Origin of the sequence: Streptomyces sp. A1277 (assembly GCF_004795015.1) — a bacterium.
Lineage (GTDB): Bacteria > Actinomycetota > Actinomycetes > Streptomycetales > Streptomycetaceae > Streptomyces.
The window spans coordinates 57,672-112,943 of record NZ_SSBI01000014.1; the positions used below are offsets into that span (position 1 = coordinate 57,672).

Annotated in this window: 57 protein-coding genes, 2 pseudogenes and 1 riboswitch (2 of these 60 running past the window's edge); of the genes and pseudogenes, 34 read left to right on the forward strand and 25 right to left on the reverse strand. The window is 71.2% G+C overall.

Annotated elements, in window-relative coordinates:
• The 6 genes from E6R18_RS12015 to E6R18_RS12040 form a co-directional block, all read right to left on the reverse strand.
• A protein-coding gene (locus tag E6R18_RS12015) for a CBS domain-containing protein (RefSeq protein ID WP_136316874.1) crosses the window boundary here: on the reverse strand, positions 1-297 show its 5' portion. 105 nt of this gene lie to the left of the window's left edge; the window shows 297 of its 402 coding nt (coding positions 1-297); it begins with the start codon at positions 295-297; its stop codon lies beyond the left edge, outside the window.
• A gap of 186 nt (positions 298-483) precedes the next feature.
• Complete coding sequence (gene hisN / locus E6R18_RS12020; RefSeq protein WP_136316875.1) at positions 484-1,284, reverse strand: histidinol-phosphatase; 801 nt, start codon at positions 1,282-1,284, stop codon at positions 484-486.
• A 54-nt stretch (positions 1,285-1,338) separates the two neighbouring features.
• On the reverse strand, positions 1,339-1,662 hold the full coding sequence (locus E6R18_RS12025; RefSeq protein WP_136316876.1) for a multidrug efflux SMR transporter: 324 nt from the start codon (positions 1,660-1,662) through the stop codon (positions 1,339-1,341).
• A 180-nt stretch (positions 1,663-1,842) separates the two neighbouring features.
• A complete protein-coding gene (gene rsgA, locus E6R18_RS12030) occupies positions 1,843-2,859 on the reverse strand; it encodes a ribosome small subunit-dependent GTPase A (RefSeq protein WP_136316877.1) in 1,017 nt (338 codons plus the stop codon).
• Between the two features lie 3 nt (positions 2,860-2,862).
• On the reverse strand, positions 2,863-4,212 hold the full coding sequence (gene aroA / locus E6R18_RS12035) for a 3-phosphoshikimate 1-carboxyvinyltransferase (RefSeq protein ID WP_136316878.1): 1,350 nt from the start codon (positions 4,210-4,212) through the stop codon (positions 2,863-2,865).
• 37 nt (positions 4,213-4,249) lie between these two features.
• Positions 4,250-4,963 carry a M50 family metallopeptidase gene (locus E6R18_RS12040; protein WP_136316879.1) on the reverse strand — a complete coding sequence of 238 codons (714 nt, stop codon included), beginning with the start codon at positions 4,961-4,963 and terminating at the stop codon, positions 4,250-4,252.
• Between the two features lie 65 nt (positions 4,964-5,028).
• Here E6R18_RS12040 and E6R18_RS12045 point away from each other — a divergent pair, with 65 nt between their 5' ends.
• The 9 genes from E6R18_RS12045 to E6R18_RS12085 all read left to right on the forward strand — a co-directional run bounded on the left by E6R18_RS12045 (position 5,029) and on the right by E6R18_RS12085 (position 13,303).
• Positions 5,029-5,844: an SOS response-associated peptidase gene (locus tag E6R18_RS12045; protein WP_136316880.1), complete on the forward strand. Its 816-nt coding sequence runs from the start codon at positions 5,029-5,031 to the stop codon at positions 5,842-5,844.
• A gap of 48 nt (positions 5,845-5,892) precedes the next feature.
• Positions 5,893-6,543: an alpha/beta family hydrolase gene (locus tag E6R18_RS12050; protein WP_136316881.1), complete on the forward strand. Its 651-nt coding sequence runs from the start codon at positions 5,893-5,895 to the stop codon at positions 6,541-6,543.
• A gap of 284 nt (positions 6,544-6,827) precedes the next feature.
• Positions 6,828-7,484: a sigma-70 family RNA polymerase sigma factor gene (locus tag E6R18_RS12055; RefSeq protein ID WP_018105559.1), complete on the forward strand. Its 657-nt coding sequence runs from the start codon at positions 6,828-6,830 to the stop codon at positions 7,482-7,484.
• Positions 7,481-7,801, forward strand: a complete 321-nt coding sequence (gene rsrA, locus E6R18_RS12060; RefSeq protein ID WP_136316883.1) for a mycothiol system anti-sigma-R factor — start codon at positions 7,481-7,483, stop codon at positions 7,799-7,801. Before E6R18_RS12055 ends, rsrA begins: the two co-directional genes overlap by 4 nt.
• A 110-nt stretch (positions 7,802-7,911) precedes the next feature.
• Complete coding sequence (locus E6R18_RS12065; protein ID WP_136316884.1) at positions 7,912-9,300, forward strand: HD-GYP domain-containing protein; 1,389 nt, start codon at positions 7,912-7,914, stop codon at positions 9,298-9,300.
• Positions 9,297-10,580, forward strand: a complete 1,284-nt coding sequence (locus tag E6R18_RS12070; protein ID WP_136316885.1) for an HD domain-containing protein — start codon at positions 9,297-9,299, stop codon at positions 10,578-10,580. Before E6R18_RS12065 ends, E6R18_RS12070 begins: the two co-directional genes overlap by 4 nt.
• Before the next feature lie 91 nt (positions 10,581-10,671).
• Complete coding sequence (locus E6R18_RS12075) at positions 10,672-11,664, forward strand: hypothetical protein (RefSeq protein ID WP_018549909.1); 993 nt, start codon at positions 10,672-10,674, stop codon at positions 11,662-11,664.
• A gap of 104 nt (positions 11,665-11,768) precedes the next feature.
• Positions 11,769-12,407 (forward strand): peptide deformylase, encoded by a 639-nt coding sequence (def, locus tag E6R18_RS12080; protein ID WP_136316886.1) that lies wholly within the window; start codon positions 11,769-11,771, stop codon positions 12,405-12,407.
• Positions 12,408-12,571: 164 nt separating this feature from the next.
• Positions 12,572-13,303 (forward strand): D-Ala-D-Ala carboxypeptidase family metallohydrolase, encoded by a 732-nt coding sequence (locus E6R18_RS12085; protein ID WP_136316887.1) that lies wholly within the window; start codon positions 12,572-12,574, stop codon positions 13,301-13,303.
• A 50-nt stretch (positions 13,304-13,353) separates the two neighbouring features.
• On the opposite strand, the gene E6R18_RS12090 is transcribed toward E6R18_RS12085, so the two are convergent.
• A complete protein-coding gene (locus E6R18_RS12090) occupies positions 13,354-14,328 on the reverse strand; it encodes a helix-turn-helix domain-containing protein (RefSeq protein ID WP_136316888.1) in 975 nt (324 codons plus the stop codon).
• An 81-nt stretch (positions 14,329-14,409) separates the two neighbouring features.
• Between E6R18_RS12090 and E6R18_RS12095 the strand changes: the two genes are divergently transcribed.
• Entirely contained in the window at positions 14,410-14,622 is a 213-nt protein-coding gene (locus tag E6R18_RS12095) for a hypothetical protein (RefSeq protein WP_136316889.1), read from the forward strand.
• 12 nt (positions 14,623-14,634) lie between these two features.
• Here the strand turns inward: E6R18_RS12095 and E6R18_RS12100 are convergent, their stop codons facing one another.
• From E6R18_RS12100 to E6R18_RS12120, 5 genes are all read right to left on the reverse strand, one after another.
• Positions 14,635-15,651, reverse strand: a complete 1,017-nt coding sequence (locus E6R18_RS12100; RefSeq protein WP_206308266.1) for a ribonucleotide-diphosphate reductase subunit beta — start codon at positions 15,649-15,651, stop codon at positions 14,635-14,637.
• On the reverse strand, positions 15,651-18,047 hold the full coding sequence (locus E6R18_RS12105) for a ribonucleoside-diphosphate reductase subunit alpha (RefSeq protein ID WP_136316891.1): 2,397 nt from the start codon (positions 18,045-18,047) through the stop codon (positions 15,651-15,653). Before E6R18_RS12105 ends, E6R18_RS12100 begins: the two co-directional genes overlap by 1 nt.
• 140 nt (positions 18,048-18,187) lie before the next feature.
• A riboswitch (cobalamin riboswitch) is annotated at positions 18,188-18,319 on the reverse strand.
• Between the two features lie 58 nt (positions 18,320-18,377).
• Positions 18,378-20,006 carry a sodium:solute symporter family protein gene (locus E6R18_RS12110; RefSeq protein WP_136316892.1) on the reverse strand — a complete coding sequence of 543 codons (1,629 nt, stop codon included), beginning with the start codon at positions 20,004-20,006 and terminating at the stop codon, positions 18,378-18,380.
• Positions 20,003-20,257 (reverse strand): DUF3311 domain-containing protein, encoded by a 255-nt coding sequence (locus tag E6R18_RS12115; protein ID WP_136316893.1) that lies wholly within the window; start codon positions 20,255-20,257, stop codon positions 20,003-20,005. Before E6R18_RS12115 ends, E6R18_RS12110 begins: the two co-directional genes overlap by 4 nt.
• A gap of 239 nt (positions 20,258-20,496) precedes the next feature.
• Entirely contained in the window at positions 20,497-21,267 is a 771-nt protein-coding gene (locus E6R18_RS12120; RefSeq protein WP_136316942.1) for a GntR family transcriptional regulator, read from the reverse strand.
• 282 nt (positions 21,268-21,549) lie between these two features.
• Here E6R18_RS12120 and E6R18_RS12125 point away from each other — a divergent pair, with 282 nt between their 5' ends.
• The 4 genes from E6R18_RS12125 (at position 21,550) to E6R18_RS12140 (ending at position 26,380) form a co-directional block, all read left to right on the forward strand.
• The gene (locus E6R18_RS12125) at positions 21,550-22,851 is read left to right on the forward strand and encodes a sugar ABC transporter substrate-binding protein (protein WP_136316894.1); all 1,302 of its coding nucleotides are present in this window, start codon (positions 21,550-21,552) and stop codon (positions 22,849-22,851) included.
• Between the two features lie 110 nt (positions 22,852-22,961).
• Complete coding sequence (locus tag E6R18_RS12130; RefSeq protein WP_136316895.1) at positions 22,962-23,975, forward strand: sugar ABC transporter permease; 1,014 nt, start codon at positions 22,962-22,964, stop codon at positions 23,973-23,975.
• Positions 23,972-24,835, forward strand: coding sequence for a carbohydrate ABC transporter permease (locus E6R18_RS12135; protein WP_136316896.1), 864 nt, complete (start codon positions 23,972-23,974; stop codon positions 24,833-24,835). The genes E6R18_RS12130 and E6R18_RS12135 overlap by 4 nt, the downstream gene beginning before the upstream one ends.
• Positions 24,836-24,844: 9 nt before the next feature.
• Entirely contained in the window at positions 24,845-26,380 is a 1,536-nt protein-coding gene (locus E6R18_RS12140; RefSeq protein ID WP_136316897.1) for a glycoside hydrolase family 3 protein, read from the forward strand.
• A gap of 116 nt (positions 26,381-26,496) precedes the next feature.
• Here the strand turns inward: E6R18_RS12140 and nagB are convergent, their stop codons facing one another.
• The gene (gene nagB, locus E6R18_RS12145) at positions 26,497-27,282 is read right to left on the reverse strand and encodes a glucosamine-6-phosphate deaminase (RefSeq protein WP_136316898.1); all 786 of its coding nucleotides are present in this window, start codon (positions 27,280-27,282) and stop codon (positions 26,497-26,499) included.
• 220 nt (positions 27,283-27,502) lie between these two features.
• On the opposite strand from nagB, the gene E6R18_RS12150 reads away from it, so the two are divergent.
• Entirely contained in the window at positions 27,503-28,576 is a 1,074-nt protein-coding gene (locus E6R18_RS12150; protein WP_136316899.1) for an SIS domain-containing protein, read from the forward strand.
• 372 nt (positions 28,577-28,948) lie between these two features.
• On the forward strand, positions 28,949-30,415 hold the full coding sequence (locus tag E6R18_RS12155) for a PAS domain-containing sensor histidine kinase (RefSeq protein WP_136316943.1): 1,467 nt from the start codon (positions 28,949-28,951) through the stop codon (positions 30,413-30,415).
• Between the two features lie 162 nt (positions 30,416-30,577).
• On the opposite strand, the gene E6R18_RS12160 is transcribed toward E6R18_RS12155, so the two are convergent.
• The gene (locus E6R18_RS12160; RefSeq protein WP_003953983.1) at positions 30,578-30,835 is read right to left on the reverse strand and encodes a WhiB family transcriptional regulator; all 258 of its coding nucleotides are present in this window, start codon (positions 30,833-30,835) and stop codon (positions 30,578-30,580) included.
• A 319-nt stretch (positions 30,836-31,154) separates the two neighbouring features.
• The gene (locus tag E6R18_RS12165; RefSeq protein WP_136316900.1) at positions 31,155-32,123 is read right to left on the reverse strand and encodes a diacylglycerol kinase family protein; all 969 of its coding nucleotides are present in this window, start codon (positions 32,121-32,123) and stop codon (positions 31,155-31,157) included.
• A 234-nt stretch (positions 32,124-32,357) separates the two neighbouring features.
• On the opposite strand from E6R18_RS12165, the gene E6R18_RS12170 reads away from it, so the two are divergent.
• The gene (locus E6R18_RS12170) at positions 32,358-32,750 is read left to right on the forward strand and encodes a hypothetical protein (RefSeq protein ID WP_136316944.1); all 393 of its coding nucleotides are present in this window, start codon (positions 32,358-32,360) and stop codon (positions 32,748-32,750) included.
• 58 nt (positions 32,751-32,808) lie between these two features.
• Here E6R18_RS12170 and E6R18_RS12175 read toward each other — a convergent pair whose 3' ends face one another.
• The 3 genes from E6R18_RS12175 to E6R18_RS12185 all read right to left on the reverse strand — a co-directional run bounded on the left by E6R18_RS12175 (position 32,809) and on the right by E6R18_RS12185 (position 34,691).
• The gene (locus E6R18_RS12175; protein WP_136316945.1) at positions 32,809-33,762 is read right to left on the reverse strand and encodes an RNA polymerase sigma factor SigF; all 954 of its coding nucleotides are present in this window, start codon (positions 33,760-33,762) and stop codon (positions 32,809-32,811) included.
• 23 nt (positions 33,763-33,785) lie between these two features.
• The gene (locus E6R18_RS12180) at positions 33,786-34,199 is read right to left on the reverse strand and encodes an anti-sigma regulatory factor (protein ID WP_018105584.1); all 414 of its coding nucleotides are present in this window, start codon (positions 34,197-34,199) and stop codon (positions 33,786-33,788) included.
• 231 nt (positions 34,200-34,430) lie between these two features.
• The gene (locus E6R18_RS12185; RefSeq protein WP_136316901.1) at positions 34,431-34,691 is read right to left on the reverse strand and encodes a UBP-type zinc finger domain-containing protein; all 261 of its coding nucleotides are present in this window, start codon (positions 34,689-34,691) and stop codon (positions 34,431-34,433) included.
• Between the two features lie 35 nt (positions 34,692-34,726).
• Between E6R18_RS12185 and E6R18_RS12190 the strand changes: the two genes are divergently transcribed.
• On the forward strand, positions 34,727-36,328 hold the full coding sequence (locus E6R18_RS12190) for a Na+/H+ antiporter (RefSeq protein ID WP_136316902.1): 1,602 nt from the start codon (positions 34,727-34,729) through the stop codon (positions 36,326-36,328).
• Here the strand turns inward: E6R18_RS12190 and E6R18_RS12195 are convergent.
• From E6R18_RS12195 to E6R18_RS12210, 4 genes are all read right to left on the reverse strand, one after another.
• A complete protein-coding gene (locus E6R18_RS12195; protein ID WP_136316903.1) occupies positions 36,304-37,254 on the reverse strand; it encodes a pyridoxal-phosphate dependent enzyme in 951 nt (316 codons plus the stop codon). The two genes, E6R18_RS12190 and E6R18_RS12195, sit on opposite strands and share 25 nt — an antisense overlap.
• 53 nt (positions 37,255-37,307) lie before the next feature.
• Positions 37,308-37,901 carry an N-acetylmuramoyl-L-alanine amidase gene (locus E6R18_RS12200; RefSeq protein WP_136316904.1) on the reverse strand — a complete coding sequence of 198 codons (594 nt, stop codon included), beginning with the start codon at positions 37,899-37,901 and terminating at the stop codon, positions 37,308-37,310.
• A 149-nt stretch (positions 37,902-38,050) separates the two neighbouring features.
• Positions 38,051-39,244 carry a globin domain-containing protein gene (locus E6R18_RS12205; RefSeq protein ID WP_136316905.1) on the reverse strand — a complete coding sequence of 398 codons (1,194 nt, stop codon included), beginning with the start codon at positions 39,242-39,244 and terminating at the stop codon, positions 38,051-38,053.
• A gap of 91 nt (positions 39,245-39,335) precedes the next feature.
• Positions 39,336-39,812, reverse strand: a complete 477-nt coding sequence (locus tag E6R18_RS12210) for an Rrf2 family transcriptional regulator (protein WP_136316906.1) — start codon at positions 39,810-39,812, stop codon at positions 39,336-39,338.
• A gap of 180 nt (positions 39,813-39,992) precedes the next feature.
• Here E6R18_RS12210 and E6R18_RS12215 point away from each other — a divergent pair, with 180 nt between their 5' ends.
• From E6R18_RS12215 to E6R18_RS12235, 5 genes are all read left to right on the forward strand, one after another.
• Positions 39,993-41,399: a family 2B encapsulin nanocompartment shell protein gene (locus tag E6R18_RS12215; protein WP_136316907.1), complete on the forward strand. Its 1,407-nt coding sequence runs from the start codon at positions 39,993-39,995 to the stop codon at positions 41,397-41,399.
• A gap of 135 nt (positions 41,400-41,534) precedes the next feature.
• Positions 41,535-42,578, forward strand: coding sequence for a family 2 encapsulin nanocompartment cargo protein polyprenyl transferase (locus E6R18_RS12220; protein ID WP_136316908.1), 1,044 nt, complete (start codon positions 41,535-41,537; stop codon positions 42,576-42,578).
• A gap of 95 nt (positions 42,579-42,673) precedes the next feature.
• Positions 42,674-43,354 carry a DUF6304 family protein gene (locus tag E6R18_RS12225; protein ID WP_136316909.1) on the forward strand — a complete coding sequence of 227 codons (681 nt, stop codon included), beginning with the start codon at positions 42,674-42,676 and terminating at the stop codon, positions 43,352-43,354.
• A gap of 88 nt (positions 43,355-43,442) precedes the next feature.
• Positions 43,443-44,426, forward strand: coding sequence for a DUF1648 domain-containing protein (locus tag E6R18_RS12230; RefSeq protein ID WP_136316910.1), 984 nt, complete (start codon positions 43,443-43,445; stop codon positions 44,424-44,426).
• A gap of 2 nt (positions 44,427-44,428) precedes the next feature.
• A complete protein-coding gene (locus E6R18_RS12235; protein ID WP_136316911.1) occupies positions 44,429-44,788 on the forward strand; it encodes a GntR family transcriptional regulator in 360 nt (119 codons plus the stop codon).
• Between the two features lie 72 nt (positions 44,789-44,860).
• Here the strand turns inward: E6R18_RS12235 and snpA are convergent, their stop codons facing one another.
• Positions 44,861-45,520, reverse strand: a complete 660-nt coding sequence (gene snpA, locus E6R18_RS12240) for a snapalysin (RefSeq protein ID WP_240799703.1) — start codon at positions 45,518-45,520, stop codon at positions 44,861-44,863.
• Positions 45,521-45,777: 257 nt separating this feature from the next.
• Between snpA and E6R18_RS12245 the strand changes: the two genes are divergently transcribed.
• The 10 genes and pseudogenes from E6R18_RS12245 to E6R18_RS34820 all read left to right on the forward strand — a co-directional run.
• On the forward strand, positions 45,778-46,821 hold the full coding sequence (locus tag E6R18_RS12245) for a LysR family transcriptional regulator (protein WP_240799704.1): 1,044 nt from the start codon (positions 45,778-45,780) through the stop codon (positions 46,819-46,821).
• A gap of 8 nt (positions 46,822-46,829) precedes the next feature.
• Positions 46,830-47,831 (forward strand): NAD-dependent epimerase/dehydratase family protein, encoded by a 1,002-nt coding sequence (locus E6R18_RS12250; RefSeq protein ID WP_136316948.1) that lies wholly within the window; start codon positions 46,830-46,832, stop codon positions 47,829-47,831.
• Between the two features lie 73 nt (positions 47,832-47,904).
• Positions 47,905-48,258: a DUF952 domain-containing protein gene (locus E6R18_RS12255; protein WP_136316912.1), complete on the forward strand. Its 354-nt coding sequence runs from the start codon at positions 47,905-47,907 to the stop codon at positions 48,256-48,258.
• A complete protein-coding gene (locus E6R18_RS12260) occupies positions 48,255-49,190 on the forward strand; it encodes an SDR family oxidoreductase (protein WP_136316913.1) in 936 nt (311 codons plus the stop codon). The genes E6R18_RS12255 and E6R18_RS12260 overlap by 4 nt, the downstream gene beginning before the upstream one ends.
• A 5-nt stretch (positions 49,191-49,195) precedes the next feature.
• Positions 49,196-49,820 (forward strand): annotated as a pseudogene (locus tag E6R18_RS12265) (amino acid transporter).
• A gap of 807 nt (positions 49,821-50,627) precedes the next feature.
• Positions 50,628-50,915, forward strand: a complete 288-nt coding sequence (locus tag E6R18_RS12270; protein ID WP_136316914.1) for a hypothetical protein — start codon at positions 50,628-50,630, stop codon at positions 50,913-50,915.
• 108 nt (positions 50,916-51,023) lie between these two features.
• Positions 51,024-51,782: an ATP-binding cassette domain-containing protein gene (locus tag E6R18_RS12275; RefSeq protein WP_136316915.1), complete on the forward strand. Its 759-nt coding sequence runs from the start codon at positions 51,024-51,026 to the stop codon at positions 51,780-51,782.
• Between the two features lie 53 nt (positions 51,783-51,835).
• Positions 51,836-53,122 (forward strand): hypothetical protein, encoded by a 1,287-nt coding sequence (locus E6R18_RS12280; RefSeq protein WP_136316916.1) that lies wholly within the window; start codon positions 51,836-51,838, stop codon positions 53,120-53,122.
• Positions 53,123-53,160: 38 nt separating this feature from the next.
• Entirely contained in the window at positions 53,161-53,706 is a 546-nt protein-coding gene (locus E6R18_RS12285) for a hypothetical protein (RefSeq protein ID WP_136316917.1), read from the forward strand.
• Positions 53,707-53,774: 68 nt separating this feature from the next.
• Positions 53,775-53,975 (forward strand): annotated as a pseudogene (locus E6R18_RS34820) (aminoglycoside phosphotransferase family protein); the annotation flags it as partial.
• Positions 53,976-54,111: 136 nt separating this feature from the next.
• Here the strand turns inward: E6R18_RS34820 and sodN are convergent.
• Positions 54,112-54,507, reverse strand: a complete 396-nt coding sequence (sodN, locus tag E6R18_RS12295) for a superoxide dismutase, Ni (RefSeq protein ID WP_136203216.1) — start codon at positions 54,505-54,507, stop codon at positions 54,112-54,114.
• Between the two features lie 181 nt (positions 54,508-54,688).
• On the opposite strand from sodN, the gene sodX reads away from it, so the two are divergent.
• Positions 54,689-55,147, forward strand: coding sequence for a nickel-type superoxide dismutase maturation protease (gene sodX, locus E6R18_RS12300; RefSeq protein WP_136316918.1), 459 nt, complete (start codon positions 54,689-54,691; stop codon positions 55,145-55,147).
• Here sodX and E6R18_RS12305 read toward each other — a convergent pair.
• Positions 55,051-55,272: the 3' portion of a CGNR zinc finger domain-containing protein gene (locus tag E6R18_RS12305; protein ID WP_136316919.1), read on the reverse strand. The gene runs 408 nt beyond the window's last position; 222 of the gene's 630 nt are visible here — the last part of the coding sequence; its start codon lies off the right edge, out of view; it ends in the stop codon at positions 55,051-55,053. The genes sodX and E6R18_RS12305 overlap by 97 nt on opposite strands.

Sequence of the window (55,272 nt, forward strand, 5' to 3'; positions counted from 1 at the left end):
ATGGCGGAAGCCGCCGTGGGTCATGGCCGCCGCGGCCTCTTCGAGGGTCCAGGCGGGGGCCGCGAAGACCACGTCGGTGGTGGTGTGCGCGGAGGCGGTCTCGGTGTCGGGGTCCTGGCCCGAGCCGACCGCGTTGAGGATGTCGCGCTCGGTGAGGATGCCGAGTCCGCTGGTATCGGGGTCGTGGACGACGGCCGCACCGATCCGGCGGGCCGACATCAGCCGGGCGGCCTGGCGCAGCGTATGGGCCGGGCCGATGGTCAGGACCACCGTGCTCATGGCGTCACGGACGAGCATGAAGAGAGCCACCTCCTCGGTGAAGCGACCGCGTGAGTCGATTCACAAGTTCACAAGTGGGGGAGCTCTCAGAGTCGCACCGATGGGAGAGGTCAACAAGGGGGAGCGAAGATCACCGGAGGGGCGTGCAGGGGTGCGGCACGCCCCTCCGGGGCCGCATGAGCTGCCCGGCGAGCGGGAGCGCGGTCAGTAGCGCTGGTTCAGATAACCCAGCAGCTCGTGGTGGAGTGCGCCGTTCGACGCGGCGGCGTTCCCGCCGCCCGGCCCGCTGACACCGTCCAGACTGGTGAAACTGCCCCCCGCCTCCTGGACGATGATCGCGTTCGCCGCCATGTCCCACAGCGAGAGCTCCGGCTCCGCGCAGATGTCCACGGACCCCTCGGCGACCATCATGTACGGCCAGAAGTCCCCATAGCCGCGAGTGCGCCAGCAGGCCCGGGTCAGGTCCATGAACCCGTCGAGCCGGCCCAGCTCCTCCCAGCCGGTCAGCGAGGAGTACGCGAACGAGGCGTCCGCGATCCGCTCCACCTTCGACACGTGCAGCCGGGTCGCGGAGGTCAGGCTGCGGCCGGTGTACGCCCCCGCGCCCTTCGCCGCCCACCAGCGCCGGTTCAGCGCCGGCGCCGACACCACCCCGACCACCGGCTGGAACCCCTCCTCAACGGCCTCCATCAGCGAGATCAGCGTCGCCCAGACGGGCACGCCCCGCACGTAGTTCTTGGTGCCGTCGATCGGGTCGACCACCCAGCGCCGCGGCCCCGTGCCCTCGATCCCGTACTCCTCGCCCAGGATCGCGTCGCGCGGGCGGGCCCGGTGCAGATGCCCCCGGATCAGCTCCTCGGCGGCCTTGTCGGCCTCGCTCACCGGCGTCATGTCCGGCTTGGTCTCGACCTTGAGGTCCAGAGCCTTGAACCGGTCCATGGTCACCGCGTCGGCGGCGTCCGCCAGGACATGGGCGAGGCGCAGATCATCGTGGTAATCGGACATGCCGTCACAGTATCGACCCGCCGGTGACCCGGGCCACAGGGGCCCGGAGCGCGGTCAGTGGGCGGAGCCGGAGAGCTGGAGCCCGATCACGCCGAGGATCACCAGCGAGATCGACACCAGCTTGAGCACGGAGACCACGTCATTGAGGAAGATCATGCCGTAGATCGCCGTGCCCGCCGCTCCGATGCCGGTCCACACCGCGTACGCGGGCCCGACGTCGAGCTTCTTCAGCGACAGGGTCAGCAGACCGAAGCTGCCGAGCGCGAAGGCGCAGAACGCGATGGTCGGCCACAGCCGGGAGAAGCCGTGCGAGAGCTTCAGGCAGACCGCGAAGCCGGTCTCCAGAAATCCCGCGACCACGACCAGCAGCCACGCCATCGTCAGTGCCCTCCCGCATCGGTGACCGCCCGGCAACGCCCGGTGCCGCCGGGCGTGATTCGTGATTATGCACTTACCGGCGGCGAGTGATCGCAAACGTACCCGGTCCGGTCGTCCGCGCGCCGCATCCGGCCCGGCGAGGACCGGCCGCCCGCGCTTCGTACCCGGACCGGACGGCTTTCAGTCGCCCTCGCGCCGGTTGCGGGTGGACAGCAGACGGCGCAGCGAGTCCAGCCGCGCCGGGTCCGCGTGCCCCTCCGCCACCCAGGCGTCCAGCGCGCATTCCGGTTCGTGGCTGTCGTGGGTGCAGCCGCGCGGACAATCCTCCGTGCCGGGCTGGAGGTCCGGGAAGGCGTGGATGACCCGGGACGGGTCGACGTGGTGCAGCCCGAACGAGCGGACGCCCGGGGTGTCGATCACCCAGCCCCGGTAGTCCGGCAGCGGCAGGGCCAGCGCCGACGTCGTGGTGTGCCGGCCCCGGCCGGTGACCGCGTTGACGACCCCGGTGGTGCGCCGCTTCTCCTTCGGCACCAGCGCGTTGACCAGGGTGGTCTTGCCGACGCCGGAGTGCCCGACGAAGGCGGTCACCCGGTCCTTGAGCTGCTCGCGTACCCGGTCGGCCGCGTCCCCGTTCTCCAGCTCCTCGCGGCTGGTGACGACGAACGGCACGCCCAGCGGGGTGTACGCGCTCAGCAGCTTGTCGGGCGGTGCCAGGTCGGATTTGGTCAGTACCAGGAGCGGGGAGAGCCCGCCGTCGTACGCGGCGACCAGGCAGCGGTCGATCATCCGCGGGCGGGGTTCCGGATCGGCCAGTGCGGTGACGATCGCCAGCTGGTCCGCGTTGGCCACGACCACCCGCTCGAACGGGTCGTCGTCGTCCGCCGTCCGGCGCAGCACCGAGCGGCGCTCGCCGATGCGCACGATCCGGGCGAGCGTGTCCTTGTCGCCGGACAGATCGCCGACCAGGGAGACCGTGTCGCCGACCACCGCTGCCTTGCGGCCCAGCTCGCGGGCCTTCATGGCGGTGATCGTGCGGCCGTCCACGAGGCAGGTGAGGCGGCCCCGGTCCACGGTGAGGACCATGCCCTCCTCGGCGTCCTCGTGCTTGGGCCGGATGTGGGTACGCGGCCGGTTGCCCTTGCGGTTGGGGCGGACGCGGATGTCGTCCTCGTCGGGGTTCTTGCCGTAGCGGCGCATGTCTCAGGCCCCGAGCATTCCGGTCCACATCTGCGGGAAGTCGGGCAGGGTCTTGGCGGTCGTCGCCACGTTCTCGATCTCCACTCCGGGGACGGCAAGGCCGATGATCGACCCCGCGGTGGCCATCCGGTGGTCGTCGTACGTATGGAAGGTACCGCCGTGCAGCGGTCGTGGCCGGATGTGCAGTCCGTCCGCGGTCTCGGTGACGTCGCCGCCCAGCTCGTTGATCTCCTTGGTGAGCGCGGCCAGCCGGTCCGTCTCGTGGAGCCGCAGGTGGGCGACGCCGCTGAGCGTCGAGGGGGAGTCGGCCAGGGCGGCGACGGCCGCGATGCCCGGGGTCAGCTCGCCGACCTCGCCGAGGTCGACGTCGATGCCGTGGACGCGGCCCGAGCCGGTGAGGGTGAGCCCGTGCTCGGTCAGCTCGCAGCTGCCGCCCATCGCGGTGAAGATCTCGCGCAGCGCGTCACCGGGCTGCGTGGTGCGCAGCGGCCAGTCCGGGATGGTGACCCGCCCGCCGGTGACCAGCGCCGCGGCGAGGAACGGCTGGGCGTTGGAGAGGTCCGGCTCGATGGTCAGGTCGCGGCCGAGCAGGGCGGAGGGGGAGACCCGCCAGACGTTCGGCTCGCCGCCCGTCTCCGGCTCGTCCACCTGCGCGCCGACGGCCCGCAGCATGTCCACGGTCATCCGGATGTGCGGCATGGAGGGCAGCCGGTCGCCGGTGTGGCGGACCTCCACGCCCTGGTTGAAGCGCGGCGCGGACAGCAGCAGCGCCGAGACGAACTGGGAGGACGAGGAGGCGTCGATCGCGACCGGGCCGCCGTCCAGCGCCCCGCCGCCGTGCACGGTCATCGGCAGCGAGCCCCGGGAGTCGTCGTCGATCCGGGCGCCGAGCACCCGCAGGGCGTCGATCACCCCGGTCAGCGGGCGCTCGTAGGACCGCGGGTCGCCGTCGAAGCGGACCTCGCCCTCGGCGAGCGTGGCGACCGGGGGCAGGAAGCGCATGACCGTACCGGCGTTGCCGACGTCCACCGTGACCGGGCCGTGCAGAGGGGCGGGGATGACCCGCCACGCCTCGCCCGTGGCCTCCGGGCCCTCGGCGCCGTCCGTCGCGGCGGAGCTGGAGGACACCGTCTCCTCGATGCGCACACCCATCGCGCGCAGCGCGTCCGCCATCAGCAGGGTGTCGCGGGAGCGCAGCGGGCGGCGCAGCCAGCCCGGCTCCGAGGAGAGCGCGGCGAGCACCAGCGCGCGGTTGGTGACCGACTTGGAACCGGGCACGGTGACGGTCGCGTCGACGGCTCCGCTCGCGAGGGGGGCGGGCCAGAGGGCGGGATGCACGGCACTTTCGGTCATGCGCTCACTTTAGAGGTTCGGGCCATGGTGGGCCCGGTCACAGCCCCAGCAGCCAGCGGCCCCCGCCGATCAGCGAGCACAGCGAGACCGCGTGGAAGAGGAACAGCCACAGCGCGGCCGGCACGTCGGTCAGCCGGGCCAGCTGGTCCGCGTCCGAGTCCGGGGCCCCGCCGTGCCGCCGCTTCGACTGGAGCTCGAACACCGGGCGTACCCCGCCCAGCAGCAGGAACCAGACCGCGCTGTAGGCGAACAGCGACTGCCAGGCCGGCGAGGCCAGCCAGGACACGAGCAGGAAGAGCGAACCGGTGAGGATCACCGTCAGCGCCCCGTACACGTTGCGGATCATCACCAGCATCACCGCGAGCAGGGCCGTGGCCACCCACAGCAGCAGCGTGATCCGGCCGTCCACCAGCAGCCAGGCGCCGCCGAGCCCGAGCAGGGAGGGCGCGGTGTAGCCCGCCGCCGCGGTCAGCACCATGCCGATGCCGGTCGGCTTGCCCCGGCTCACCGTCAGCCCGCTGGTGTCCGAGTGCAGCCGGATGCCGGAGAGCTGCCGGCCGGAGAGCAGGGCGATCAGCCCGTGGCCGCCCTCGTGGGCGATGGTGATCGCGTTGCGGGACAGCCGCCACAGGGCGTTCGGGACGACGACGATGAACGCCGCCGTGGCGGTGACCACCACCAGCCACTGCTCGGGGGCGGGCTGGGTGCCGACGATGCGGTCCCACAGATTGCCGAGATCGGTGCTGTCCATGGGGTGGGCGGCTCCTTGCGGGGAGTGGGTCCGGTCGGGACGGCGGTCGTGGCAGTCTGGCACTTATGTGCGGACGGTATGCAGCGAGTCGGCGGCCCGAGGATCTGACCGGACTCTTCCAGGTGGAGAAGTGGGAACCGGCCGAGACGCTGGAGCCCGACTACAACGTGGCGCCGACCAAGGAGGTCTACGCCGTACTGGAACGCCCTGTGAAAGACGCGGACGACCAGCGTCCGGTTCGCCAGATGCGCGCCCTGAAATGGGGGCTCGTCCCGTCCTGGGCCAAGAACCCCGAGGGCGCCGCCCGGATGATCAACGCCCGCGCCGAGACGGTCCACGAGAAGCCGTCCTTCCGCCGCCCCTTCGTCTCCCGGCGCTGCATCCTGCCCGCCGACGGCTATTACGAGTGGGTGACCGGCGCCGAGGAGCGGCAGATGGAGGAGAAGGGCCGCCGCAAACGCCCCCGTAAGCAGCCCTACTTCGTGACCCCGGCCGACGGCTCGGTCTTCGCGATGGCCGGTCTGTACGAGTTCTGGCGCGACCGGACCCTGCCCGACGACCACCCGCAGGCATGGTGGGTCACCTGCTCGGTGATCACCACCGAGGCGGAGACCGCCCCGCTCGCCGTGGCCCCCGCCGACGGCCCGGCCGCGCTCGCCGACATCCACCCCCGGATGCCGCTGATGCTCACCCCGGACCGCTGGGACGACTGGCTGGACCCCTCGCGCACCGACATCGAGGAGCTGCGCGCCCTGCTCACACCGCCGCCCCCCGGCCTGATGCGCGCCTACCCGGTGGCGACCGCCGTCAGCAACGTCCGCAACAACGGGCCCGAGCTGAAGGACGAGCTGGCCGAGCCCGAGGTGAGCACGCTCTTCTGACCCACGCGCCACCCGCGTACCGCCCACCGGTGTTGGTTGGATGGAGGCGTGAACACCGACGGCACGCACCCCCGCACCGAGACGGTCGAGACCGAGGCCGGGACCGCCCGGATCACCTGGCTGGCCGCCGCCGCACCGCGTCTCCTGCTCGCGCTCGGCCACGGCGCCGGCGGCGGCATCGGGGCCCGCGACCTGACGGCCCTTGGCGCCGCCCTGCCCGCGCACGGCGTGAGCGTCGCCCTCGTGGAGCAGCCCTGGCGAGTCGCCGGGAAGAAGCTCGCGCCCGCCCCGAAGACCCTGGACACCGGATGGCGCGGGCTGTGGCCGGCCCTCGCCGCCCCCGGGCTCCCCGTCGTGGCCGGCGGCCGCAGCGCCGGCGCCCGGGTGGCCTGCCGCACCGCGGCCACGCTCGGCGCCCGCGCGGTCCTCGCGCTCAGCTTCCCGCTGCACCCGCCGGGCCGCCCCGAGAAGACCCGCGCCGGCGAACTGCTGGGCTGTCAGGTGCCCGCGCTCGTCGTGCAGGGCGGCAACGACCCGTTCGGCAGGCCCGCCGAATTCCCCCCGGGCGACTACCGGATCACCGAGGTGCCGCACGGTGACCACGGCTTCGCCGTTCCCAGGAAATCCGGTCTGACCGAGGACCGGGCGATGGAGATCCTCACCACATCCGTCACCGAGTGGCTGGCCGGAATCGTCTGAACCGGTGCGGGCCCCGGACCGGGGAATGCCGGACGGCGGGCCGCTGTTGTTGCGGACATCGGTACACCAACGTCGTATGTGGAGAGGGAGTCCGTCGCATGGGTTCGACCATCTGCCCGCGTCGCAGAGACGCCGCTGACCTGGAGTGGACGGTCCTGCATGCGGCCAGGACCGCCCCCGGGCGGTCCCTCGGTGCGACGGAACGACAGCCCGCGCCGGACCAAGGTCGACTATTCTCCGATTCGAGCGGGTCCGGTTTCGGCTCCGCCCCAGCGTTGGAGGAGGTGGGTCCGGTCACAGGGACCGACACAGGGACCGACGACGGCCGCCCGCAGGAGACGACGGCCGAGCGCAACGCGCGCTTCGAGCGCGACGCCCTCGGTTTCCTCGACCAGATGTACTCGGCCGCGCTGCGCATGACGCGCAACCCCGCGGACGCCGAGGACCTGGTCCAGGAGACGTATGCCAAGGCGTACGGCTCCTTCCATCAGTTCCGTGAGGGCACCAACCTCAAGGCGTGGATGTACCGCATCCTGACGAACACCTTCATCAACTCGTACCGCAAGAAGCAGCGCGAACCCCAGCGCAGTGCCGCCGAGGAGATCGAGGACTGGCAGCTGGCCCGCGCCGAGTCGCACATGTCGACCGGGCTGCGCTCCGCCGAGTCGCAGGCCCTCGACCACCTGCCCGACTCGGACGTGAAGTCCGCCCTGCAGGCGATCCCGGAGGAGTTCCGCATCGCGGTGTATCTCGCCGATGTCGAGGGCTTTGCCTACAAGGAGATCGCGGACATCATGGGGACTCCCATCGGTACGGTGATGTCCCGACTGCACCGGGGCCGCCGTCAACTGCGCGGCATGCTGGAGGACTACGCCCGTGACCGCGGGCTCGTCCCCGCCGGCGCCGGTGAGTCGGACGATCGGAAAGGCTCGGGCTCATGAGCTGCGGAGAGCCGCACGAGACGGAGTGCGCAGAGGTCCTCGACCACCTCTACGAGTTCCTCGACCGGGAGATGCCCGACAGCGACTGCACCAAGTTCGAGGCGCATTTCGTCGAGTGTTCCCCCTGCCTGGAGAAGTACGGCCTGGAGCAGGCCGTCAAGAAGCTGGTGAAGCGCTGCTGCGGTCAGGACGACGTGCCGGCTGACCTGCGCTCCAAGGTGATGGGCCGCATCGACCTCATCCGCTCGGGACAGGCCGTGCCGGAACAGGACGTCACGGTCTCCGGCGCCGAGGTGCCGACCGCCGCCAAGGAATGACGTCCCCCGCCTTCACCCGAACGTGCTAATCGCCCTCATCGGCCCCCGCCCGGGAGGCCCCGCTCGCTAGCGTGGCCCCTTCACGAGCGGAGCTGGGGGGCGAGCCAGGGGTGAGAGCCATAAGCAGGGCGGCGCGGGCCCACATCGGCGCCGTCGCCCTCTGCGCCGGCCTCTGCGTCCAGCCCGCGCTGCTCCCCGGCGCCGGCACCCCGTGGGCCACCCTCGGACTGCTCACCGGGCTCTACCTCGCCTGTGAACTCCCCGGCCGCCGCCCGTTCTCCGGCGGCTCGTCACCGCTCGCCGCGGGATCGTTCTTCCCGCTGCTGCTCGCCGCCGCCTTCCTGCTCCCGCCGTCCGCCGCGGCGCTCGTCGCGATCCCCGGCTCCCTCGTGGGCCGGGTGGACGAGCCCCCGGCCGCCGCCCGCCGGATCTGGCGCGCCGCACAGCTCGCCGTCACCGTCTGGGCGGCCGCCACCGTGCACACCCTCCTGGGCGGGCCCGCCGCGCTCGGCGGCCCCGGGCTGCTGCCCGACCTCCCGTACGCCCTCCTGCCGGTCTGCGCGGCCGCCCTCGCCTTCAGTGCCGTGCTCGCCGCCCTGGACGGCTCGATCCTGGCCGCCGCCGAACAGCTCCCGCTGCGCCGCGCCTGGCGGGGACTGCTGCCGCGCTCACTCGCCCCGCACCTGGTGCACGGCCTCGCCGGGCTCATGATGGCCGTCCTGTGGAACAGCCCGTACGGGCCGCTGGCCGCGCTCTTCGTGCTCCTGCCCATGTACATCTCCTGCTGGGTCTTCGCCCAGTACCACCGCGAGCACGCCGCGCACCGGGCCACGATCAGGGCCCTCGTGCAGGCCGTCGACATCAAGGACACCTACACCCGGGGCCACAGCGAACGGGTCGGCCGCGCCTCCGTCCTCATCGCCCAGGAGCTCGGCATGACCCGGGAGCGCGTCGAGGTGCTCCGGTTCGCGGGCATCCTGCACGACGTGGGCAAGCTCGGCGTGCCCACCCGGGTGCTGCGCAAGGACGGCCCGCTGACCCCCGAGGAGCGGCGGGTGATCGAGCTCCACCCGGAGTACGGGCACGAGATCGTGCGCGGCATCGGCTTCCTCGGCGAGGCGCGGGCCGCGATCCTGCACCACCACGAACGGCTCGACGGCGGCGGATACCCGTACGGGCTCGCCGGCCGCGCCATCCCCGAGTGCGCCCGCGTGGTCGCCGTCGCCGACGCCTTCGACGCGATGACCTCGACCCGCTCCTACCGGCCGGGCCGCCCGGTCCCGGTCGCCGTTCAGGAGCTGAAACGGTGCGCCGGCACCCAGTTCGACCCGCAGATGGTGCGGGCGCTGGCGCGCGGCCTGGAGCGGTACGGGTGGTTCGGGGCGGTGACCGCGGACGATGTGCGGGTGCCGCCGTCCCGGGGGGAGGAGCGCCCCCGGGACGTGAGCACCGGGGCCGCGCGACTGCCGGACGGCCTTGAGGGGAAGGCGCCGCGGTGACCCCCCGGTGGGCCCGGCCGGCGCCCGCGACCCTCGGCGTGCGCGGCGCCGCCCTCCTGCTCGCCGCCGCCGGGCTCGGGCACACCCTCTGGCGCGGCGTCCACGAACCGGGCCACGCCCTCGCCTTCGGGGCCCTCATCACCATCGGCGAGCTGGCCCGCTGGGGCGCCCTGCCAGGGGAACGCGAACCCGCGCCGCTCGGCGCCGCCGGGGCCCTCGCGTACGCCCTGCTCGGGCGCAGCGGCGGTCAGCCCACCAGCCACGGGGTACTCCAGGTGGTCGCCGTGCTGGCCGCCGCCCAGCTCGTCGCCTCGGTGCCGCAGGTGGCGCGCGACGCGGGGCCGGGCGCCGACCAGGCGGCCCGGCGCCTGCTCACCGTGACCTTCGCGGCGGTCTGCTTCCAGCCGCTGTACAACTCGGGCCGCTGCGAGGACTGGTTCGGCGACGGCCCCTACTACGCGGCCTTCCTGCTCCTGCTGCTCGGACTCACCGCGCTGTGCGACGCCGTCCTCACCGCCCTGCTGCTGCGCGCCCGCACCCGCCCGCCCGGCTCGCGCGCCGCCCCCGCCCCGTACGGCCCGCTCCTTTGCGACGAGCTGCGGGCGCTGACCGGCATCGGGTCCGCGGTCTGCGCGACCGGCGCGGTCATGGCGCTCGGGGTGGCCGCCGCCGGGCTGTGGGCGCTGCCCGTGCTGTGCGTACCCCTGCTGCTGACCCAGCTCTCCTTCCGCCGCTTCACCGCCGTGCGCACCACCTACCGGCAGACCATCGCCTCGCTCGCCCGGTCCACCGAGATCGCCGGCTACACCCCGCACGGCCACGCCCGCAGGGTCGCCGAGCTGTGCACGGCCGTCGGGCGCGAGATGGGGCTCTCCGGGCCCGAGCTCACCGTCCTGGAGTACGCGGCGCTGATGCACGACATCGGCCAGCTCTCCCTGGTCGACCCGGTGCCGGCCGGGGCGACGGCGGTGCTGCCGGTCACCGAGCAGCGCCGGATCGCCCTGCTCGGCGGGGCGGTGGTCCGCCAGACCGGGGTGGACGCGAAGGTGGCCGTCGTGGTGGAACAGCAGGCCGACCCCTACCGCGAGCAGCCGCTGTCCGCCAGGATCGTCCGGGCGGTGAACGCATACGACGACCTGTGCGGGGAAAGTCTCTCCGGGCCACTGAGTGCGCTGGAGCAGCTCAGGCTCGGGACCGGGCACGATTTCCAGCCGCAGGTGGTGGAATCGCTGGCCCGGGTTCTGGCCAGGGGCGGTCTGACCCCCGTCCCGCCCGGGTAACCGATGGGTAATGAGCGGGCGTCCGGCCGGGCATGGTTGGATGCGAAGAGAGCGGTAGAACGAGGGTGTCCAGTCGGGACAGGCGGGAATCGTGAGGATCTTCGGGAAGGTACGGCATCGGCCGTCCGCCTCTTGGCGGCAGGCCACGGACCGCGCGTTCACGCTGATCGGCGACGGCCGGTACGAGGACGCGGGCGCGCTGCTGACACGTGCGGCGGACCTGGAACCCTGGCTCTCGGAGTCGTGGTTCAACCTGGCGCTGCTGCACAAATTCCGGCACGACTGGGAGCAGGCGAGAGCGGCCGGCCTGCGGGCCGTCGCGCTGCTCGACAAGGAATCCGGCGCCCCGGACTGGTGGAACGTCGGGATCGCCGCGACCGCGCTCCAGGACTGGCCGCTGGCGCGCCGGGCCTGGCAGGCGTACGGGCTCAAGGTCCCCGGCGGCGGCCAGCAGACCCCGGCCGCGGGCAGCGAGCCGGTCGGCATGGAGCTGGGCAGCGCGGCGGTGCGGCTGTCGCCCGAGGGCGAGGCCGAGGTCGTGTGGGGCCGCAGGCTCGACCCGGCGCGGATAGAGGTGCTGTCGATCCCGCTGCCGTCCTCCGGGCGGCGCTGGGGCGAGGTCGTGCTGCACGACGGCGTGCCGAACGGCGAGCGGATCACCGCGGCGGGCCCGTCCTACCCGGTGTTCGACGAGATCGAGCTGTGGGCCCCGTCGCCCGTGCCGACCTGGGTGGTGCTCCTGGAGGCGGCCACCGAGGCGGACCGGGACGCGCTGGAGCAGCTGGCGTCCGATGCGGGCTTCGCCGCCGAGGACTGGTCCTCGTCCGTGCGGCTGCTGTGCCGGTCCTGTTCGGAGAGCCGGATGGAGAGCGACGAGGGCGACGGCGAGCACCTGGACCCGCACGACCACAGCGAGCCGGGCCACCCGGGGCCGCTGGGCCACCGCACGGCCGGTGAGCTGTGGGTGCCGGAGCGCGAGTGCGGCCTCGCGGCGCCGGCCGGCCTGGTGCGCGGGCTCCTGGACGGCTGGGTGGCGGACAGCCCGGACAGCCGCGAGTGGCGGGATCTCGAAGAAGTCTGCTGACCGGTGCCCGTAGGCTGTACGCGCACCGATTCCGGTGCTCGGGCGCCCGCGTTCCAACGAGCCGAGCCCCGGGTTTCAGGTTGTGAGGAAGGCGTACGGCGGACATGGCGCAGCAGGAGACGGACGAGCAGGTCAGCGTCGACGAGGAGGGCTTCCTCATCGACACCGAGGACTGTGAGGCGCGCGAGACGGCACACCGCGAGCGCGGCACCTCCCGCCCGATCACGGTCGTCGGCAACCCGGTCCTGCACAAGGAGTGCAAGGACGTCACGGAGTTCGACGACGAGCTGGCTGCGCTGATCGACGACATGTTCGCGAGCCAGCGGACGGCGGAGGGCGTGGGCCTGGCCGCCAACCAGATCGGCGTGGACCTCAAGGTCTTCGTCTACGACTGCCCGGACGACGAGGGCGTGCGACACGTCGGCGCCATCTGCAACCCGGTGCTGGAGGAGCTGCCGCCCGAGGCGCGGGTCCTGGACGACTCCGGCGAGGGCTGCCTCTCCGTCCCGACGGCGTACGCCTCGCTGGCCCGCCCGGACTACGCCGTGGTACGCGGCCAGGACGCGAACGGCAACCCGGTCAGGGTGCGCGGCACGGGCTACTTCGCGCGCTGCCTCCAGCACGAGACGGACCACCTGTACGGCTACCTGTACATCGACCGGCTCTCCAAGCGCGACCGCAAGGACGCGCTGCGGCAGATGGCGGAGAACACCCCGCGCTACGAGGTCGTCCCGAACGACTGACCCGGCTCCACGCGCCGTCGCGCGGGCTCGTCCCCGGTACGCCGGGGCCGGGCCCGCGCCGCTTTTCCGGATGGCCGACTTCCGTTCCTACACGCGTAGTTGACGCGCGTTGACTCGTCCGACAGGCTCTTGGCCCACAACCTCCACAGCGGTAGGGAGCCCTCATGATCAGACGTTCCGCACGACTGCTGCTCAGCCTTGTCATGACCATGGCATTCGCGTGGGGCGGGGTCATGGTCACGGCCGGCGCCGCCCAGGCCGACGGCTGCTACACCTGGACCCGCACCCTGAAGTCGGGCGCCACCGGCAACGACGTCGTCCAGCTCCAGATCAGGGTCGCCGGATACCCCGGGTACAACTCGGTCCTCGCCGTCGACGGCTCGTACGGGCCCGCCACCGCCGCCGCCGTCAAGCGCTTCCAGGCCGCCTACGGGCTGGCCGCCGACGGCATCGCGGGCCCCGCCACGCAGGCCAAGCTCTACGCCCTCCAGGACAACGACTGCACCCCGGCGCACTTCACGTACGCCGAGATGAACCGCTGCAACAGCACCTGGGCGAGCGGCGCCGTCGCCGCGGGGACGGCGAAAGCCAACGCGCTGAGCACCATGTGGAAGCTGGAGGCGCTGCGCCACGCGCTCGGTGACCACCCCATCACCATCAACAGCGGGTTCCGGTCGAAGTCCTGCAACAGCGCCGTCGGCGGCGCCTCGAACAGCCGCCACATGTACGGCGACGCGGCCGACCTAGGCGGGATCGCCTTCTGCACCCTCGCCAAGGAGGCCCGCTACCACGGCTTCAACGGGATTCTCGGCCCGGGCTACCCGGACCACAACGACCACGTCCACGTGAACCAGGGCCCCAGCCACTACTGGTCGGCGCCCAACTGCGGCATCTGACACGCGTGGGGGCCCGCCGGAATCCGGCGGGCCCTCACGCGCACATGAGGTCAGGCGACCTCGGCGACCGCGGAGGGCCCCCGGAAGGTGCGCCGGTAGGCGTGCGGCGTGGTGCCGAGCGAGCGGACGAACTGGTGGCGCAGGGCCGCGGAGTTCCCGAAGCCCGTCTGCCCGGCGATCGTGTCCATCGTCTCGTCGGACGTCTCCAGCAGGTGCTGGGCCAGCAGGACACGCTGGCGCAGCAGCCAGCGGTACGGCGTGGTGCCGGTCTCCTGCTGGAAGCGGCGGGCGAAGGTGCGCGGCGACATGTGCGCCTGGGCGGCCAGTTGCTCGACGGTCATCTCCCGGTCGAGGTGGCGCTCCATCCAGGCGAGCGTGTCGCCCACCGTGTCGCAGCGGGTGCGCGGCAGCGGCCGCTCGATGTACTGCGCCTGCCCGCCGTCCCGGTGCGGCGGCACCACCATGCGGCGGGCGATGGTGTTGGCGGCGGCCGGACCGTACGCCTGGCGGACCAGGTGCAGACAGGCGTCGATCCCCGCCGCCGTCCCCGCCGACGTGATGACCGGGCCCGCGTCCACGTACAGCACGTCCGGCTCCACACAGGCGCTCGGGAAGCGGCGGGCCAGTTCGTCGGCGTGGCGCCAGTGCGTGGTGCAGCGCCGGCCGTCCAGCAGCCCGGCCGCGCCCAGCAGATATGCCCCCGAGCAGACGCTCAGCACCCGCGCCCCCCGCTCCACGGCCCGGCGCAGCGCCTCCAGGACCTCCTCGGGGAACTCCCGGTCCCCGAAGCGGCTGCCGGCCGGTACGGCGATGAGGTCGGCCTCCTCCAGGCGGTCGATGCCGTACGGGGTGCTGATGGTGAAACCGGCGTGCGTCCGCAGCCGGGGGCCCTCGGCGGAGACCACGGCGAAGTCGTGCACCGGCAGGCCCTCGTCGCTGCGGTCGAGGCCGAACACCTCGCAGAGCACCCCGAGTTCGAAGGGGTGGACATCGTCGAGCATCAGGACGGCGACATTGTTCAGCATGGAACCAGTGTGGCAGCAATTCGATGGTTCATGACAGTCCTGCCACTGCCGCTCCGCCTCGCGAACGACGACAGTAGAGGCATGAACACATTCCTGAACTACCTGGGCATAGCAGCTCTTTTCGCACTCGTCCTGCTGCCGGTGCTGGTCGGCGTCGCCCGCGAGCGCCGCATCGACCGCGAGCTGCGCGAAGCGGAACGGGACCGCAGCACCCGCCCACCGCAAACGACGGACGCCGCGCGGCCGGTGAGGGTCGCACGGCGTCCGTACGTCAGGAGCTGGGCCAGGATCTAGCCCCCGGCTCTACTAGAAGTCGTCGTCGAAGCCGACCGTGCCCTCGACGGCCACCTGGTAGGCGGACGGGCGCCGCTCGAAGAAGTTCGTCAGCTCCTGCACCCCCTGGAGCTCCATGAACGAGAACGGGTTCTGCGAGCCGTACACCGCCGGGAAGCCCAGCCGGGTGAGCCGCTGGTCGGCGACGCACTCCAGGTACTCCCGCATCGACTCGGTGTTCATGCCGGGCAGCCCGTCGCCGCACAGGTCGCGGCCGAACTGCAGCTCAGCCTCGACGGCCTCCTTCAGCATGTCCGTGACCTGCTGCTGGAGCGCGTCGTCGAAGAGCTCCGGCTCCTCCTTGCGGACCGTGTCCACGACCTCGAACGCGAAGTTCATGTGCATGGTCTCGTCGCGGAAGACCCAGTTGGTCCCCGTGGCGAGACCGTGCAGCAGGCCGCGCGAGCGGAACCAGTACACGTACGCGAAGGCGCCGTAGAAGAACAGACCCTCGATGCACGCGGCGAAGCAGATCAGGTTCAGCAGGAAGCGGCGGCGGTCGGACTTCGTCTCCAGCCGGTCGATCGACTCGACCGAGTCCATCCACTTGAAGCAGAACTGCGCCTTCTCGCGGATCGACGGGATGTTCTCCACCGCCGCGAACGCCGCCGCCCGGTCGTCCGGGTCGGGCAGATAGGTGTCGAGCAGCGTCAGATAGAACTGGACGTGCACGGCCTCCTCGAACAGCTGCCTCGACAGGTACAGCCGCGCCTCGGGGGAGTTGATGTGCTTGTACAGCGTCAGCACGAGGTTGTTGGCCACGATCGAGTCACCGGTCGCGAAGAACGCCACCAGCCGGCCGATCAGGTGCTGCTCGGCGGGCGTCATCTTGGCGAGGTCCGCCACGTCGGAGTGGAGGTCGACCTCCTCCACGTGCCAGGTGTTCTTGATCGCGTCCCGGTAGCGCTCGTAGAAGTCCGGGTAGCGCATGGGCCGCAGGGTCAGTTCGAATCCCGGGTCCAGCAGGTTCTTGTCGTTGTCGGAGCTCATCACTGGCACGCCTCGCAGGACTCGGGGTTTTCCAGGGAGCAGGCGATGGCGTCCGCGTCGGGAGACTGCGCCTGCTGTACGGGGATGGGGGCGGCGGCCGCCGCCTGGCCGGACGCGGCGCGGGCGATCCGGGTCGCCGGGCGCGAACGCAGGTAGTACGTCGTCTTCAGCCCCTGCTTCCAGGCGTACGCGTACATCGAGGAGAGCTTGCCGATCGTCGGCGTCTCCAGGAAGAGGTTCAGCGACTGGCTCTGGTCGAGGAAGGGCGTGCGGGCCGCCGCCATGTCGATCAGGCCGCGCTGCGGGATCTCCCACGCGGTGCGGTACAGCGCCCGCACGCCCTCGGGGATCCACGCGAAGCCCTGCACCGAACCGCTCGCCTCGCGCAGCGCCTCACGGGTCCGCGCGTCCCACACGCCGAGCCGCTTCAGCTCGTCCACCAGATAGCCGTTGACCTGGAGGAACTCACCGCTGAGCGTCTCGCGCTTGAAGAGGTTGGACACCTGGGGCTCGATGCACTCGTAGACCCCCGCGATCGAGGCGATCGTCGCGGTCGGGGCGATGGCCAGGAGCAGCGAGTTGCGCATCCCGGTCTCCGCGATCCGGGCGCGCAGGGCCTCCCAGCGCTCCGGCCAGTTCAGCTCGGTGTCGTAGTGGTCCGGGTGCAGCACCCCGCGCGCGGCCCGGGTCTCGGACCAGGCGGGGAGGGGACCCGACCGCTTGGCGAGGTCGCAGGACGCCTCGTAGGCGGCGAGCATGATCCGCTCGGAGATCTTCGTGGAGAGCGCGCGGGCCTCGGGGGAGTCGAAGGGCAGCCGCAGCTGGAAGAAGACGTCCTGGAGGCCCATGGCGCCCAGGCCCACCGGCCGCCAGCGGGCGTTGGACCGGCCGGCCTGCTCGGTCGGGTAGAAGTTGATGTCCACGACCCGGTCGAGGAAGGTGACCGCCGTACGCACGGTGGCGTCCAGGCGCTCCCAGTCGATCGTGCCCTCGGTGACGAACGCGCCGAGGTTGACCGAGCCGAGGTTGCAGACGGCCGTCTCGCCGTCGTCGGTGACCTCCAGGATCTCGGTGCACAGGTTCGATGAGTGCACGACGCGGCCCGGCTCGGCGGTCTGGTTCGCGGTCCGGTTGGAGGCGTCCTTGAACGTCATCCAGCCCTGGCCGGTCTGCGCGAGGGTCCGCATCATCCGGCCGTAGAGCTCACGGGCCGGCAGGGTCTTGCGGGCCAGGCCCTTCGCCTCGGCGGCCCGGTACGCGGCGTCGAAGTCGTCGCCCCACAGGTCGGTCAGCTCGGGCGCGTCCGCCGGGGAGAACAGCGACCAGGTGGTGTCCGCGTCGACCCGGCGCATGAACTCGTCCGGGATCCAGTGGGCCAGGTTCAGGTTGTGCGTACGCCGCTGGTCCTCGCCCGTGTTGTCGCGGAGCTCCAGGAACTCCTCGATGTCCGCGTGCCACGTCTCCAGGTAGACCGCGGCGGCGCCCTTGCGCCGGCCGCCCTGGTTGACGGCGGCGACGGAGGCGTCCAGCGTCTTCAGGAACGGCACGATGCCGTTGGAGTGGCCGTTGGTACCGCGGATCAGCGAACCACGGGCGCGGATACGGGAGTAGGAGAGGCCGATGCCGCCCGCGTGCTTCGACAGGCGCGCCACCTGGTGGTAGCGGTCGTAGATCGAGTCCAGCTCGTCCAGCGGCGAGTCCAGCAGGTAGCAGGAGGACATCTGCGGGTGACGGGTGCCGGAGTTGAAGAGCGTGGGGGAGGAGGGCAGGTAGTCCAGCCGGCTCATCAGCCCGTACAGCGCGGCGACCTCGTCCAGCGCGCGCTCGGAGTCGTCCTCGGCGAGCCCGGCGGCGACCCGGAGCATGAAGTGCTGCGGGGTCTCGATGACCTGGCGGGTGTGCGGGTGGCGCAGCAGGTAGCGGCTGTGCAGGGTGCGCAGGCCGAAGTAGCCGAAGCGGTCGTCGGCGCCGTCGGCGAGGGACCGCTCCGCCAGCGCGTCCAGGGCCGCGGCGTGCAGCGTGACGAACGCGGCGGTGCGGTCCGCGATCAGGCCCTCGCGGTGCCCCACGGCGACCGACGCGGAGAACGACGTCGAGCCCTGCCCGGCGGCCTCGTCCGCGATGGAGCGGGTGAGGAGGCGGGCGGCGAGCCGGGAGTAGGCGGGGTCCTCGGAGATGAGGCCCGCGGCGGCCTCGGTGGCCAGCGAGCGCAGCTCCGCCTCGTCCGACCGGGCGTTGCGGCCGCGCAGGGCCGCGGCGGCGACGCGCCCGGGGTCGGTGTCGGGCAGGTCGGCGGTGAGGTCGGTCAGGGTCCGCAGCAGTGCGGTGCCGGGCCCGTCGCTCATGGTCCCCGTTGATTCGGCCGCTGAGACCGGATCGGCTGGCGCGATGGTCACGTGGTGCTCTCCCTCGCTCGGCTCTGGGCCGGCGGGGAGCGGGGGCAGCCGGGCGGAGGGCGGGCCCGGACAGGGCAGCACTCCGTGCGGCGTCCACCGGCCCATCCACGAGGCCCGGACGTCTGGGCACCCGGTTCGGTCGAGCCGGATGCGCTGTCGGCAGGTCCTCGGACTCATGGGTGCGCAAAAGCACACCGAACACACCGTTGCGGGACAGTTCCGGATTCGCACCGGATTCCCCTGCGGCGACAGCGAGCATGAGCATACATGTGGGGGCCGCCCGATGAGGCGGCCCCCACATGTTGTGTCGCGTGACGTAATCGTGTGCGGTCAGTGACCGCCCGGCGCCCCCGCCGTGGCCGGCGGCAGCTTCTCCTGGACGCCCGGGTCGCCCGCGTCCGCGGTGTAGTCGCCCGGAGCGGTCTCGTCGATCCCGGCGGGCGCCTTCACGGCGTTCAGGACGAAGGTCAGCACCACGGTGACCACGACGTTCAGCACGAAGGCCGTGAGGCCGATGTAGCCGATCTCACCGAGGCCCGGGATCTCCTTGGAGGACCCGCCGAAGTGCTTCTGCGTCGGGCTGGCGACCCCGTACGCGGCGGCCGTCCCGTAGATCATGCCGACCGCCCAGCCGGCGAGCAGCGCCCAGCGGTGGAACCACCGGGTGAACAGGCCGCCCACCAGGGCCGGCATCGTCTGGAGGATCCAGATCCCGCCGAGCAGCTGGAAGTTGATCGCGACCGTCTTGTCCATGGTCAGGACGAAGGCGAGCGCGCCGACCTTGACCAGCAGCGAGACCAGCTTGGAGACCTTGGTCTCCTGGGCGGGCGTCGCGTCGGGCTTCAGGAAGTCCTTGTAGATGTTGCGGGTGAACAGGTTCGCCGCGGCGATGGACATGATCGCGGCCGGCACCAGCGCGCCGATGCCGATGGCGGCGAACGCCACGCCCGCGAACCAGTCGGGGAACATGTTCTCGAACAGCTGCGGGATGGCCAGCTGGCCGTTGTCCACCTTGACGCCGGCGGCGATCGCCATGAAGCCGAGCAGCGCGAGCAGGCCCAGCATCAGCGAGTACAGCGGCAGGATCGTGGTGTTGCGGCGGATCACCTCACGGCTGCGGCTGGAGAGCGTCGCCGTGATGGAGTGCGGGTACATGAAGAGCGCCAGCGCGGAGCCGAGCGCCAGGGTGGCGTAGCCCCACTGGCCCGCCTCGGCCGGGGCGAGCGCGCCGGTCGGCTTGCCACCGGGCGGTCCGGCGAACTTGTCCTGGGCGGCCGCGAAGATGTCGTCGAAGCCGCCGAGCTTGATCGGGATGTAGATGATCGCCACGGCGATGACCAGGTAGATCAGCCCGTCCTTGACGAACGCGATCAGCGCCGGCGCGCGCAGCCCGGAGGAGTAGGTGTACGCGGCGAGGACCGCGAACGCGATGAGCAGCGGCAGGTCCTTGACGAACCAGTTGGTGTTCTCGCCGCCGCCGACGCCCATCACGTCCAGCACGGCCTGGATGCCGACGAGCTGGAGCGCGATGTAGGGCATCGTGGCGAGGATGCCGGTGACGGCGACCGCCAGCGAAAGGCCCTTCGAGCCGAAGCGGCCGCGGACGAAGTCCGAGGTGGTGACGTAGCCGTGCTTGTGCGAGACCGACCACAGGCGCGGCAGGAAGGTGAAGATCAGCGGGTACACCAGGATGGTGTAGGGCACCGCGAAGAAGCCGGACGCGCCCGCCGCGTAGATCGCCGCGGGGACGGCGACGAAGGTGTACGCCGTGTAGAGGTCGCCGCCGAGCAGGAACCAGGTGACCCAGGTGCCGAACGACCTTCCGCCCAGCCCCCATTCGTCGAGGCTGGCCTCGTTCTCGGCCCTGCGCCAGCGCGCGGCCAGGAAGCCCATGACCGTGACGGCCAGGAAGAAGAAGATGAAGACGCCGAGCGCGACGCCGTTCACGCCGTCCTTCATGCCGACGCACCCCCCTTGCGGGCGCGCTGGTCACGCTGCCACAGCTTGTACGCGATCATGGTGAGGGCGGTCGAGATCAGCACCCACAGCATCTGGTACCAGTAGAAGAACGGGATGCCGATGAACGTCGGGTCGATCTTCGCGTACGAGCCCACCCAGAGCATCGCCACGAACGGCGCGATGAGGCAGAGGGCGATGACCACCCTCACCGGTGTGACGGTGGGTGGCTTTTCTTCTGGTTCTTCCGGCATGGCGGCGACTCCGTCCCCTCGCTGATCACCTGTGATGCGCAGGAAATCTAAAGGAGCGTTCCAGCCAGCGTCACCCCCTGTCCGCATTGCGGTCCGACAACGGTCGACGGGGGTCTGCCATATGATCACGATTGCGCCGAACATCCCGTCCCAAGTGCGCAGATGGGGCGGGCGCGGAACGCGGAACAGCCCCCGGCGGCGGTCCGGGGGCTGTTCGGCGGGCACATACGTGCGGTGGGTCAGTCCAGCGGCCGCTTGAGGCGGGCCACGAACTTGTAGCGGTCACCGCGGTAGACCGAGCGCACCCACTCGACCGGCTCGCCCTGCTCGTCCAGCGAGTGGCGGGACAGCATGAGCATCGGCAGGCCCACGTCCGTGCCGAGCAGTCCGGCCTCGCGCGGGGTGGCGAGCGAGGTCTCGATGGTCTCCTCGGCCTCGGCCAGCCTGACGTCGTACACCTCGGCCAGCGCGGTGTAGAGCGAGGTGTACTTCACCAGTGAACGGCGCAGCGCCGGAAAGCGCTTGGCCGACAGGTGCGTGGTCTCGATGGCCATCGGCTCGCCGCTCGCCAGGCGCAGGCGCTCGATGCGCAGGACACGGCCGCCCGCGTTGATGTCGAGCAGCCCGGCGAGGGTGTCGTCGGCGGTGACATAGCCGATGTCGAGGAGCTGCGAGGCCGGTTCGAGGCCCTGGGCCCGCATGTCCTCGGTGTACGAGGTGAGTTGCAGGGCCTGGGAGACCTTCGGCTTGGCGACGAAGGTGCCCTTGCCCTGGATGCGTTCCAGCCGGCCCTCGACGACCAGTTCCTGGAGCGCCTGGCGCACGGTGGTGCGCGAGGTGTCGAACTCGGCGGCCAGGGTCCGTTCCGGTGGGACGGGGGTGCCCGGCGGCATGGTGTCCGTCATGTCGAGGAGATGTCGCTTCAGCCGGTAGTACTTCGGGACGCGCGCGGTACGCGCACCGGCGCCCGTGCCCGTCTCGTTCTCCGAACTGCCCCCGTCGGCGCCCATGGCCCGCCTTCCCGACTGCTGCGTTGCTGCCGTCACCGGCTCCTCCGTCTGTCGCGGCTCACATGGTGGCACGGTCCGGTCACGGCTCGTCGCCCTCCCTCAGGTGTCGGTCCTATAACGGACGCGAGTGCACTTCTTATACACCCTTGACACCCCTAAAGGTCTAGGCCAAGCTCCCGGTACTGGTCTAAACCATTAAAGACCAGGTCCCAGCCCCAGCAGTACTCGTCGACGTTTCCGCGCGGTGGGGGAGGGGGTTGCAGCATCCCTGAGGAGGGTGGCGTGAAGCGCAAGCTCATCGCGGCGATCGGCGTCGCGGGCATGTTGGTTTCCATTGCGGCGTGTGGCGGTTCGGACGACAAGTCGTCCTCGAAGGACCCGAAGGACCGCAAGGAAGACCTGACTGTCTGGCTCATGGGCGAGGCCCAGTCGACCTGGCCGGAACTGGTCAAGGACGTCAACGCCCAGTTCAAGGAGAAGTACCCGAACGTCAAGGTCAAGGTCCAGTACCAGGGCTGGGCGGACAAGGTCAAGAAGCTCGACACCTCCCTCGGTGGCGACAAGTTCCCGGACGTTGTCGAGCTCGGCAACACCGAGACCATGCAGTACATCCTCAACGGTGCGCTCGGTGAGGTCGACACCGCGAAGTACGAGAACTCGGACTCCTGGATCAAGGGTCTGAAGGACACCTGCTCCTACGAGGGCAAGATCTACTGTGTCCCGTACTACGCCAGTGCCCGTCTGGCCGTCTACAACAAGGACATGCTGAAGGCCGGCACCGGCAGCGACGTCCTTCCGCAGAACGAGGACGACTTCCTCAAGGCCATGGACAAGGTCCAGGCCCAGCTCGCGAAGAAGGACAAGCGCGCCTCGTCCCTGTACTACCCGGGCCGTTACTGGTACGCCGCCATGTCCTACGTCGCGGCCGAGGGCGGCCAGATCGCCAAGTACGACGAGGGCTCGAAGGAGTGGAAGGCCAGCCTCTCCACTCCCGAGGCGCAGAAGGGCATCCAGCACTTCATCGACCTGGTCAAGAAGTACAACAAGGCCGACCAGACGAAGGACGAGCAGGACCACGCCAACGTCATGGCCAACGAGAAGGCCGCGGTCATCTACGGCCAGGCTTGGGAGGCCGGCAGCGTCACCACGGGCGAGAACGGCAACCCGAAGCTCGACGGCAAGATCGCCACGGCCGGTATGCCCGGCCCGAACGGCAAGGCGCTCCCGTCCTTCATCGGTGGCTCCGACCTCGCCACCATCTCCAAGTCGAAGGTCCAGGACCTCGGCCAGGAGTGGATCTCCCTCTTCACCAACGCGAAGTCCATGGACGTCCTCGCGTCGAAGAACATCCTCCCGAACAACGAGAAGCAGCTCGAGCCGCTGAAGGCCAAGCCCGAGACGGCCGCCATCGCCAACGCGGTGCCGGACGCCTGGTTCACGCCGATCGCGCCGGGCTGGGCCTCCATCGAGAAGGAGGAGATTCTGGAGAACATGCTCCTGAAGATCCTCAAGGGCACGTCCGTCGCCGACGCCACCAAGAAGGCCGACAGCGAGATCGACGCACTGATCAACAAGAAGGCCTGAGCCTTCTGATCGCCAGGCGGGGCCCGGCACTGTGCCGGGCCCCCGCTCCTTTACCAGCAACGCCGTGATTTCCGGGGGCTGCCTCGGACCCGCGATGGAAGGTCAGCCACGTGACTGCCGCCGATACCAAGGCCGCCGGGCCACCGGTCCCCGTACCACGTGATCCCAAATCGGCCGTGAGCCCGCTGCCCATCGAGGGCGGCAAGGGCCCCCGTGCACCGAAGAGGAAGCGGAAGAAGGGTGAACTCCTCCCCTACTTCCTGATCCTCCCGGCGATCGTGGCGATCGCCGCCGTCTACCTCTACCCGCTCGCCAAGACCGTCATCATGTCCTTCCAGGACATGGGCCGGCGCGAGCTGTGGACCGGTGATCCCGCACCCTGGGTCGGCTTCGACCAGTTCACCAACATCCTCGGTGACTCCGAGTTCTGGTGGGTGACCTTCCGCACCGTCGTCTTCATGGCCGTCTGCGTGACGCTCACCATGGGCATCGGTCTGCTGATCTCCCTGCTGATGCGCCGGCTGTCCAACTGGGTGCGGCTCATCCTGACCTTCTGCCTCATCGCCGCCTGGGCGATGCCGCTGATGGTCGCCGCCTCTATCTTCCGGTTCATGGCCGACTCCGACTACGGCCTCATCAACACCCTCATCGCGAAGGTCGTCGGCGACGACTGGCTCGGCCACAACTGGTACCTGGAACCGATCCAGGGCTTCGCGATCATCACCCTGCTGGTGGTCTGGGGCGCCATCCCCTTCGTCGTCGTCACCCTGTACGCGGCCCTCACCCAGGTCCCCCAGGAACTGGAGGAGGCCGCCTCCCTCGACGGCGCCACCGGCTTCGGCATCTTCCGCTACGTGACCTGGCCGGTCATCAAGCCGGTGTTCAGCATGGTCTCCACGCTGTCGGTGATCTGGGACTTCAACGTCTTCGGCCAGATCTGGCTGCTGCGCGGCAGTAAGCCCGAGCCGGAGTACGAGACCCTCGGCCTCTACTCCTACTCCAAGGCGTTCGAGTCCACCTCCTTCAGCCAGGGCACCGCGATCGCCCTGATCACGGTGATCCTGCTGTCCGCCGTGGCCGTGTACTACCTGCGCCAGCTCATGAAGACGGGAGAGGTCGAATGAGCACCACGACCGACACACCACAGGTCCTGCGCCCGGACCGCAAGAAGTCCCGGGTCGGCCTGAACATCCTCGGCCTCGGCATCGCCCTGGTCATGTTCTTCCCGGTCTACTGGCTGATCATCAGCGCCCTGCGGCCCAGCCGCGAGATCCGCTCCTACGACCAGACGCTGTGGCCCTCGTCGATCACCTTCGACAACTTCTCCCGGGCCATGAACCAGCCGAACTTCGGCACCGCGGTCCAGTCCAGCCTGATCGTCTCCATCACCGCCGTCGTCGGCGGCATGATCATCGCCACCCTGGCGGCCCTCGCCATCGGCAGGTTCCGCTTCTTCGGCCGCAAGCCCCTGGTCCTCATCCTCATCCTGGTCCAGATGCTGCCCCCGACGGCGATGCTCATCCCGATCTACGCCCAGCTCAACGCCATGGGCGGCATCGACGAGTACTGGAGCCTCATCGTCGTCTACCTGGTCTCCACGCTGCCGTTCGCGACGATCATGATCCGCGGCTTCGTGGTGAACATCCCGGTGGAGCTGGAGGAGTCCGCCATGGTGGACGGCTGCACCCGCTTCGGCGCCTTCCGCCGGGTGATCCTGCCGCTGCTCGCCCCGGGCCTCGCCGCCGCGTCGATCTTCGCGCTGGTCAACGCGTGGAACGAGTACCTCTTCGCCTACATCCTGATCAACGACAACTCCAAGTACACGCTCAACGTGTGGCTGATGACGTTCACCAGTGAGCGCGGTACGGACTACGGTGCCCTCATGGCGGCCTCGACCATGATCGCCCTTCCGGTCGTCATCTTCTTCATGTTCGTGCAGAAGAAGATGGCCGCGGGCCTCACCTCCGGCGCCGTGAAGGGATAACGCCGCCCCATGACCACCCTCATATCCACCACGGACACCGTCACCCGCGACGCGCTGGCCGTCCTGCAGCCCGGCTTCACCGGCACCACCGCGCCGGAATGGCTGCTGCGCCGGGTCGGCGAAGGGCTCTCCTCCGTCGGCCTGTTCGGCCGCAACATCAAGACGCCCGAGCAGCTCGCCGCGCTCACCGCCCAGCTGAGGGCCGAGCGCGACGACGTGCTCGTCGCGATCGACGAGGAGGGCGGCGACGTCACCCGGCTGGAGGTGCGGCATGGCTCTTCCTTCCCCGGCAACCTGGCGCTCGGCGCGGTCGACGACACCGAGCTGACCCGGGCCGTCGCCCGCGAGCTGGGCCGCCGGCTCGCCGAGTGCGGGGTCAACCTCAACTGGGCCCCGTCCGCGGACGTCAACTCCAACCCGGGCAACCCGGTCATCGGCGTCCGCTCCTTCGGCGCCGACCCCCACCTGGTCGCCCGGCACACCGCGGCGTACGTGGAGGGCCTTCAGGCCGCCGGCGTCGCCGCCTGCACCAAGCACTTCCCGGGACACGGCGACACCGCGGTCGACTCGCACCACGCGCTGCCGCGCATCGACGTGGACCTGGAGACGCTGCACGCCCGGGAACTGGTGCCGTTCCGGGCCGCCATCGAGGCCGGCTCCAAGTCGGTGATGAGCGCGCACATCCTGCTGCCCGCACTCGACCCGCACCGCCCGGCGACGCTCAGCCCGCAGATCCTCACCGGTCTGCTGCGCGAGGAGCTGGGGTACGAGGGCCTCATCGTCACCGACGCCGTGGAGATGCAGGCCATCGCCTCGACGTACGGGATCGAGCGCGGCTCGGTGCTCGCCGTCGCGGCCGGTGCCGACGCGCTGTGCGTCGGCGGCGGGCTCGACGACGACAGCACCGTGCTGCGGCTGCGGGACGCGCTGGTCGCCGCGGTGCGCTCCGGTGAACTCCCCGAGGAGCGGCTCGCCGATGCCGCTGCCCGGGTACGGGCCCTCGCGTCCTGGACGCGGGAGGCCAGGGGGGCTGTCCGGGCGCCGGGCGCGGCAGTGCAGGAGGGGACCGCGCCCGGCACCGCGCAGAACCCGGGCACCGCCTCGGACATCGGCCTGGTCGCGGCCCGCCGCGCGGTGAAGGTCACCGGCACCGCGCAGGCGCTCACCGGCCCGGCCTACGTGGCCGCCTTCACCCCGGTCGCGAACATCGCGGTCGGCGACGAGACCCCGTGGGGCCTCGCGGCCGAGCTGACCCGGCTGGTGCCGGGCACCGCGACCGACACGTACGACAGCGAGTCCGAGGCCCCGGCCGAGGCCGCGCTGCGGGCGGCGGGGGAGCGGCGCATCGTCGCCGTGGTCCGCGACGCGCACCGCCACGCGTGGATGACCGAGGCCCTGGACGCGCTGCTCGCGGCGCGCCCGGACACGGTCGTGGTCGAGATGGGCGTACCCCAGGCCGAGCCCCGGGGAGCCCTGCACATCGCCACACACGGCGCCGCCAGGGTCTGCGGCCAGGCGGCGGCGGAGATCATCGCCGCGCGGTAGGCCGCATCAAGCCGGTCCGGCGATTGAGGACAGAGCGTCCAGCCGGAGGCACCCGCACGAACGAGAGGGCCGGGACACCACGAAGGTGTCCCGGCCCTCTCGCGTGACGCGAAGGTCTACAGCCCCTGCCACGCCGGCTTCGCCGCGAACGTGGCGCGGAAGTAGTCGGCCAGCTTCAGCTTCGACGCGGCGGCCTCGTCGACCACCACCGTCGCGTGCGGGTGCAGCTGGAGCGCCGAGGCGGGCACGATCGAGGCCACCGGCCCCTCGACCGTCGCCGCCACCGCGTCCGCCTTGCCCTCGCCCGTCGCGAGCAGGATCGGGTGGCGGGCCTCCAGGATCGTGCCGATGCCCTGGGTGATGACGTGGTGCGGCACCTGGTCGATGTCGTCGTCGAAGAAGCGCGCGTTGTCGACCCGGGTCTGCTCGGTGAGCGTCTTGATCCGGGTACGGGAGGCGAGCGAGGAGCACGGCTCGTTGAAGCCGATGTGCCCGTCGGTGCCGATGCCGAGCAGCTGGAGGTCCACCCCGCCGGCCTCGGCGAGCGCCTTGTCGTACGCCTCGCAGGCCGCCTGGACGTCCTCGGCGGAGCCGTCGGGGCCCATGAACGAGGACTCGGAGAGACCGAGCGGTTCGACCACCTCGCGCAGCACCACGGAGCGGTAGGACTCCGGGTGGCCCGCCGGCAGCCCCACGTACTCGTCGAGCTGGCAGATGCGGGCGCGCGAGGCGTCCACGGCACCGGAGCGGACCTTCTCCGCGAGGGCCTGGTAGATGGGCAGCGGGGTAGAGCCGGTGGCAACGCCGAGAAGGGCGTCGGGCTTGCGGCTCAGCAGGGCGCCGATGGCCCCCGCGATCAGTTCGCCGCCTGCCTTGGCGTCCGGGACGATGACAACTTCCACGCGGGGCCTGCCGATCCGATTGAAGACTGAAGGTATGTGGTATAGACCAATCAACCGCCTAATCTAGCAGACCCCGCCCGCCGTGACACGGCCCGTACCGCCCCTCGGACGAACGGCCCGCTCCCCGGGCGCCATACCCCCGGCCGCCGCCCGCTGGCGGCCCCCCGGAGCCCCGTGTTCAACTTGTCCGACGCATCGCGACACCCGGGAGGCACCGAACATGTCCGCCACGTACCCGGCCGACGACGACGGCGAACGGCCCGGCCGCATCATGTCCGGCGAGATGGCCGAGCAGCCCGCGGTGCTCCGGCGCATCCTCGAACGCGGCGCGCCCGCCGTCCGGGAGACCGCCGAGCGGATCGCGGCCAGGAAGCCGCGCTTCGTCCTGCTCACCGCCCGCGGCACTTCCGACAACGCCGCGCTCTACGCCAAGTACCTGCTGGAGATCACGATGGGTCTGCCCTGCGGGCTGGCCTCGATGTCCACCACCACCGCGTACGGCGCGAAGCCCGACCTGCGCGACGTCCTCGTCATCACCGTCAGCCAGTCCGGCGGCTCGCCCGACCTGGTGGCCTCGACCCGGGCGGCCCGCGAGGCGGGCGCGGTGACGCTGGCCGTGACCAACAACCCGGACTCGCCCCTCGCGGCCGTCTCCGAGTACCACATCGACATCCTGGCCGGGCCGGAGAAGGCGCTGCCCGCCACCAAGACGTACACCGCGTCCCTGCTCTCGCTGTACCTGTTCGTGGAGGGGCTGCGCGGCGGCGACGGCGCGGCGGCCGGCGTCCTGCCCGGCCTCGCCGAGGAGGTGCTGGCCCGCAAGGACGAGGTGAAGGCCCTGGCCTCGCGCTACCGGTTCGCCGAGCGGATGGTCATCACCTCGCGCGGCTACGGCTATCCCACGGCCAAGGAAGCCGCCCTGAAGCTCATGGAGACGAGCTACATCCCCGCTCTGTCCTACTCCGGCGCCGACCTGCTGCACGGCCCGCTCGCCATGGTCGACAACATCTCGCCGGTGATCGCCGTGGTGACCGACGGCCGGGGCGGCGAGGCCCTCCAGCCCGTCCTGGACCGGCTGCGCGGCCGGGGCGCCGACCTCTTCGTCGTCGGCCCCAGGGCCCAGGTGGACGCGGCCTCCGCGGGGTTCGTGCTGCCGACGGCCGGGGTGGCGGAGGAGGTCCAGCCGGTCCTGGAGATCCTGCCGCTCCAGATGCTGGCCTACGAGGTGACGATCGCCCGGGGCCAGGACCCGGACGCGCCGCGCGCGCTCGCGAAGGTCACCGAGACCCGCTGAACCGGGCCCGCCGGGCGCGAAGGCCCCGGAAACACCCGCGGGCCGCGGCGCCGGGCCGGGACCCTCAGCCCGACCAGCACCGCAGCCCGGAGTAGGGCCGCCCTCGCGGGCGGCCGGCTCGGCCGGCGGTGTGCGGTGCCCCCGGCCGGGGGGAGGCACCGGCGCAGTCAGGGCAGAGAGCGCGGTACCTCGATCCGCTCTCCTGTGCGGGGAGAGCGGAGGCTCTTACATCAAGCATTGTGGACTAGACCATTAGTCCCTGTCCATCCGTGGGCCGTGCCAATGTCAGGGCCCACTCCGCCGCACGTACGGGCGCGGCTTCCGGTTCGGACCCGGCGCACATCCACGGGTACGCTCGCACACGTGCCCTCCATGAACGACCTCGTACGCCAGCACACCGCCCTCAGCGACACCGACCTCGAGTGGCTCCACCTGCTGGTCTCGGAGTGGCAGTTGCTCTCCGACCTCTCCTTCGCCGACCTCGTCCTGTGGGTCCCCACCCGCGACGGCACCCGCTATGTGTCCGTCGCCCAGATGCGGCCCAACACCGGCCCCACCTCCTACCAGGACGACATGGTCGGCCACCTGGTGCCGCGCGGCCGCCGCCCGCTGCTGGACGCGGCCCTGGACGAGGGCCGCATCGTGCGCGAGGGCGACCCGGAGTGGCGCGAGGAGGTCCCCGTACGGGTGGAGTCGATCCCCGTACGCAGGGAAGGCCGGGTCCTCGGTGTCATCGCCCGCAACACCAACCTCCTCACCGTCCGCACCCCGTCCCGGCTGGAGCTCACCTACCTCCAGTCCGCCTCCGACCTGGCCCAGATGATCGCCGCCGGGTCCTTCCCCTTCCCCGGCCAGCAGGTCGACATGGACGCCTCCCCGCGCGTCGGCGACGGCCTCGTCCGGCTCGACGCCGACGGGGTCGTCCAGTACGCCAGCCCCAACGGCCTCTCCGCCTACCACCGGCTCGGCCTCGCCTCCGACCTGGTCGGCCACCACCTCGGCCAGATCACCGCCGAACTCGCGCCCTCCCGGGGCCCGGTGGACGAGGCCCTGGTCAAACTCGCCAGCGGGTACGCGCCCCGTGAGTTCGAGGTGGAGTGCGCGGGCGGGGTGATCCAGCTCCGGGCGATCCCGCTTAAGCCCAAGGGGGTCCGCATCGGGTCCCTGGTCCTGCTGCGCGACGTGACCGAACTGCGCCGCCGCGAACGCGAGTTGATCACCAAGGACGCCACCATCCGGGAGATCCACCACCGGGTGAAGAACAACCTCCAGACCGTTGCCGCCCTGTTGCGGCTCCAGGCCCGCCGGATGGACTCCCCGCAGGGCCGCGAGGCGCTCAACGAGGCGGTGCGGCGCGTCGGTTCGATCGCCATCGTGCACGAGACGCTGTCCCAGAATCTGGACGAGCGGGTGGAGTTCGACGACATCGCGGACCGGGTGATCGCGATGGTCGCCGAGATCTCCCCGGGCAAGGTCATCTGCCGCCGCACCGGACGCTTCGGCATCCTCGACGCCGAGGTGGCCACCCCGCTGGCGATGGTCCTCACCGAAGTCCTGCAGAACGCCCTGGAGCACGCGTTCGGCGTCGCCGAGTCCGGCACGGTCGAGGTCTCCGCGGTCCGGGGCGGCTCGCCCACCGAGGGGCGGCTGCTCATCACCGTCCAGGACGACGGCTGCGGTCTGCCCGAGGGTTTCGATCCGCAGCGGGCCGGCAATCTGGGCCTCCAGATCGTGCGGACGCTGGTGGAGGGCGAGTTGGGCGGCTCGTTCGGCATGGTCCCGGCGCCGGAGCGCGGTACGCAGGTGGTCCTCGACATCCCGGTGCGCGCCGACAAGTAACCCGTCCCCGCGCACAGCAGAGAGCCCGGACCGTCGGTGAACGGTCCGGGCTCTCTGGTCAAGCATGCGCTTCGGGGGTACTGCGCGCTGCGACTCGGGGGGCGGGGTGGTACGTACGCGCTGTACGCGCCGCCTGGCTGAGGTTCGTAGCGGTGGCGTCGGTCAGGCGCTGGCGTTGCGCGCCCGGTTGCGAGCGGCGCGGCGCTTCATTGCGCGGCGCTCGTCCTCGCTGAGGCCACCCCAGACGCCGGAGTCCTGGCCGGACTCGAGCGCCCACTGCAGGCACTGCTCCATGACGGGGCAGCGACGGCAGACGGCCTTGGCTTCCTCGATCTGCAGCAGCGCAGGACCGGTGTTGCCGATGGGGAAGAACAGCTCCGGGTCTTCCTCACGACAAACGGCGTTGTGACGCCAGTCCATGGCTGCTACCTCTCCTTGGTATTACGTACTGTGGCTTGTGAATGTGAACGCTTTCACGAATCCCCCCGCAGGTGTCGGGCCGTCGCCCAGATGAACTGGTAGCGGTCCTGTGAAGTGAGGAGGGGTTCTGGCTTTCAGTGGAGGCCGTTGTTGCGGGCCGTCCCGATCGCCATGTAGAGATTCGCAAACCTCGGCTGCGGATACAACCCCTTCAGGAAAGTTTTTTTTGATTCCTCGGTGTCGGCTAGGTCACAGCCGTACTTCTAGAGGGTGGAAGCCAGTCCAAACGTTCGAGTTAAAGGACTTTGGTCCCTTCCACTCACACAATCACACGCAGTGCACGGCGTACGCCTGTGAACGTCACACTCGTACGCACCCCGAGGTGGTCACCGTCCATCTGGAAGGGCAGTGGAACCTTTGAATGCAAGGTGAAGTCCGTGAGGTCGTGCCGTGAAACCGCGTGCTTGCCGCGAGGGCCCTTCTCGGGGCTCGACGTGAGCAGCTGGGTGGCGTAGCGGCTGACCGCCGCCGTGGACAGTTTCCGCAGGCCCAGCACGTCCAGGGCGGTGTCGAAGGATGCCTTCGGGGCCGCGTATATCGGCCGGTTCCCCAGGTACGTCCAGGGGGCCGTGTTGCAGATTATGGAAAGCGCGAGATCGGTGACCGGATCCTGACCGGGCACATCGAGCGTTATCACGCCGTGCCGCCGGTGCGGCTCGTCCAGGAACTGCCGGACCACCTGGCGCACGTACAGCGCATGGGTCGAACGCTTGCCGCGCTCGCGGTGCTGCTCGACCCGGCCGATCACCCCGGCGTCGAACCCGAGGCCGGCGCAGAAGGTGAACCAGCGCTCCGGCACCGATTCGTCCTCCGTGCCCCGCGTACCGGCCGCGAGGCCCAGGCCCACCGTGCGCTCCGTCCGGTTCGCCAGGGCGTCCAGGATGGCGCCGGTCGCCTCCACCGCGTCGTTGGGCAGCCCGAGGGCGCGCGCGAAGACGTTGGTGGAGCCGCCGGGCACCACGGCCAGCTTGGGCAGGCGGTCGAGGTCCGGGCCCCGGTGCAGCAGCCCGTTCACGACCTCGTTGACCGTGCCGTCGCCGCCGAGCGCCACCACGAGATCGATGTCGTCGCTGTCGGCGGCCCGCCGCCCCAGGTCGCGGGCGTGCCCCCGGTACTCGGTGGTGACGGCCTCCAGCTTCATCTCACTGGCCAGCGCGTGGATCAGTACGTCACGGGTCCGCGCGCTGGTGGTGGTGGCAGCTGGGTTGACCACAAGAAGTGCGCGCATGACTGCCAGCCTACCTACCGCGGGGTATGGGCCTGAAGTCCTGCCCGTCGGCCTTCACGCTCGGTGACGGTACGGGAGCGGGCGGCGGCGCACCGCCGCCGTGCGGGTGGCACGGCGACCCCCGGCTTTCCATTCCCGGGGCCGGGATGCCAACCTGCAAGGGTGAGTACTCAGCAGAACGCGCCCTCGCCGACCCCCTCGGCCGAGCCGGTGAAGCCGGCCAGGATCACGCTGGTGGCCGGACTCAACGCCCTCGAAGGCGCGGCCCTCGTCATCGGCGGGATCTACATGCTGGTGATGGGGCTGCTCGGCCGCCCCGACAGCCCGGAGCAGGCCGAGATGGGCGGGCTGACGGTGATCGCGCTGGGGCTGATCCCGCTCTTCGCCGCGCGCGGACTGCTGCGGCGGCGCAGCTGGAGCCGGGGTCCCGCGCTCATCACGCAGATCATCGCGCTGCCGGTGGCCTGGACGCTGCTGCGGTCCCACGGCGTCCTGATCCCGGCCGGGATCGTCCTCGTGGCGGCGGCGCTGACCGCGCTCTACCAGCTGGTCAGGCCCGCCACCATCGAGGCCCTCGGCATCCGCAGGCCGGGCACGGCGCCCGACGCGGACAGCACCGAAGCCTGACGCGCGCGAGGCCGCCGGCACGCCCCGGCGGCCTCGGTGAGCCGGTGAGTGGCGCCGCTCACTCCTCCACGAGCAGCCGCTCGCGCAGCTGCGCCAGCGTGCGGGCCAGCAGCCGCGAGACGTGCATCTGCGAGATGCCGACCTCCTGCGCGATCTGCGACTGGGTCATGTTGCCGAAGAACCGGAGCAGCAGAATCCGCTTCTCTCGCGGCGGCAGGTCCTCCAGCAGCGGCTTCAGCGACTCCCGGTACTCGACGCCCTCCAGCGCCTCGTCCTCGGAGCCGAGGGTGTCCGCGACGGCGGGGGACTCGTCGTCCGTGTCCGGTACGTCCAGCGAGAGCGTGCTGTACGCGTTGGCCGATTCCAGACCCTCCAGCACCTCCTCCTCGGAGATCCCCAGCCGCTCCGCCAGTTCGTGCACGGTGGGCGAGCGGCCGTGCTGCTGGGAGAGCTCAGCGGTGGCCGTGGTCAGCGAGAGCCGCAGCTCCTGGAGCCGGCGCGGCACCCGCACCGCCCAGCCCTTGTCGCGGAAGTGGCGCTTGATCTCCCCGACGACGGTGGGCGTCGCATACGTGGAGAACTCGACGCCCCGCTCCGGGTCGAACCGGTCGACGGACTTGATCAGCCCGATCGTGGCGACCTGGGTGAGATCGTCCAGCGGCTCCCCGCGATTGCGGAAGCGGCGGGCCAGATGCTCCACCAGCGGCAGGTGCATCCGCACCAGCCGGTTGCGCAGCTCAGCCCTCTCCGGCGAGCCGTCGGGGAGCCCGCCCAGCTCGATGAACAACGCCCGCGCCCCGCTGCGGTCGTTTGGATCGTGGTGCCCGTGCTCGCTCATCTGGCCTGCCCGCTCCGCCTGCGACTGCTCCACCGCGACCGTAGTGCCGGCGGACCGGTCCGCCCCGTCCACCGCACGGGGCAGGTCCGCCCCGTCCACCGGATGAGGCAGGGCCTGCTGTTCCGGGATGCCTGCCGCACGCACCACCCCCGGTCGGATCGTCTCGTCCCGCACAGGACCGTCCCCGTTCCCGTTGCTCACGCCGGCCCGGGTCCCGCGCCGCGCTGCTTGTACAGGCTGATGCTGACCGTACGGTCGTCGGCGACCGAGGAGTCGACCTTCCCGGCCAGGGCGGAGAGCACCGTCCAGGCGAAGGTGTCGCGCTCCGGGGCGCGGCCGTCGGTGGTCGGGGCCGCGACCGTCACCTCGAGTGAATCGTCGATGAGACGGAACACGCAGCTGAGGACGGAGCCGGGCACGGCCTGCTGGAGCAGGATCGCGCACGCCTCGTCGACGGCGATGCGAAGGTCCTCGATCTCGTCGAGCGTGAAGTCCAAGCGTGCTGCGAGACCGGCCGTGGCCGTACGCAGCACCGACAGGTAGGCACCCGCAGCGGGCAGCCGGACCTCTACGAAGTCCTGATTCCCGGGCTCGCCTGCGATCTGGGACACCCTCACCTCCAAGGTGGCACAAACTCATTCGAGGTTCCGGGAAGAGCGCCCGGAGCCATGCGGTACGTCTTCGGTTCCAGTCCCGGCGACGCTATCGCCATCCATGATGCCGTGTCGCCGGAGCCCCCTCCCGCGGCTGTCACTCATGGTAGGCCCATGGGTACACACAGTGGCTAGGGGGCTGCGCCGGTCAATTGCGAACGACGGGCGCCGGTTTGACGTACCCAGACGTCAGACGATCGAACCGTCCACGAAGCACCAACGCCAGTTCTCGCCGGCCTCGAAGCTCCGCATCACCGGGTGGCCGGTCTCCCGGAAGTGCCCCGTGGCGTGCCGCCCGGGCGAGGAATCACAGCAGCCGACATGGCCGCAGCTCAGGCACAGTCGCAGTTGCACGGGGTTGGTGCCCGCCGCCCGGCACTCGGCACAGGTCTCGCTCAGGGGCGCGGGCTCGGGGCGCGGCAGGTCCGGTACATGCGGGCACACACTCATGATGGCCAGGTTACGACGGATGCGAGGACCGTGAGATGGACGCGTTGCCCCTGGTGGCACTGGTCGCGGCCAGCGCGGCGACGGCGGGGCTCGCCCGCCGCACGCCGTTGCCGGCCCCTCTTCTGCTGGTGGCCGTGGGGCTGATCGGCTCGTACGTGCCGGGGGTGCCGACGTACACCCTGGACGCGCACATCGTGCTCCCGCTGCTGCTGCCGCCCCTGCTCTACACCGCCGCCGTGGACAGCTCCTACCTCGACCTGCGGGCCAATCTGCGGCCCGTCGCCCTGCTGTCGGTCGGGTACGTGCTGTTCGCGACCGTCGCGGTGGGCTGGCTGGCCTACCGGCTGGTGCCCGACCTGCCGCTCACCGCCGCCCTGGTGCTCGGTGCCGTGATCGCCCCGCCGGACGCCGTCACGGCCGCGGCCATCGCCCGCCGGGCCGGGCTGCCCGCGCGCGTCACGACGATCCTCCAGGGCGAGTCCCTGGTGAACGACGCCACCGCGATCACCGCCTACAAGGTGGCGCTCGCCGCCGCCGTGGGCGAGGGCGTCAGCTGGGGCGGCGGGGTGCGCGAATTCCTCCTCGCCTCGGTCGGCGGCGTCGGGGTCGGCCTCCTGCTCATGGTGCCGCTGCACTGGCTGCGCACCCACCTGCGGGAGCCGCTGCTCCAGAACACCCTCTCGCTCCTGATCCCGTTCGTGGCGTACGCGGCGGCCGAGCGCGTGCACGCCTCCGGGGTGCTCGCCGTGGTCGTCGTCGCGCTGTACCTGGGCCACCGCTCCTGGCAGGTCGACTTCGCCACCCGGCTCCAGGAGGCCGCCGTCTGGAAGATGGTCGCCTTCGTCCTGGAGTCCGTCGTGTTCGCCCTGATCGGCCTGCAACTGCCGTTCGTCCTGAAGGGGCTCGGCACCTACTCCGTGACGGAGGCGTTCGGGTACGCGGCGCTGGTCTTCCTCGCCGTGGTCGCGGTGCGCTTCGTCTGGGTCTACCCGGCGACCTACCTGCCCCGGTGGCTGTCGCGGCGCATCAGGGAACGGGAGCCGGGAACGGACTGGACCTCGCCGCTGATCGTGGGCTGGGCCGGGATGCGCGGAGTCGTCTCGCTCGCCATCGCCTTCTCGATCCCGCCGGTCACGTCCGACGGGGCGGCCTTCCCGGCCCGCAACCTAGTCCTGTTCCTGACGTTCACCACCGTCATCGGCACGCTCGTCGTCCAGGGGCTCACGCTGCCGCTCCTGGTACGCGCACTGAAGCTCCCCGGCCGCGACCGGCAGGCCGAGACCCTCGCCGAGGCGCAGGCCCAGAGCGAGGCGTCCACGGCCGCCGAGGCCCGCCTGGAGGACCTGCTCACCGACGAGCGCAACTCCCTGCCCCAGCCGCTCACCGACCGGCTGCGCACCGTCCTGGAGCGCCGCCGCAACGCCGTGTGGGAGCGGCTGGGCGCGGGCAATCCGGTCACCGGCGAGTCCGCGGACGACACCTACCGGCGGCTGGCCGGCGAGATGATCGAGGCCGAGCGCGAGGTCTTCGTACGGCTGCGGGACGAGCGCAGGATCGACGACGAGATGATGCGGACCCTGCTGCGCCGCCTCGATCTGGAGGAGGCGGCGGCCTACCGGGAGGACGCGGACGGCTGACCGCCGGCGCCGGGCTCCGGACGGCCGGTGATCACGGCCGCGACGGTGCTCCCGGCGGGGAACGCGCTCTCGCCGGCCAGCACCGTGAGCGCGTGCAGCATTTTGGCCACATACAGTCGCTCGACGGGCAGCCCGTGGCGGTCCTCGAAGTCCTGTGCGAATGCGTGCAGGGCGGGTGTCGTACGGGCGTAGCCGCCGAAGTGGAAGCGCTCGTCCAGCCACCAGTGACCGGCCGGCCCGCCGAACGCCTCCTGCTGCAACTCGCGTACCGCGTCGCCGAGGAAGCCGCCGCGCAGGACCGGTACGCCGAGGGCGCGCTGCCCCGGTGCGAGTCCGGCGGCCAGCCCGGCCAGGGTGCCGCCGGTGCCGCAGGCCACCGCCGCCACGTCGGCCACGCCCCGCAGCTCGCGCCCGAGCGCGGCGCAGCCCCGGGCCGCGAGGGCGTTGCTGCCGCCCTCCGGGACGACCTCGCACTCCCCGTGAATGTTTCGCAGCTCGGCCAGGACCGCCGGATCGGCCTTGGCGCGGTAGGTGCGACGGTCCACGAAGTGCAGCCGCATGCCGTCGGCCGCGCACCGGGCGAGCGAGGGGTTCAGCGGGCGGTGGGCCAGCTCGTCGCCCCGGACGACCCCGATCGTGCGGAAGCCCAGCAGCCGGCCCGCGGCGGCCGTGGCCCGCAGGTGGTTGGAGTAGGCGCCGCCGAAGGTCAGCACGGGGCGCCCGGCGGCGGCCGCCAGGTTGGGGGCGAGTTTGCGCCATTTGTTGCCCGACAGGTCCGGGTGGATCAGATCGTCGCGCTTGAGCAGCAGCGTCACGCCGTACCGGGCGAAGCGCTCGTCCTCCACCGGCTGCACGGGCGACGGAAGCGCCGGCCGCAGCCGGGAGGGGCCGGGCAGGTCGGGAGGCGGGGCGGGCGCGTCGGGCATGCCCCCATTGTGGGCGTACGCCCGCGGCGCCCGGTCCCGCCTCGGGTGCCTGCCTACTTGAGGCGGTCGTGGATGCGGTCGCGCATGTCCGCCATCGTGAAGCCGCGCGGGTCCACCTTGCCGGGCTGCCATTCGAGGTGCCCGATGACCGAGCGGGCACCCCAGTCGTGGTGCCGGCAGATGGCCGCCGCGACCTTCTCGATGGCTTCGAGCTGGGCGTCGGGCCAGGGGTCCTTGCCGTCGCCGAGGTTCTCGCACTCGAACCCGTAGAAGTGCCGGTTGCCGTCGGTGTCGGCCTCGTTGTCGTGGGGCAGGCGCTTCTTCTCCGCGACGACGGCCCGCAGGACGTCGTCGTCGCCCATACCCGCGTGGTTGGTCCGTCCGTAGCCGACCAGGTGGACCCGGCCGTCCTTGGCGATGACGCCGTGGCACAGCGGCCCCGGCAGGTCGGGGTGGCCGTCGCGGCACATCCGTACGGTGGCGTCGGTTCCCTTGGTGGCGGAGTGATGGATCATCACCCCGTTGACCGGGCCCCAGGCGCCCTTGTGGTTGCGGTTGTGGCCGCGCCAGTCGCCGACCTGGACGACGGTGAGGCCCTCGTTCTTCAGGGCGGCGAGGAAAGCGCTCGCGGACATCGGTGAGGACATGGCCGACTCCTTTTGGTGCGTGGGGGAGTGTGTCCTTGTACCGCTTCTACCCGGCGGGCAGGGCCCCGACCAGTCGCGGAGCGACTGCGGGGCCCTGTTCGGATGCTGTGCGAGCGGATCCGGTCAACTCGGCGAGCGACGTGCGGTACTCAGGAGGCGAGCCACAGGTCGGGGCCGAACACCTCGTAGTGGATGTCGGAGGCCGGGACGCCCTTGGCGAGCAGCTGGGTGCGCACCGACCGCATGAAGGGCAGCGGGCCGCAGAGGTAGGCGTGCGTGCCCGAGGCGACGGCCAGGCCGCTCAGGTCGACCAGGCCGGTCCGGTCGGCGGGGTGGCCGTCCGCCGGGTTCTCGTACCAGAAGTGGGCCGCCGCGTCGGGGAGCTTGCCGGTGAGCGCCACGTGGTCGGTGCGCAGCGCGTGGTCGGCGGGGGAGCGGTCGCCGTGCACCACGGTGACCGGGGCGCGGTGCCCGGACTCGGCGAGGTGCTCCAGCATCGACAGGATCGGGGTGCAGCCGATGCCCGCGGAGGCGAGCAGCAGCGGGGCGTCGTCGGCGGTGAGCACGAGGTCGCCGTACGGGGCGGAGACGCGGAGCCGGTCACCGGCGCGGACGTGGGCGTGCAGGTGCCGCGAGACCTCGCCGTCCGGGGCGCCGCCGCCGTGCACCCGCTTGACCGTGATCGAGCGGAGCGCCGAGCCGGGGGCGCAGGAGAGGCTGTACTGGCGGATCTGGCGGGCGCCGTCGGGGAGTTCGACCTGTACGGAGACGTACTGGCCGGGGCGGAAGGCGGGGGCCGGCGAGCCGTCGGCCGGGCGGAGGCGGAACCGGGCGACGTCCTCGGTCTCCTCGCTGCGCGAGACGACCTCCCACTCGCGCCAGACGTCACCGGCGACGACGCCCTGCTGCGCGTACAGCCGCTCCTCGATGGCGATCAGGGCGTTGGCCATCAGCCAGTAGACCTCGTCCCAGGCGGCGGCGACCTCGGGGGTCACCGCCTCGCCCAGGACCTCGGCTATCGCGGCGAAGAGGTGGGTGTGGACGACGTCGTACTGGGCCGGGGTGACGCCGAGCGATGCGTGCTTGTGCGCGATGCGGCTGAGCATCACGTCCGGGCGGGTGTCGGGCTGCTCGACCAGCTGGGTCGCGAACGCGGCGATGGAGCCCGCGAGCGCCTGGCGCTGGGCGCCGGATGCCTGGTTGCCGCGGTTGAACAGGTCGCGCAGCAGCTCCGGGTGGGCGTCGAACAGCTTGCGGTAGAAGAGATCGGCGATGTCCCCGATCGCCGCGCCGACGGCGGGGAGGGTGGCACGGACGGTGGCGGTCGACGACTCGGAGAGCATCGGTGACTCCTCGGATTTTAATTGGCATTTGAGATGCGCATTTATGAGCAGTGTAGGACCGGGCTCGAAGCCCGGTGCGACGGGGGTGGGTTCAGGGGGTGGGTCCGCCGCCGGCGACCCGGCCGGCGGGCGGGGGGCCGCTGCTGATGCCGATCAGGAGGGGCCCGGTGGGGGTGGCGACGAGTTCGGCGATGGTGAGCGGGTCGAGCGAGGCGTAGAAGGCTTCCTCGGCCTGGCGCAGGGCGCCGCGCAGCCGGCAGGCCGACCGCAGTGGGCACGGGGTGCCCCCCTCGCAGTCGACGACGTCGCCGGGGCCCTCCAGCTCGCGCACGAGGCCGCCCACCGAGGCGGACCGGCCGGCCCCGGTGAGGATGAGGCCGCCACCGCGCCCGCGCCGCGCCTCGACCAGGCCGAGGTGCTGGAGGCGGGCCACGACCTTGGCGGCGTGCGAGTACGGCACCTGCATCGTCGCCGCCACCTCGCGGGTGGTCGGCGGATCCTCGTGCTCCACGACGGCGAGGCGCATCAGTACGCGCAGCGCCACGTCCGTGAATCTCGTCAGCCGCATGACGGCGAGGCTAGGTTAATTTGCATTCAAGATACAAATTATGGATCGGGCGGGGTATCGCGCAGCGTTGTGCCCAGCCCAAAGGCCGATTAGTCACACTCTTTTGTGTAATGGCGTGCCGCGTCCTCGTGCTGGAAGTCTTCTTCTCGCAGGTCAGCCGATAGATCGAGAGGACGACAGATGTCCGTTGGTGAAGAGGTTCAGAGCGCGCAGGTGCCGCCGCAGCAGAGTCTCGGCACGGCGGCCGCGCGGAACCTCGCGACGACCACCAAGTCCGCTCCGCAGATGCAGGAGATCACCTCACGGTGGCTGCTGAAGATGCTTCCGTGGGTCCAGGTGCAGGGCGGTACGTACCGGGTCAACCGCCGGCTGAGCTACTCGGTCGGGGACGGCCGCGTGACGTTCGTGCAGACCGGGGACCGGGTGGCGGTCATCCCGGCCGAGCTCGGTGAGCTCCCCGCCCTGAGGGACTTCGGGGACGAGGAGGCCCTCGCCGAGCTCGCCCGGAGGTGTGAGCAGAGCGACATCCCCGCCGGACAGCTCCTGGCCACGGCGGGCGAGGAGGCGGACCGGGTCTTCCTGCTGGCGCACGGCAAGGTCGAGAAGGTCGGCACCGGGCCCTACGGGGACGAGACGGTGCTCGGCGTCCACGCGGACGGGGCCTACTTCGGGGACCACTCCCTCATCGAGGGCGACGCCGTCTGGGAGTACACGGCCCGCGCCGTCACCGCGTGCACGGTGCTGACGCTCAGGCGGGCCGATGTGCTCAACCTCGCCGAGCGGTCCGAGCCGCTGCGCGACCACCTCGCCGGGCTGCTGGCCCTCCCGCAGCAGCGCACCAACAAGTACGGCGAGGCGGCGATCGACCTGTCCGCGGGCCACGTCGGCGAGGCCGTCGTCCCGCACACGTACGTGGACTACGACGCGGCGCCCCGCGAGTACGAACTGAGCGTCGCCCAGACCGTCCTGAAGGTCCACAGCCGTGTGGCCGACCTCTACAACCAGCCGATGAACCAGACCGAGCAGCAGTTGCGGCTCACGGTCGAGGCGCTGCGCGAGCGCCAGGAACACGAGCTGATCAACAACCGCGAGTTCGGGCTGCTCAACAACTGCGACTACGGCCAGCGGCTCCAGCCGCACGACGGGGTGCCCAGCCCCGACGACATGGACGAACTGCTCTCGCGCCGCCGCGGCTCCAAGCTCTTCCTCGCCCACCCGCGCGCCATCGCCGCCTTCGGCCGCGAGTGCAACAAGCGCGGACTGGTGCCGGAGAGCGTCGACATCGGCGGACACCACGTGCCGGCCTGGCGCGGGGTGCCGATCTTCCCCTCGAACAAGATCCCGATCAGCGACGCCCGCACCACGTCGATCATCTGCATGAGGACCGGCGAGGCCGAGCAGGGCGTCATCGGCCTCCAGCAGACGGGCATCCCGGACGAGATCGAGCCCAGCCTCTCGGTCCGCTTCATGGGCATCGACGAACAGGCGATCATCTCCTACCTCGTGACGGCCTACTACTCGGCGGCGATCCTCGTCCCGGACGCCCTCGGTGTCCTGGAGAACGTCGAGGTCAGCCGCTGGCGGTGAGCTCAGGCGCCCGGACCTCCGCGGGGGTCCGGGCCCCGGCCCGCAGCGCGCAACCACAGCAACCACCCACGTCCCCGGCCCCCGGCGCGACAGCGGCCGAGGCGGGACGGCAACGACAGGGGTGACCGATTGACCATGACCCGAACAGACGCCGCGACCGAGGGCAACGAGGCCGCGGCGCTGCTGGAGTACACCCGTACCCTCGTCGACCCCCACCTGCGCGCCGCCATCGCCTCCCTGCCCGGATCGCTCCGGCGGGTCGCGATGTACCACTTCGGCTGGCAGCACGCCGACGGCAGCCCGGCGGCCGGCGGCGCGGGCAAGGCGATCAGACCGGCGCTCGTCCTGGCGGCCACCCGCGCGCTGGGCGGCGACCCCGAACAAGCGGTACGGGCGGCCGTCGCCGTGGAGCTGGTCCACAACTTCACCCTGCTCCACGACGACGTCATCGACGAGGACCACACCCGCCGCCACCGGCCCACCGCCTGGACGGTGTTCGGGGTCGCGGACGCCGTCATCGCGGGCGACGCGATGCTGGCCCTCGCCCAGCGGCTGCTGGCCGAGGACGACCGAGCGGTCTCGCCCCGCGCCTCCGCCAGACTCTCGACGTGCGTCATCGAGCTCTGCGCGGGCCAGCAGGCCGACTGCGCCTTCGAGGAGCGTGATCCGGAGCAGGTCTCGCTGGACGAGTGCCTCACCATGGCCACGGCGAAGACGGGCGCGCTGCTCGGCTGCGCCTGTGCGCTGGGCGCGCTCTACGCGGGCGCCGACGAACGGGCCGTCGGGGCCATGGACGGCTTCGGCCGGGAGGCCGGGCTCGCCTTCCAGCTGATCGACGACCTGATCGGCATCTGGGGGGACCCGGCGCAGACCGGGAAGCCGGTCGGCGCGGATCTCAGCGCCCACAAGAAGTCGCTGCCGGTGGTGGCCGCGCTCACCGCGGGCGGCCCGGCCGCGGCGGAGCTCGCCGCTCTGTACCGGGGCGCGATGAACACCCGCGCCGAGGTGGTCCGGGCCTCGGAGGCGGTGGACCGGGCCGGCGGCCGGGACTGGGCGCAGAGCTGTGCCGGGGACCGGATGGCGCGCGCCGTGCACCACCTGTCCCGGGCGGTCCCGGACCTGTCGGCGGCGGGCGATCTGCTCGCATTGGCGGAGTTCGTCACGCGCCGCACGCACTGACAAGTCCCCAGGTGGGAGGAGGTGTTGGAGGGGAGCACCGGCCAAGTGGAGGGCGGTAGGGGGGTTGTCGGAGGCGGGAGCTACAGTCCCTGCTCATGACAGATGAGTCGTGGGCAGGGTGGTACCGGGACCGGCAGGGCTCCGACGCCGTCGTCCTCACCACGGACGGGCAGCAACTCCGCCTGCGCGTGCGGGGTGTGGACTTCGAGGGCGGCAGCTTCGACGCCCTGCGTCCGGTGGTGGCCGGGCCGGCGGAGGGTGGGCTGTTCGCGCTGACGGACGGCGTGCTGGGCGACTGCGTCCTGGAGTGGGATCTGCCGTTCCCCGTCATGGCGGAGGGGGCGGAGCGGCAGGCGACCCTCAGCTGCCTGCTCTCCCTGCGTAAACCGGACCCGTACCTCTACCTGGAACTCCGTTTCGGCGGGGCGGCCTTCGGCTCGCAGCGGGCGGAGAGCGACTTCGGGTCGGCGCTGGCGACGATCCAGCGGGAGCTGCCGCCCGGGGTCACCCTGCGGACCTGCATAGCCTGTGCCTTCTCCGACTACTTCCCGGCTCCCGACCCGGCGCCCGGACCTGGTCTCTCCGGCGGGCTCGCCTGCTTCCGGGGCGCCAAGGAGGAGTACCGGGGCACGGCCGGAGAGCAGGACGTGCTGGGACTGTGGGAGCGGCGGACCGGATTCGTCCAGGAGGTCTGGAGCTGCCGGGAGTTCGAGCCCCGGCCGACGGAAGGCGCCGGCACGGGCCACCGGGGAGCCTTCCCGCTCGAAACGGCCTGACCGCCTGACCGCCTGAAGTGTGCCCCGCGCACCGCACCATTGCCGCCACCTCCATTGTTCTACTACCATGCGAACAATGGAGGTTTTCATGAACCGGAAATCTGTCGCCCGCGCGTCGCTCGCCGCCCTGCCGTTCCTGCTCGCACTCGCCGTCTTCCTGCTGCTCTTCGCCGCCCGCCGCGACCGGCTGCCCGACCGGCTGGCCAGCCACTTCGTGGGCAGCGGCCGGGCCGACGACTACGCCGGCCAGACCTCGTACCTCGTCGTCGCCACCCTCGTCCTGCTCGGCACCGGCCTCCTGTGGACGGTGATGGCGTGGACCGGAAAGTACACCGGCCGGGCGTATCGCACGACGATCGCCTTCGGGTACGCCGTCGCCGGCTTCCTCGGCTACCTCCTGACGGTCACGCTGCTCATCAACGTGGACGCGCCCGAGGACGCGCAGGGCCGGGGGCAGGACGTCTCCTTCCCCCTGTGGCACCTGGCCGCGGCCCTCGGTGTGGGCGCCGCCGCCTACGGCCTCGGACACCTGGCGGCCGCGCTGGGCCCCGCCCCCGAGCCGGTCGAGGGCGACGGTCCGGCCGGAAAGGGCGAGCGGATCGCGCTGCGCACCGGAGAGGTCGCCGGGTGGGCCCGCAGCGCCGGGACCTGGTGGCTGCCGCTCGCCGCGCTCCTCGTCCTCGGCGGCGGCGTCCTCCTCCTGTTCACTGCGTCCTGGCCCACCGCCCTGCCGGCCCTCGTCGTCGGGCTCCTGATAGCGACCTTCGCCCGCCCCTACGTCACCGTGGACCGGCGCGGGATCACCGTCTCCGGGCTGCTGCCCTGGCCGCGCGTCCGGGTCCCGCTGGACCGGATCGAGGCCGCGTCCAGCCGTGACATCAGTCCGCTCACCGAGTTCGGCGGCTGGGGATACCGCATCCGGCCCGGGCGCACCGGTGTCATGATTCGCTCCGGTGAGGGCATCGTGGCGCGGCTGGCGGGCGGCCGGGACTTCGCGGTGACCGTGGACGACTCGGCGACGGGTGCCGCGCTCCTCAACACCCTGATCGACCAGCGCCGAACGGACCACTGACCATGCTCTTCCGGGTCGACCCGACCTCCACCGTGCCGCTCGGCGACCAGATCGCGGCCTGTGTGCGCCGCGCCGTGGCCGACGGCGCGGCGGCCCCCGGCGAACGGCTGCCCGCCGCCCGGGTCCTGGCCGAATCGCTCGGCGTCAACGTGCACACGGTGCTGCGCGGCTACCAGCGGCTGCGCGAAGAGGGCCTGATCGAACTGCGCCGGGGCCGGGGCGCCGCCATCGCGGACGGCGCCTCCCCGCACCGCGCCCGCCTCCTCGAACGGATCCGCGAGACGGTCGGCGAGGCCCGGGGCCTCGGCCTGACCAGCGACGAACTCCTCGCCCTGGTGCGTACCGAATACGGCACCGGCTGACGGCGTGCGTACCGCATACGGCGAAGGGCCGCCCCGTCCTGCGAGGCGGCCCGCCGGTTCGAGCGGTGCCGGTCAGGAACCGGCGTTGGTCAGCGCGGCCGCGAAGCCGTACTGCCACAGGTAGTTCACCTGGTTGCGCTCATTGGCGTTCGGGTACGGGTTGGTGCAGGACGTGCCGGGACCGCCGCCCGACATCAGCTCGCTGCACGGACCCGAGTAGTGGTCGGGCAGGCCGAGCACGTGCCCGGTCTCGTGGGCGGTGACCCGCGTCGAGTTGTACTGCCGGTTCTGCGCGTAGTCCAGGAAGACGTAGCCGCGACCGTGCCCGTCGGTGCTCGCGTACGAACCGCGGGAGTCGTTGCCCTCGTAGTACGTGAAGTCGGCGTTCGAGCCCTCCTGGAGCCGGACGTTGGAGACCGAGCTGTTCCAGATGGACGCGCTGTTGGCTATCTGGGTGCGGAAGCTCGGGGCGTTGGCGGCGTTGTACACGATGGTGACGGCCCGGAGGCCCGGGTTGGCGGCCCGCTTCTCGGCCACCGACTTCACGACCGCCTCGAAGAACGCCTTGTTGGCGGCGGCGCTCTCGTGCGAAGCGGAATCGGCGGTGTACGCCTGGTGCGGGGCCGGTGCGGCGGCCTCGGGAGCGGCGATCGCGGGGGCGGTGCCCAGCGCGGCGGCGAGCGAGAGGCCGAGTCCGAGCACGGCCGACATCACGGTCCTGGGGTGTCTCATGTGGGGGGTCTCCTACCAGTCACCTGTCAGAGGAACCCGTCCGATGATCGGACTCGGACGGGGGCGGTACGCAGCGAGTGTCGGGGAAGCGGAGCCCGCGCGGATGATGTCAGCCGGTGATAACGCGGCCCTATCACCCCCGTGCGGACATCCCGTGCACTCCTGCGGTCCACATGCCCAACGCCCGCTGAATCGCCCGCCTTTGACAGGGTTACGGCCCATGGTGCGGCCGGACCGGCCGCCCTAACCTCGGCAGCATGGAGCTTGAGGTGAGACACCTCAGGGCGCTGTGCGCCATCGCCGACGCCGGCAGCCTGCACCGGGCGGCCCGCACCCTCGGCGTGAGCCAGCCCGCGCTCACCACCCAGCTGCGGCGGATCGAGAACGCCCTCGGCGCCGAACTGTTCAGCCGCGGACGCACCGGCTGCCGCCCCACGCTCCTCGGCCGGGCCGTCCTCAGCCGTGCCCGCCCCCTCGTCGACGGCATGAGCGCCCTGGTCAGCGACGCGAAAGCGGAGGCCGCGGCCGCCGAGGGGCCCCGGCTGCGCATCGGCTGCACCGCCAGCAGGGTCATCGGCGGCTGGCTGCGCCGCCTGCGGCTCCGGCTGCCGGGGACGGACATCTCGCTCCGGGTGGACGTCTCCGCCCACGCCCTGCTCCGCGCCGTCGACGCCGGCCGGCTCGACGTCGCCTTCGTGCACGAGGTGGAGGGCTGCCCGCTCGCCGTCCCGGAGGGGCTGGAGCAGCGGGTCCTCGTGGACCGCGAACCGCAGTTCATCTCCCTGGCCCGCGACCACCCGGCCGCCGCGCTGCCCGTCGTCGACCTCGCGGACCTGGCCGCCGACCGGTGGATGGTCGACCCGACGGTGGACGGTGAATGGGACGGGCTGCGGCGGGTGTTCGCCGAGGCCGGTGTGGCGCCGGCCGTGCTGCACGGCGACTACCTCACCGCCGCCTCCCTCGTCGTCCTCGGCGAGGCGGTCGCCCCCTGCCAGCCGACCTCCGGCCCCCGCGACGACATGGCCATCCGTCCGCTGCGCGACGACCCCCTCGCCGTCCGGCTGCTCCTGGTCTCCCGGCCCGGCGCGGACACGACCGCGGTCTACGCGGAACTGGAGGCCGCCTACCGGGAGGCGGCCCGGCGGGTGGCCGGATACCACCAGTGGCTGCTGCGCCACCGCAGCCCGCTCGCCCTCCCGGACACCGGCGCGCCGCCCGAGGAGTTCCCGGTTCCGCCCGATTCAGCCGAGAGCGTGGACCGTTTCCCTTCGCCGCGCCCCAGGGCAGAGTCACTGTCATGAGGCTTCTGATCCTGGGCGGTACGCAGTTCGTCGGCCGGGCCGTCACCGAGGCGGCCCTCGCCCGCCGCTGGGACGTCACCGTCTTCCACCGCGGCCACCACGCGCCCCCGCCCGGCGTGGCCCAACTGATCGGTGACCGCACGGCCGAAGACGGCCTCGCCGCGCTCGCCGCCGCCGACGCGCCGGACGCCGACGGCCACACCTGGGACCTGGTCGTGGACACCTGGAGCGGCGCGCCCTCCGCGGTGCGCGACGCGGCCCGGCTGCTGTCCACGCGCGCCGCCCGGTACACCTACATATCCAGCCGCTCCGTCTACGACTACCCGACCCCGGCGGGCCTCACCGAGGACGGCCCGGTGGTGGCGGGCGCCTCGCCCGACGCCGGGGACGACCAGTCGTACGCCCTGGCCAAGCGCGGCGGCGAACTGGCCGCGCTGGACGCCTTCGGCGACCGCGCCCTGCTCGCCCGGGCCGGGCTGATCCTCGGCCCCTGGGAGAACATCGGCCGGCTGCCCTGGTGGCTGAACCGGATCGCGCGCGGCGGCCCGGTGCTCGCGCCCGGCACCCCGGACACCGACATCCAGTACATCGACGTGCGCGACCTCGCCGACTGGGTGCTCGACGCGGCGGAACGCGGGCTGCACGGCCCGTACAACCTGGCCAGCCGACCGGGGCACACCACCATGGGCGGCCTGCTCGACGCCTGCGTGCGCGCCACCGGTTCCGACGCGGGACTGCGCTGGACCCCGGCGGAGAAGATCCTCGCCGCGGGCGTCGAACCGTGGACGGACCTGCCGGTGTGGCTGCCGCCGGGGGAGCTGTACGACACCCTGCACCAGGGCGACGTCGGCCTCGCGTACGCGGCGGGGCTGCGCTGCCGCCCGGTCGAGGAGACCGTCGCCGACACCTGGACCTGGCTGCGCGGGCTGGGCGGTACGGCACCCCAGCGCCCCGACCGCCCCACCGTGGGCCTCGGCCCGGAGACGGAGGCGAAGCTGCTGGCGGAGTGAGGGGCGCGCCGACGCGGCGAGCGGTTATCCACAGGGTCCGGCCTGCGAACCGTCGCGGGGTTAGCCTCGGCCCATGGCCGAACTGCTGCACCTCACCGAAGGCCCGCTCTGGGAGGCGGCCCGCGGGATCGGGACGTACGAGATGTCCACCCGCGGCCGCACCCTGCACGAAGAGGGCTTCATCCACTGCTCGTTGCCCCACCAGCTCCCCGGTGTCGCCGAGATGCTCTACGGCGCCGGCAGCCGGGCCGGAGCCGCCGACCAGGACCTCGTGGTGCTCGTCATCGACACCGCGCGGCTCACCGCGCCCCTGCGGTACGAGGCCGCCGCACCCGGCGGCGAGGAGTTCCCGCACATCTACGGACCGCTCCCGGTCGACGCCGTCGTCGAGGTACGCCCCTGGCCGACCGAGGAGGTCACCGCATGAGCCCCACGACCGATCCCACGTCCCCGTCCGAGACCGTCACCGGCGGACCGGTCACCGCCGTCACCGGTGCGAGCGGCGCGCTCGGCGGCCGGGTCGCCGCCCGGCTGGCCCGGGCCGGCGTCCCCGTCCGGCTGCTCGGCCGCGCCCTCTCCCGGCTGCCCGATCTCCCCGGCGCCGACCCCGCGCCGCCCGCCTCCTACGGCGACGGCGAGGCCATGCGGCGCGCCCTGGCCGGGGCGCACACCTTGTTCCTCGTCTCGGCGCACGAGAGCCCCGACCGGGTCCGCGAGCACACCACGGCGGTGGACGCGGCGGTCGCGGCCGGCGTCGAACGGATCGTGTACGTCTCCTTCCTGGGCGCCGCCCCCGACGCCACGTTCACCTTCGCTCGCGACCACTGGCACACCGAGGCGCACATCCGGACCTCCGACGTCCGGTACACCTTCCTGCGCGACAGCTGGTATCTCGCCGGCCTTCCCGCCATGACCGGTGCCGACGGCGTGCTGCGCGGCCCCGCCGGGGACGGCCGGGTGGCGGCCGTGGCGCACGAGGACATCGCCGACGCGGCGACCGCCGTGCTCCTCGCGGACACCGACGCGACGGGCCCCTCGCACGACGGACGCACCTACGACCTGACCGGGCCCGAGGCGCTCACCCTCGCCGAGGCGGCCGAGGAACTGAGCCGGGTCACCGGACGGACCGTCACCTACGAGCCGGAGACCCGCGAGGAGGCGTACGCCTCACGGGCGGGGTACGGCGCGGCAGACTGGGAGGTGGCCGGCTGGGTCACCTCGTACGAGGCCATCGCGGCCGGGGAGATGGCCACCGTCTCGGACGCCGTGCCGACGCTGACCGGCCGCCCCGCCATGGACCTGGCCGGGTTTCTGCGCGCCCACCCCGACAGCTACCGCCACCTCCTGAAGCAGGACTGACCGCCATGCGGACGGAGACCCCCTGGGGCCCCTGGGACCCCCCGCCGCTCGACGGGGCCGTCCGCCTGCTCGCCCCGCTGCGCGCCCCGTGGTGGATCGCCGGCGGGTACGCGGTCGAGCTGGCGGTGGGCCGTCCCTTCCGGGAGCACGCCGACATCGACGTGCTCCTGCTGCGCCGCGACCAGCTGGAGGCGCAGCGCGTGCTGTCCGGCTGGGAGTGGTGGGCCGCCGATCCGCCGGGCACGCTGCGGCCCTGGCGTCCTGGCGAGATCCTGCCCGCCGGTGTCCACGACATCTGGTGCCGGCCGGGGGCGGACGAGCCGTGGCGCCTGCAGTTCATGCTGGCCGACACGGACGGCGAGGACTGGGTGTTCCGCCGCGACCCCCGGGTCCGCCTCCCCCCTGGAGCGGCTGGGCCGGCTCTCCGACGGGGGCGTCCCGTACCTCGCGCCCGAGGTCCAGCTCCTCTACAAGTCCAAGTCCCGCAGGGCCAAGGACGAGCAGGACTTCGAGGCGGCGCTGCCCGTCCTCGACGTCCACGGACGCGCCTGGCTGGCCGAGACGATCGCGCTGGTCGAGGGCGCCGACCACCCGTGGGCGGCCCGGTTGCGGGCGCTCCTGGCGGGCTGAGAACGGTCGGGCCGGGGAGCCCCCTGCGGGCCCCCGAGCCCTTCCCCTGACGTCCCCCTCAGTTCGCGTATGCCGTTGACTGACGCGCGGTGGGCGCGAATCGAGCTGTTGCTCCCGGACCGGACGCCGCGGCGGGGTGCCCGGTGGTGACCGTCAAGCGGTTCGTTTCGCGGTGGCCGGAGCGGGGCGGGTGGGCCAGGGGGCGAGGGCCACCCGGCCGGCAACGTGGGCGGGGGCGACGGCCCCCTGTCACAGACGTGGGCGGCAGGCCGCTCCGGGCCTGAAGCCCCCCTGAACGTGCAGCGGGCGACCACGTTCAGCGGAGAGGCTGACCACTTGGGCTCGGAGTGCAGCGCGCTGGCGCCCTGAACCTCCATGTTTTCCTGGGTCGTTGACGCTGGGCATCGAGTTCTTCGGTGGCCTCGTCGGTCGCGCCGGAAGCAGGTCGTGGGAGTAGTTCACGTCGCAGATCTCCGCGAAGACCACCAGAGCTTACGCGAAACGCGGCAAACAGCGATGAAACATCAACTGACGTTAGACGCAAGGCTGTTGATGTACACTCAATCCGCTCATGAGGAACTCCCGCCCATGCGGCCTTCGCTTAATTCACCTTGTGATGCGCGCGCCTGTCCATTATTGTTGACGAGAGGCACGACTATGCGCAAGTTGGGAACCCGGAATACCTGGAAGCGGATCGGTATGGTTGCTTCCATCGCGACCCTTCCGTTGGCTCTTGCGAGCCCTGCTTGGGCTGTCGTGAAGTATTCGTACATAACGGGTGGAGTCGCCGGCTTCAACTCGCATTATGTGACCGATGACGGAGGCACCGGCCCGAACAAGGTGGACTTCACCGGGTGCCATACGGGCTCGGGCGTGACCAAGAGTGTGACTGTTCAGCTGCGACGTGCTGTCATCGGACCCGACACCGGATTCGACACAAAGACCTACACGGCATGCTTCAACGGCGGAACCTCGTCCGGTGAGTGGGGTGCCGGAAGCAAGGGCCACGACTACTACTTCCGCATCACCAAGGTTGGTGGAAGTTCGGTAGTCGGCCCGACGATCAGCGTCGATGAGACCCGCATGTCGTTCTAGGCGGCACTGGATTCGGAATACCTGGGTGGAGGCCTGAAACGCAGGTCTCCACCTGCCTCTTGGTGAAACAGACAGAGGCACCCCCACGCTGAAATACCAAGGTGTCGCATGCCTATTTCGATGTCCGAGTGTTCCTTCTCCTATCGGCGTAGGCGCCCGGTGCTGCGTGATCTCAGCTATACGCTGCCGCCCGGGCGGACCGTGCTCCTGGGGCCGAACGGGGCCGGGAAGAGCACTCTGTTGGGTTTGTGCGCATCGGCGCTGCGCCCCGGTTCCGGTTCCGTGACCTATGGCGGCCTGAGCACCGGCCGGCGCCGGGCGCTGCCCGCGTTCCGCAGGCGTGTGGCATGGATGCCTCAGCAGGTGGAGCAGGTGCCGGGGCTCACGGCCCGGGATCAGGTCGCGTATGCCGGTTGGCTCAAGGGGATGGGCCGGCGAGAGGCGTGGCGTGAAGCTCTCCAGGCCCTGGAACGCGTGGAGTTGGCCGATCGGGCGGACGACAAGGTCCAGGAACTCTCCGGGGGACAGCAGCGGCGCGTCGCTGTGGCGCAGGCCCTCGTGCATGATGCGGAGGTCCTTCTCCTCGACGAGCCGACAGCGGGCATGGATCCCCGGCAGCGGCAGGTATTCCACCAGATTCTCGCCGATCTGTCGAAGAACGTGCACATCGTTCTCTCCACACATGACACCTCGGACATCGCCAACTCGTACGACTCAGTCGCGGTTCTGCTGGATGGCCAGGTGCGCTTTTCGGGAACGGTGGCGGACTTCCTTTCCCACGCGAGCGCGACGGCGACATCCGACGAGCAGCGGGCCGCCTCCGCTTATCAGGCATTCACCGAGGTCGATGGGGCGATCTCGTGGTGAACCGATTCCCCTTCGCTCGGCACTCGGCCGCCGTCGGGCTCGGAGCACCGACGGTGGCTCTGGCCATATATTTCACCGCCTACCAGCCCATGCCGTTCACCGGTGAAGATTCCGTCGTCGTGGTTTCGGTGGCCCTGAGGATTGCCGCGCTGGGAATGGCCTTGGTGGCCGCCTGGGACGCAGGGAGGCTTCGCCAGGCTCGGATCACAGCCGCCCCGTCCAGCCGCCACCTGCTGCGCGTACTTGTCGATGCGATGGCCCCTTCACTGGCCCTGGTGATCATCAGCTGGGTGGCGTCCCTCCTATTGGTGATCAGCTATCTGGGAGGTCCCGCACCAGGGCTCCACGACACCATTCCCGTGGTCCGAAGTCTTGCGATCCCGTTCAGTGCAGTAGCAGTCGGATTCTTCCTCGGGCTCTCCCTTCCGTCCGTTATCGCCCGCCCCCTTGGGGTGGTCATCACGGCGCTGTGGGTCTTCGTCGCCTATGCGCTGGGTATCCCATGGCTGCGGGCGATATCCGGATTCGACATGAGCACTCCGACCTACACGGATGTCGTGGACCGCGCCTACCTCATGGCACCGGCGATCCTGGCTCTCGGGCTGCTGCTCGGTCTTGTCGCGTTCAGCCTGCTCTCACATCCGGCGCTGCGCGCCGCCGCCGTGGCCTGCTGCGTCCTCGCGGGCTTCGGGGCGTCGTATCCTCTGGTGAGCGACGCCCCGCGCTACGCCGACCCCACCGTTCCCCGCACTTGGGCAACGACGTGCGAGCGCACCGCTCCGGTGATCTGTGTCCCCAGCGAGTTCGCCGACGACATCCCCGAGCTGCACCGCTCCGCTCAACAAGCACTGCCCCGCCTGCGAGAGGTCGGGTTCACCCCGCCCCGGAAGCTGGCCTTCGTCTCGGAGGATCTACCGCTGCCACGCGACACCTGGCGAACCTACCTCCAGAAGCCGGTGACCCAGCACCGCAGCCGGGCCGTCTACGTCAGCGCCTTGGTTCCGTCAGGGCTCCACGACTGCCCGGACCTTCCTGATGACTACGTTTATCCGGCGCGTGGAGCCGCCTTCGCCTGGGTCGGCCTGACGGTCGGGATGTCGGAGGAAGAGGCTGCCCGCAGCTACGGCCCCAGCGGCGTGTACCGGGCACGCTGGGTGCGCAGCCTCCCCAAGGCGAAGCAGTACACCTGGTATAAGCAGCAGTTGAGGTACCTCAACTCCTGCGACGAGCAGCTCCACGAGAAGGCCCGGGCGGCGGCCAAGACCGAGAACGAGCGGGGCCGAGCGCTGGGCCCGCGGTTGGAGGATCCGGCGGACACGGCGCCAGGGGTGGACCGTTGATCCTCTGGGCGCGCGTACGAAGGATCTGGCTGCTGCCAGTGGCCCTGTTCGCCTGGACGCTCCTCCTTGTACTCGTGCGCGACGACGTGGCGAAGGTTCCCCAGATCGCCGCGCAGGGCACCTTCTCGATCAAGCTGATGAACTTCCTCCCGCTCATCCTGTGCATCCCGACGATGTACTGCATGAGCCGGCGCCTCATCGCCACCGAAGCCACAGCGGCGCGAGCGGTTGCCATCGTTGACCGGCTGGTTCTCCTGCTTCTGGGAATGAGCGCGGCGGGGCTGGGGTTTGCACTCGGGGAGTTCCTGGACATGCCGACAGCGGTGGCGGGCGGACGGAACACCGTCATGGTGCTGGGCCTCGCTCTCCTCGTACGCGGCTGGTACGGGCCGATCGCCGGTGGCGCGGCGGCGACCATGTTCGTGATGGTCAGCATTGTCACCGGCCTGGCGGGAGACCAGAGGCCGTACCCGTGGGCGGTTCTCCTGATGGAGTCCACCAGCGTCGTGGCGGCAGTCGTGGCGGCAGTCAGTTTTACCGCCGGTCTGATCACGATGTCGTACCGCTGGCAGATACCGGGTTGACATACACCTTGGGCTGAAGCCCCGAGGACTCCGGCCGTTTCCTACAGGTGCTGTGCGAGGAAGGCTCCAAGGCCGGCGACCTCGACGGCGTCGCCGCGACCGTGATCCTGCACGGCGCCCGTACGACTCCTCCCTTGCCCGTCGTCGGCCAGGAGCGTCTGCGCACGCTTCCGGCGCGGGCACTGGAGCACGAACGGCTACGCAGGGGAGAGTGGTGGCAGGATGCCGACGAGGTCGAGGACGCGCTCGACCGTATCGCCCAGGGAGCGCGGCTACGACCCCGGCCACAACGCCGCCCACCTCGCTGCCCGCCACGGCCCCCACGTACCTCCCAGCCGCCTCCCAAAACGCCGGAAGGGGTACGACCGGCGAGCGGTCGTACCCCTCCTGATCCGGCCCGGGAGATCAGGCCTTCTTGGTCTCCCAGAAGATCTTGTCGATCTGGGCGATCAGGTCCAGCGCCTTCTGGCCCGTGGCCGGGTCGTTCGAGCCCTTGGCGGCCGAGAGGGCCTTCAGGGTGTCGTTGACCAGCTGGTGCAGCTCCGGGTACTTCTCGAAGTGCGGGGGCTTGAAGTAGTCGCTCCAGAGCACGGAGACGTGGTGCTTCGCGAGCTCGGCGCGCTGCTCCTTGATCAGGATCGCGCGCGTGCGGAAGTCCGCGTCCTCGTTGGCCTGGTACTTCTCCTGGACGGCCTTGACGGACTCCGCCTCGATGCGGGCCTGGGCCGGGTCGTACACGCCGCAGGGCAGGTCGCAGTGGGCGCTGACCTTCACCTTGGGGGCAAACAGGCGGGAAAGCATTGAGCTGTCCTTCCTCGTGATCGTCTTCTCAGGTGGGACATTACTCCGTGAGAAGCCTCTTTTTGCGGGTGCCCCCAGGGGCTTAGGCCAAAAGTCCGGGATGAGTGTGGGACCAGTGGCCGAATGTACGAAACCCTGTCGTGGACGGTGTACTGGACGGACCGGGGAGGTACCGGAGGAGATGAGGGAGGTGCCGGAGGTGACGGAGCTGGCCGATGAGCAGCCCGCACGGGGGCTGTCGGCGCGGGTGCCGTTCCAGGTGGTGGAGGTGACCGGGCCCTCGATGGTGCCCACGCTCCACCACGGGGACTGGCTGCTCGTGCAGTACGGGGCGCAGGTGCGCCCCGGGGACGTGGTGATTCTGCGCCATCCGTTCCAGCAGGACCTGCTGGTGGTCAAGCGGGCCGTGGAGCGGCGGGCCGGGGGCTGGTGGGTGCTGGGGGACAACAGTTACGCGGGCGGGGACAGCACGGACTACGGGACCGTGCCCGAGGAACTGGTGCTGGCCCGGGCCCGGGCGCGCTACCGGCCGCTGACGAAGGATCAGCGCTCGGTGCGCGGCGTGGTGGCCTGGGCGGTCTCCGCGCTGCGGCCGGTGTCGGCGGCGCGTTCGGTCTCCAGGCGCTTGCGGGCCCGGTAGGCGGCCACGTTGGCGCGGGTCGCGCAGCGGTCCGAGCAGTAGCGGCGGGAGCGGTTGGTCGAGGTGTCGAGGTAGGCGTTGCGGCACGGCGCAGCCTCGCACAGGCCGAGCCGGTCCACACCGTA

Coding starts and splice junctions, on each gene's coding strand:
- hisN (WP_136316875.1), bottom strand. CDS start 1,284: ATGTCCGATTACCACGATGATCTGCGCCTCGCCCATGTCCTGGCGGAC.
- E6R18_RS12025 (WP_136316876.1), bottom strand. CDS start 1,662: ATGGCGTGGCTGCTGGTCGTGGTCGCGGGATTTCTGGAGACCGGCTTC.
- rsgA (WP_136316877.1), bottom strand. CDS start 2,859: ATGCGCCGCTACGGCAAGAACCCCGACGAGGACGACATCCGCGTCCGC.
- aroA (WP_136316878.1), bottom strand. CDS start 4,212: ATGACCGAAAGTGCCGTGCATCCCGCCCTCTGGCCCGCCCCCCTCGCG.
- E6R18_RS12040 (WP_136316879.1), bottom strand. CDS start 4,963: ATGGACAGCACCGATCTCGGCAATCTGTGGGACCGCATCGTCGGCACC.
- E6R18_RS12045 (WP_136316880.1), top strand. CDS start 5,029: ATGTGCGGACGGTATGCAGCGAGTCGGCGGCCCGAGGATCTGACCGGA.
- rsrA (WP_136316883.1), top strand. CDS start 7,481: ATGAGCTGCGGAGAGCCGCACGAGACGGAGTGCGCAGAGGTCCTCGAC.
- def (WP_136316886.1), top strand. CDS start 11,769: ATGGCGCAGCAGGAGACGGACGAGCAGGTCAGCGTCGACGAGGAGGGC.
- E6R18_RS12085 (WP_136316887.1), top strand. CDS start 12,572: ATGATCAGACGTTCCGCACGACTGCTGCTCAGCCTTGTCATGACCATG.
- E6R18_RS12090 (WP_136316888.1), bottom strand. CDS start 14,328: ATGCTGAACAATGTCGCCGTCCTGATGCTCGACGATGTCCACCCCTTC.
- E6R18_RS12095 (WP_136316889.1), top strand. CDS start 14,410: ATGAACACATTCCTGAACTACCTGGGCATAGCAGCTCTTTTCGCACTC.
- E6R18_RS12100 (WP_206308266.1), bottom strand. CDS start 15,651: ATGAGCTCCGACAACGACAAGAACCTGCTGGACCCGGGATTCGAACTG.
- E6R18_RS12110 (WP_136316892.1), bottom strand. CDS start 20,006: ATGAAGGACGGCGTGAACGGCGTCGCGCTCGGCGTCTTCATCTTCTTC.
- E6R18_RS12115 (WP_136316893.1), bottom strand. CDS start 20,257: ATGCCGGAAGAACCAGAAGAAAAGCCACCCACCGTCACACCGGTGAGG.
- E6R18_RS12120 (WP_136316942.1), bottom strand. CDS start 21,267: ATGGGCGCCGACGGGGGCAGTTCGGAGAACGAGACGGGCACGGGCGCC.
- E6R18_RS12135 (WP_136316896.1), top strand. CDS start 23,972: ATGAGCACCACGACCGACACACCACAGGTCCTGCGCCCGGACCGCAAG.
- E6R18_RS12140 (WP_136316897.1), top strand. CDS start 24,845: ATGACCACCCTCATATCCACCACGGACACCGTCACCCGCGACGCGCTG.
- E6R18_RS12150 (WP_136316899.1), top strand. CDS start 27,503: ATGTCCGCCACGTACCCGGCCGACGACGACGGCGAACGGCCCGGCCGC.
- E6R18_RS12155 (WP_136316943.1), top strand. CDS start 28,949: ATGAACGACCTCGTACGCCAGCACACCGCCCTCAGCGACACCGACCTC.
- E6R18_RS12160 (WP_003953983.1), bottom strand. CDS start 30,835: ATGGACTGGCGTCACAACGCCGTTTGTCGTGAGGAAGACCCGGAGCTG.
- E6R18_RS12165 (WP_136316900.1), bottom strand. CDS start 32,123: ATGCGCGCACTTCTTGTGGTCAACCCAGCTGCCACCACCACCAGCGCG.
- E6R18_RS12185 (WP_136316901.1), bottom strand. CDS start 34,691: ATGAGTGTGTGCCCGCATGTACCGGACCTGCCGCGCCCCGAGCCCGCG.
- E6R18_RS12190 (WP_136316902.1), top strand. CDS start 34,727: ATGGACGCGTTGCCCCTGGTGGCACTGGTCGCGGCCAGCGCGGCGACG.
- E6R18_RS12195 (WP_136316903.1), bottom strand. CDS start 37,254: ATGCCCGACGCGCCCGCCCCGCCTCCCGACCTGCCCGGCCCCTCCCGG.
- E6R18_RS12200 (WP_136316904.1), bottom strand. CDS start 37,901: ATGTCCTCACCGATGTCCGCGAGCGCTTTCCTCGCCGCCCTGAAGAAC.
- E6R18_RS12205 (WP_136316905.1), bottom strand. CDS start 39,244: ATGCTCTCCGAGTCGTCGACCGCCACCGTCCGTGCCACCCTCCCCGCC.
- E6R18_RS12210 (WP_136316906.1), bottom strand. CDS start 39,812: ATGCGGCTGACGAGATTCACGGACGTGGCGCTGCGCGTACTGATGCGC.
- E6R18_RS12215 (WP_136316907.1), top strand. CDS start 39,993: ATGTCCGTTGGTGAAGAGGTTCAGAGCGCGCAGGTGCCGCCGCAGCAG.
- E6R18_RS12220 (WP_136316908.1), top strand. CDS start 41,535: ATGACCCGAACAGACGCCGCGACCGAGGGCAACGAGGCCGCGGCGCTG.
- E6R18_RS12225 (WP_136316909.1), top strand. CDS start 42,674: ATGACAGATGAGTCGTGGGCAGGGTGGTACCGGGACCGGCAGGGCTCC.
- E6R18_RS12230 (WP_136316910.1), top strand. CDS start 43,443: ATGAACCGGAAATCTGTCGCCCGCGCGTCGCTCGCCGCCCTGCCGTTC.
- E6R18_RS12235 (WP_136316911.1), top strand. CDS start 44,429: ATGCTCTTCCGGGTCGACCCGACCTCCACCGTGCCGCTCGGCGACCAG.
- snpA (WP_240799703.1), bottom strand. CDS start 45,520: ATGAGACACCCCAGGACCGTGATGTCGGCCGTGCTCGGACTCGGCCTC.
- E6R18_RS12245 (WP_240799704.1), top strand. CDS start 45,778: ATGGAGCTTGAGGTGAGACACCTCAGGGCGCTGTGCGCCATCGCCGAC.
- E6R18_RS12255 (WP_136316912.1), top strand. CDS start 47,905: ATGGCCGAACTGCTGCACCTCACCGAAGGCCCGCTCTGGGAGGCGGCC.
- E6R18_RS12260 (WP_136316913.1), top strand. CDS start 48,255: ATGAGCCCCACGACCGATCCCACGTCCCCGTCCGAGACCGTCACCGGC.
- E6R18_RS12275 (WP_136316915.1), top strand. CDS start 51,024: ATGCCTATTTCGATGTCCGAGTGTTCCTTCTCCTATCGGCGTAGGCGC.
- sodN (WP_136203216.1), bottom strand. CDS start 54,507: ATGCTTTCCCGCCTGTTTGCCCCCAAGGTGAAGGTCAGCGCCCACTGC.
- sodX (WP_136316918.1), top strand. CDS start 54,689: ATGAGGGAGGTGCCGGAGGTGACGGAGCTGGCCGATGAGCAGCCCGCA.